This window comes from Anabaena sp. UHCC 0253 (genome assembly GCF_009712085.1).
Classification (GTDB): domain Bacteria; phylum Cyanobacteriota; class Cyanobacteriia; order Cyanobacteriales; family Nostocaceae; genus Dolichospermum.
Genome location: NZ_VILD01000009.1, coordinates 72,717 through 124,552, shown reverse-complemented (window position 1 = coordinate 124,552; position 51,836 = coordinate 72,717). Strand labels below are relative to the sequence as shown.

Genomic DNA, 51,836 nt, shown 5'->3' with positions numbered 1-51,836 from the left:
GCAAAGTTATCAGCTAGTTGTCATGATGGATATGTGTTTTTAGACCACATCAGTTGGGATAATTTTAACGAATCAGGAGACTTAAAATCGCAGGTAGAGGCATACAAAACTGACACTGGATATTATCCTGAATCCGTTCATGTGGATAAAATTTATCGGACAAGAGAGAATCGAGCTTGGTGTCAAGAAAGAGGAATTAGAATTAGTGGTCCGCCGTTGGGAAGACCACCTAAAAATGTCAGTAAAGAAAATAAGAAACAGGCTGCTTATGACGAAGGTATTCGTAACTGTATTGAAGGTAAATTTGGGCAGGGTAAACGAAGATTTAGTTTGGGTAGAGTCATGGCTAAACTTCCTCATACCTCTCTAACTGCTATTGCTATTACTTTTTTAGTTATGAATCTTTCTACCTTACTATCAAGGGTTTTTTGGGGATTTTTATGGCAATTTTTCCAAATAATCTCTTTTTTCTTTAATTCAATTAGAAAAAGTGATGTTTTGCCTAATTTTAAACAACAAAAACTTATCTTTGCTTTTGCCTAACTACCTAGTTAATTTTTTTTTGCCTTTTTCTACTTTTTCAGCAAGCCCTACTTATGGATACTGAATTAGAACAAAAAATCTACCGAACACTTGTTGATAATTTGCCTAATGATCATAATTTTGCAGATGTTGTGAATAATTTACTTACTCTGGTAGAACGTGGATGTGAAGAGAAAGCTGCATATCATCATGAAACTGTAGGAAATGAAGAGTTTAATTATTGGAGCAATTTTCAGAAGGAAATACATCAGTTAAGGATACTTAAGCAACAAGCAAAAATTAAAGAATATCGAGGAAAACTTAAATGGGAAGATGATCTTGAAGAAATGAGAACAAACTCATGATTATTATAGATTCAAGTGTCTGGATAGACTATTTTAATGGTACAGAAATACCAGAAACTAATAAGCTAGATCAACTTTTGGGAGTAGAAGCAATTGCTATTGGTGATCTCATTTTAACTGAGGTTTTGCAAGGGTTTCGCTCAGATACAGAATATAAAACAGCCAAATAATTACTGACTTCTCTAACGATTTTTGAGATGTTAGGTTTGGATATTGCTCATCAAAAGTGTTAATAACTATAGATTTCTCCGTAAACGTGGTATTACTATCCGCAAAACTGCTGATGTAATTATAGCAACTTTTTGTATTGAAAATCAAAACTCACTTTTATTTAGTGATAAAGATTTTTTACCATTTGTTAATCATCTTGGTTTAGTCAGCGTTTCAACAACTATATAAAAATTTCTAGGACTTACGCAAAATGTAAAACATGACTAAAGTAAAAATAAGAGATTGATGTATTTTTTATTTCCCTAACTATCCTCTGCGGTGATTATGAGCGATTAGTACAACTGAATACTGACAACCAACTAAAAATGATGGTAAAGAAGGTAGAGGACGATAATTTCTGGCTTAACTTGATCATATTAAAAGTTTCCAGAATTAAGACGGAAAATTGGCAAAAGTTCGGTATGGTATTGCAAAGAAACAGGCTATGTTGTGATAATGCCATGAATAAAACTGTTGAAGTCCTACCAGATGTCTCCGCGCTAGTAAAACGGGCGCTGGAATTGATCCTGTCTAAAGTCGAAACTGCTATTAGTGAACGGGGGCAATTTACCATTGCTTTATCTGGTGGTAGCACACCAAAACCGTTATACGAAGCGATAGCTACTCAAAATTTACCCTGGGATAAAATTCATGTATTCTGGGGAGATGAGCGTTATGTACCACCAGATCATCCTGATAGCAATGAACTGATGGCTCGACGTGCATGGTTAGATCAGGTTGCTATTCCCGCCGCGAATATTCATGCTATCCCCACTTTATCTGCTAACCCAGAAGTGGATGCCGCTAAGTATAACCAGCATCTCCAAACATTTTTTAATTCTGGATCAGGCGAGTTTCCTGGATTAGATGTCGTGTTACTGGGAATAGGCGATGATGCCCATACGGCATCTTTGTTTCCCCACACAGCGGCTCTCAAGGTGAGCGATCGCTTAATCACTGTTGGCAATAAAGATGACAATCCTCGCATCACTTTTACTTACCCATTGATTAACGCGGCTCGAAATGTGATTTTCCTTGTGGCTGGTGCTACCAAACGACCAGCTTTAGCACAAATTTTCGCACCTGTAGCCGATGATTTCACCTATCCATCCAGGTTAATTCGACCCCAGGGAGAACTTTACTGGTTGCTAGACGCAGCGGCTGGTTTAGAACTCAATTCATAAGTGTTCTGACTCTAAATCCGCAAAGTTCCTAGTTATTTAGTTGGGGACTGGTGATTGGGGATTGGGAAAGTTTTTGATCCTTTCCTACTCTCTCCTCCCTCTCACCTATATTTTTACAATGACCTTCACTAAGGCTTAAATCCATGATCGTCTGCCCTAATTGCAATCATCCCAATCCAGACGGCGCTGTTCAATGTGAAGCTTGCTATACGCCGTTACCAGCTACAGCTAACTGTCCTAACTGTGGAGCAACTGTACAATCAGATGCTGCTTTCTGTGGTCAGTGCGGCTATAACCTACACGCTCATGCTGCCGCTGTAGTTGCAACCACCGTTGCCCCAACCATAGCTCCAAACCCCGTCTCAGTACCCCCATTGGTCGCTCCTGACCCAATGATAGAACTATTGCAGCCGGACGCTTTGGGACTTTCTCAGGCTGCTCACCCTCCTGTTAGTTCTAATGTGCCACCAACAGTAGTTACACCAGCACCAGCACCTGTAGCTCCACCAGAGGTTTATATTCCGGTAGTTACACCAGCCCCTGTAGCTTCAGAACCAGAGGTTTATATTCCACCTGTAGTTACACCAGCACCAGCACCTGTAGCTCCACCAGAGGTTTATATTCCGGTAGTTACACCAGCCCCTGTAGCTTCAGAACCAGAGGTTTATATTCCACCTGTAGTTACACCAGCACCAGCACCTGTAGCTCCACCAGAGGTTTATATTCCGGTAGTTACACCAGCCCCTGTAGCTTCAGAACCAGAAGTTTATATTCCGTCTGTAGTTACACCTCCACCTGCGCCTGTAGCTTCAGAACCAGAACCAGAAGTTTATATTCCGCCTGCGTATGTACCTCAAATAGACCCCATACCAGTTGCTGAACCAGCAGGAAATGTGTCAAAAACACAATTACAACAGATAGTAGCGCGGTTATTTTATGTTCAAGCTAACCAAGAAATAGAATTACCACAAAATCTTTCGGTTATTCATATTGGTAAGCCTAATGATCGGATTCCTCCAGATATAGACGTTTCGGGATTTGCTAATTCGGAAATTGTGTCGCGGATTCATGCAGATATTCGCATTGAGGGAGATTCATGTTACATAGAAGATGTAGGTAGTTCCAATGGTACTTACATCAATAACTTACCTCTATTACCTGGAAACAGACACCGCCTCCGTCCAGGCGATCGCATCAGCTTGGGTAAGGGAGATTTAGTAACTTTCTTGTTTCAACTCTCTTAGGAATAGGGAACAGGGAACAGGGAACAGGGAATAGGAAATAAATATTTCCCCTGCTCCCTGGCTATGATCACAATAGCTTATTAGCTCTAGTTGCTAGTTATCCCATAAACTATATAACTAGCAACTTGGGTAATAACATGATTAATGATACGGAGTATATCAGGAAAGCTGAAGCTAATCGCGTAGAAGTTCTCAGCGAAGCACTACCTTACATTCAACAATTCGCCGGTCGTACCGTCGTTGTTAAATACGGTGGCGCAGCAATGAAGGATAGCACCCTCAAGGATAAAGTTATTCGTGATGTGGTCTTTTTATCTTGTGTCGGCTTGCGGCCAATTTTAGTGCATGGTGGTGGACCAGAAATCAATAGTTGGTTAGGTAAGCTGGGAATTGAAGCACAATTTAAAAATGGTTTGCGCGTAACTGATGCGGATACAATGGATGTAGTCGAGATGGTGTTAGTTGGGCGTGTGAATAAAGAAATTGTGGAACTGATTAATCAAGCTGGAGGGATGGCTGTAGGGCTTTGCGGTAAAGATGGTAACTTAATTACGGCTCGTCCTCAAGGTGATGAAGGGATTGGTTTTGTCGGGGAAGTTAGTAATGTCAATATCAAAATTTTAGAAACACTTTCTAGTAATGGCTATATTCCCGTAGTTTCTAGCGTTGCGGCTGATGAGACTGGACAGGCTTATAATATTAATGCTGATACTGTAGCGGGAGAAATAGCCGCAGCTTTAGGTGCAGAAAAGTTAATTTTGCTGACTGATACTAGAGGTATTCTCAAAGATTATAAAGATCCATCTACCTTAATTCCCAAGGTAGATATTCGGGAAGCGCGGCAATTAATTGCTGATGGTATAGTCAGTGGAGGGATGATTCCTAAAGTGAATTGTTGTGTGCGATCGCTCGCTCAAGGTGTGAAAGCCTCACATATCATTGATGGCCGCATTCCTCACGCTTTATTATTAGAAGTGTTTACAGATGTGGGGATTGGAACAATGATTCTTGGTTCTCAATTTCGACAGTAAGATGATTTAAAAGTCAAGATATTTTGGATTTTGGATTTATTCCCTAGATAAAGCTATTTTTTCTGGACAAAAAAATCTATCCAAAATCCCCTAATCATAATTAAAACCGACAACTGACTAATGACTACAGAAAGTTTAGAACTTGCTAAATCTCGATATCAAATTGGCAAAATTGCCTTTGAAAATGGCCAATATCGGGAATCCGTAGAAAATTTAGAAAAAGCCAGCGCCCTATTAGTAAAAAATACCCGTTTGGGTGGTGAAGTAGAAATTTGGTTAGTGAATGCGTATGAGGCTGCGGGACGTTCTGAAGAAGCGATCGCTCTTTGTCAACAACTCAGTCGTCATCCCCACTATGAAGTGCGTCAACAAGCAAAACGTCTAGGCTATATTTTAAAAGCACCTAAACTAAAAAGACCCAAAGAGTGGATGACAGAAATTCCTGATCTGGGGACAATTTCTGATAATAAATCCAAAATAATTGTCACTGCTCAACCTAAAAAATCTCCCTCTAAAGCAAAACCTGTAGAACCAGAATATGTTGATCTTAGTACAGTCAATACTACAGATAATCGCTTTGTTTGGGTGGCTTTAATCGCTGTTGCTTTGACAATTTCCTATCTAGTTTGGTTAAGTTTTTAGCAGATGTTACAATTCTGCAAATTGCATCATGAATATCTATTAGGAAATAGGTTTGAATTTCTCTAATTAAATAGGAGTTTTATATGTTGATGAAAATTATCTCACGGTTGGGAAAATATGTTATTTCTCCAATTAACAAAATTAGAAAATTTGCCAAAGCTAATCCTATTTTATTAGTGGTATTATTGGCATCATTACTTCTATCTGGTTGTGTAAAGTACGATTTAGGAGTTACATTTAACAGCACAAATAATGGTGAATTAGTCCAGCATATTAAGTTATCGGAAAAAATTAGCCTTTTTAGTAATGATTATGTATCTGAATGGTTAAAAACTTTAGAAAATCGAGCGCGAACCTTATCTGGTTCAGCAGAAAAGATTTCCCCAGAAGATATAGTTGTTAAAATTCCTTTTACTAATGTTAAGGAATTACAAGAAAAGTTTAGCGGTTTCTTTAACTCTCGAACAGATGAAGATATTGATGGTTCGGAAATTTCTAATATTACTTCAACTTTAGTAGCCGAAGATCAGAATTTTCTTTTATTATCTAGAAATCACTTAATCTATGATTTGGATTTACGTTCTTTGGCTATGCTGACTAGCAAAAGCAATAATTCTATCATCAATTTAGATTTTAGCTTACAAACACCTTGGGGTGTGAAGAATATTCAAAATAATGAAAATTCTATCCAACCCGAAAAACACAATAATCAATTAATTTGGCAACTTAAACCAGGTTCTATAAATCACATAGAAGTAGTTTTCTGGTTGCCTAATTTCTTAGGAATTGGTACTTTATTAATTATCTCATTTGTCTGGTTGGGCTTATATCTGAGATATACCCTATTACCAAATCCTAGTACCGCAAAGCAGAATTGAAAAAGCAGATTAGGGACTTCCAAGAAATAAATTATCCAGATTAATGAACCGCAGAGGCGGAGAGGACACAGAGGAATAAGGGTTTGAGTGGTTTTTACGTTAGGTGGTTGAGTGTTTTTTTATTTGGAAATCCCTTAAACAGCTTTGTGTAAATTTTTAATGATTGGCTGATTTACGCCGTTGTGTAAGAGTTAGAGAAATTGTCAGAATCAGGTGGTTATCGAGTTTCGACTCCGCTCAACTACCGCGAAGTCGAGATAATGTCCAGGATTTAAGGATGTCCAGGATGATAACTGGAATTTCATCACCAACCCTTCGGCTACGCTCAGGGCAAGTCATCAATTACCAGGCGCAAATTGACATTTAATGTAGGGGCGCAGGGCGTGCGCCCAAAATTTATTATAAGCAAAGCCACACTACGCTATATTATGCAAATAAATTCATAGGCTTTCTAAATAACTTAAAAGGTCTGCCATTTCTTGGCTACTGGGCTGAAATTTTGGCATAGGGGGAGTGTCACCGCTAGTTACTTGATGAATTAGCCCATAGCGGGATTTGTATTTAGAGATTTCATGCAAGCTAGGACCAACTAGACCGTTGGCTTCTAAACCATGACAGCCAGCACAGTTGATTAGGAAAATAGCTTTTCCCTGTACTGGGTCTCCCTGAATGGATAGAACACTTTTGACATAAGGATCAGAGGCTTGTACTATCTGAATACAAAAAAGGACAAGAGGGATGGCTATCAACATCGCTACGACGAAGATAATAATCTGTTGAATCAGAGTTTCAGGTTTAATTAGCTGGTTATCCAAAAGAGTTGCTTTGACAATCCCAAAGTTTTCATTTCCTACACATAGCTTAAAATTTCTTGATTGTGTTAGCAAGTACAAATGATGATTTTTACAACTATTTTGATTTAAAACTCTGATAGGACGCGGGATTAGTGCCAGATTTGTTAAAATCAACAACAGGAAACGAATCTTTCATAATTGTAACGAGGAGATTTACAGTGGTTGAACCCCTACTATCAGGTATTGTGCTTGGGTTGATTTTTGTGACTTTAAGTGGATTGTTTTATGCTGCTTATCGGCAATATAAGCGTCCTAACGAGTTGGGTGGCTGATATTAATTAGGTGACAGGTGACAGGTGACAGGTGACAGGTGACAGTAGAAGAGAGAATCACTAAATTACCTGTTCCCTGTTCCCTGTTCCCTGTTCCCGATAAAATGTTAAGGCTGTGTTGCCGTAAGTTTTTTGACGGCAGATTTCCCAGTTGGGGATGTTTGGTGGTGTCCAATCTTGGTGACGATGTTCGACTGCTATTTCTCCCTGGGGATCTAAAAGCTGATATTGGGCGATCGCTTCTAATACTGGTTCATATAATCCACTGGCATAAGGTGGATCAAAATATATTCTGTCAAATTTTTGACCTGATAATTTTTTTAACTGCTGGGTGACGTTTCCCCGCAATAGCTGAAATTTCTGTTCTGGCTGGGCTACTTGTTGCCAGTTGGCTTGAATAATGGCACAGGCTTGACTTGATTGTTCAATGCCGATGACTAAGCTGGCTTCCCTACATAAAGCCTCTGCACCCATTGAACCACTACCGGCGCACAAATCCAACCAGCGACAACCACTAATTGTCCCCTGCCAAATATTGAATAATGCTTCCCTGACTCGCGCACTGGTAGGTCTGGTATTTTCACCTGGTAAAGTTTTAAGCAGACGATTCCCGTAAATTCTCAGACTCATTACTTATTGATCATTAAATCTTCAACTTTGAGAAAATAAACACCTGAAAATATTGCAAACTTTTATTAAGCAAAAACTTTTTCGCGGACTTGAGCCACAAAATTAGATAAGATTTGCAATCCGACATTTGATGATTTTTCGGGATGGAATTGAACAGCCATGAGATTTTCATGAGCGATCGCCGCCGTTACCGTTTGATTGCCATGAGTAACCATAGCAGCGCGAACTTGGGGATTTGTTGGTTCAACATAGAAAGAATGAACAAAATAAACCCAAGGATCGATAGGTAAATGTTCCCATAAAAGACTTTTTGGCTGAGAAAGTTGCAGTTGATTCCAACCCATGTGAGGAATTGTCATTCCCGGTTCAGAACGAAAACGACGAACTTTTCCCGGCACAATTCCTAGTCCTGGTAACGTCCCTTCGGCGCTGGATTCAAACAAAATTTGTAACCCTAGACAAATACCCAAGAACGGTTTCCCAGAAGCGATCGCATCTTTAATAGGTTGTTCCAAACCACGCGATCGTAGATGTTGTACAGCCGGATCAAATGCTCCCACTCCTGGCAAAACTATAGCATCTGCTTTTGCCATCTCTTGAGAACAATAAGTAACTTGAGGAGTTGCACCAGCTTTTTCTAATCCTTTGCAAACAGAGTGCAAATTTCCCATGTCGTAATCAACAACTGCAATCACTGGCATTTAGCTGCTCCTTGTAAATTTATGAGGGAGGGCATTTAATTATTCTAATTCTAAATATTATTTATTATGCAAAAAAAAATACTATTAACTTCTTTTGACATTTGGTTGAGCCAACAAGAGTCAAATTCATCCGATGACTTATTACTCGCACTAGCCAAAATGGCTTCACTCTCCCATGACTTAAATTTTCTGCACCGTCTCCCTGTAAATGTGCAATTGTCTAGTTCTCGTGTCATTGCCAAAATTAAGGAAATTCAACCTGACTATATTATCTGTTGTGGCATGGCTGCAAGTCGTTCCCAATTAAGCGTAGAAGTCCTTGCTAGTAGTACAGCTATCTTACCTGTAGAGACAATAAATTCTCCCGAAAATGTTTTGCAAACCAGCGTTGATATCGAAAAATTATTAGCCCAAACAGCCGCAGTTGAGATTAGCTACGACTGTGGTAAGTTTGTCTGCGAGGGACTTTACTATTCAGTCTTGGACTATTTACGTCAGTCCCAACTGTCAATTAAGTGCATTTTTGTTCATGTACCAATCTTAAATCAAGAAAACTTGATAGATATAGTTGCCGATTTTATTTTGATCATTAACAATTTGGCACTTCTTTAGAAAAGTTAACGTCTGTTAGGACAAATTTACTCAGTATTATGTTGCCACTATTACTTTCTTTGACTCTTTCCCAAGCTGTTCCTGCTACACCACCACCGACAGAAATATTACAAGTGCAATCAGTACGCCCTTTGCCAGGAAAATTGGATGCCGTGCCGGTATTTAATAGCAATAGTCCAGAACTGGTATTAAAGGAAGGAATCTTACTTTCTACGTTTCCAAGCGCGGGAAAAAAAGTCACATCAGCCCATTTAGACTTTCCCTTTCGCGGCCGATTTGATATTTTTGCCCACCATGTTGCCAAAGCAGATCCACCCGAAAATTTACGTTCTCTTTACTTGGGCATAATCTTACATAATCCTGGTTCTCAACCAGTAACCGTGAATATATTGCAAGGTGCGAGTTATTTAAGTCAACCAGATGCACCATTTATCCCATTATCATCTTTCGTTCCCAATAACTTAGGAACAGTTTTTGCCGGACCCGGTAGCCGAGTCACATCTGATGTATTACGAGGTAGAAAACAAGATATTTTCCCCTCACAAATTATTATTCCTCCAGGGGAAAGTCAGATGTTATTAAATTTACCAATTCCTGTTCAAGGACTCACTCCACCACTGAATGGCCGTTCTACATATATGCGACTGCGGAGTAATGGTAATATTTACGCGGCTAGTTTGGCTATGTTCGCACGTACAAATACTGATGGTAGTGAGCGATCGCCCAATTTGGAAGAATGGCAAAATTTATTAGATCAGGGTGAATTATCTACGCCTAGAGATAAAGTCCCCACTCCCATAACAGGAAATAATAAACCGGAAATTTACGGACGTGTAGCCGGAGTATCTAAAGGTTCTCGGTGGCGAGCTTATGTAGTAGATCAGCCAACAAGTAAGTATTTAACTATTCCTCAACCTGGTGAAGCATTTTCCTACGGTTTAAGCACCTTACATGGGGGAATGTTGGGAACTGGTCAAATTCAAACTGCACCTATGTTAGTGCGCTATCCTGATACCGCTTATTACGCCCATGGTAATTATGGTATTCAATATAGTCTCAAGTTACCTTTATACAACAATACTCAAAATCAACAAACTGTGAGTATTGCGGTACAAACTCCCATTAAGGAAAATGAATTAAGCAAATCTGGACTCCGCTTTTTTGACCCCCCAGCGCGTCAAGTCTTTTTCCGAGGAACTGTACGCTTGCGTTATCAAGCAGAAGGAAAATGGCAAAACAAGTTTGTGCATTTGGTTCAAAAGCGTGGTGAAACGGGAGAACCTTTAGTATCATTGGATCTTAAACCAGGTGAGAATTCTTTAGTAGAAGTAGATTTTCTTTATCCACCCGATGCTTCACCACCACAGGTTTTAACGGTATCAACTCAATCTAATTGACATTCCTGGCGATTTATTGGGAATAATGCAGGGCGCAGACCCTGCGCCCCTACAGGATTTCGCCCTTTTATCTCCCTGGTTTTTAGCCTTTGGTATTACTTAACAAAAATAAATCTATGACAGGTTGTCATATTTGGCGTGAATTGTATTTAAAATAGGAGTAAGAAAGTAAAAGTATTTCTGAGGAGAGAGGCATGAAATCTATTTTGGCAAATTTGCGACGCTTTACCCTAGCTGCATTGACAGTGGTTGTAATTTTTAGTAGCTTCGCTGTGTTTACTCCCACTGCATCTGCGGAAACATATACAATCAAGTTGGGTAGTGATAAAGGTTTGTTGGCTTTTGAACCTAAAAAGCTGACTGTTAAGCCAGGTGATACTATTGAGTGGAAAAATAATAAAGTTCCTCCTCACAACGTTGTATTTGATCCTGCTAAAAACCCCGCTAAGAGTGCTGATTTGGCCAAATCTTTGTCTCACAAGAAATTGTTGATGAGTCCTGGACAAACTGAAACTACCGTTATTCCTGTTGATGCTACTCCTGGTGAATACACCTTCTATTGCGAACCTCACCGTGGTGCTGGCATGGTTGGTAAACTCATTGTTGAAGGTTAGACTAGTCTACTTTTTTCACTGAAGATTATAACGAGTTTTATCCCTGCTGACGCTAATCAGTATAAGTGAAGGGGTGAGACTCGTTAATTTTTTGTATTTAGGCTTTGCTGCAACTAACAACTGACAACTGACAACTGACAACTAACAACTAACAACTGACCACTGACAACTGACAACAATTAGTTCAATCTTCTCCTTGTCTGCGTCCTAGTTCATAGACACCAGCACCCATACAAGCAAGAATACCAATACTAATTCCCCAGCTATTACCTAAACTTATATCTAAAATCCAGTTAGATAAACTACCAAATATTAGGAAAGGGAAAATGCTAAATAATGAAGCATAGAAGAAGTTTTGTGCTTCTCTAGCTTTGCGCGTCTTTTCAAATTCTGACTGACTGGTGTAGAGAGAACGTTCTGCAAAATTGAACCAGCGGTTGAGTTGTGTAATTACCCATTCTCTAGTTTGGGAAAAACCCAGATATAAAGCCAAAGCCCATAAACAAGCTCCGGCGATCGCAATCTTATCTAACTCAAAGCGAAAAGGCAATATATCAAACATGGCATTGGTTAACTCTCCAATTGCTAATTTTAGCTTTTATTCGCCGTTAAAGAGGTAATTATCAATATTATCTATTCCCTATTCCCTGTTCCCTGTTCCCTGTCAGCTTGCCATAGACAATTTTTAACACCAACCTACTTATCTCTTTTTAGAATTATGTGCAGGCCGCTGTTGTGATTCATCTCCTCTTAATTGTTTGCGACCATTAGTAATAATTTGTAGCATTTCTTGAATATCCTGCTCAATATTACCCAGAACGTTATCAGCGTATTTATCAGCACCATCTTCAATATCTTGGGCTTGAGCGATCGCAGTTTGGCGCATTTCTTCTAATTCTTGCTGACAGGCGCGACGCTTGCGTTCAATCTCTGTCAGGGTTTCCTGCATCATCGCTTCACAATCTTGCTGCACTTGTCGCCGTAATTGGTCAGCTTCCCGTTGAGCTTGTCTGATAATATCACTTTCCGCCAAAATTTGCGCTCGTTTGGCTTGGGCTACATCTACAACCTGTTGTCCATATTCTTCAGCCTCTAGGAGAATTTCATCCTTTTGTTCCAAAATATCTAATGCTTCCTGGAACACTGATGGCAGAGAAAGGCGGATAAAATCAAGTTGTTCAAGTAATTTATCTTCATCTATGAGAGTACGTCCCGTGAGTGGAATCCTCAAACTGGAGAGAACTATTTCCTCTAAGCGGTTGAGTTCCTGCTGAATATCTACCCCTCCAGCAGGTGTTGGCAGCCCATTTGGGGGAATTCCATTCACATACTCTCGTGGGGTAAGGTTATTTCCGTTGTGGTTGGATTCGAGGCTAGAGATTTTTGGTTGTAGCATTGGTATATATCTAGGGCAATGTGTGGAGGAACAAGATGATCAACAGAGCCACCAAACCTGGCAATCTCTCGTACCACACTACTACTTAAAAAACTATACTCATTTGATGTTGCCAGAAAAACAGTCTCAATTTGAGTAGACAGTGTTTTATTGGTATGAGCCATTTGTAGCTCAATTTCAAAGTCAGAAACCGCTCTTAACCCCCGCAACAAAACTTGCGCTTGTTGCATTTGAGCATATTCTACGGTTAAACCATCAAAACTGTCTACTCCCACATTTGGTAAATGTTTTGTAGCCAGAGTAATTTGTTCTAATCTTTGCTTTACTGTAAACAAGGGCATTTTATTAGGATTTCGTAGCACGGCAACTATCACCCGTTCAAACAGACGACTACTGCGCTGTATGAGGTCTAGGTGTCCCAAGGTGATGGGATCGAAACTACCAGGATAAATAGCAATCACAATGTTATTTTAGGTGATTATATTGACAGTTTTTTCGTAGAACTTAATTAAATCTAACATCTCCTGCTTCAGGATTGAGGATTAGTCGCTCAGACATACTATATTATTGTTTTTCATAAGACCTCGCGGTAAGTAGGAAACTCAGCGGCTTTAGCCCTGAGAGGGAAGCGACACGAGCAGTTCGACAGGCTCACTGACCACGGTTTTAACCGCTGTGGTCATGAGAATGCTAGTTTTTGAATGGATATAATCCCAGGAACTAGCAAACCTGTTTAAGTCCCCTCGCCCAACTAATCCAAAATGTCTTGGCTTAACCCAACGACTGAACAAACAGTCTTGCAGATAATCCGATAGCGTAGCGTGGCGTAAGCCATACTAGGGAAGCATTCGGAAGTGCGTATCAGGATTAGTCTCAATGGGCTAGTCAAACACGTAAAGTTTGTTCTTTACAAGCTCAGTGGCTTTAGCCCTGAGTTATTGACCCATACTCCTATAGGTAATTTCTCATGGTACTGGATTTTTCTGTTCTGCCCTTAGGGTTTCAATTTACTTCTCCTGGTCCGATTCTAGTGAAAATTGGACCAATAGTTATTCGCTGGTATGGATTGTTAATAGCCTGTGCTGTATTAATTGGTGTTAGTCTTTCCCAGTATCTAGCCAAGCGTCGTCATGTAAATCCAGATTTAATCAGTGATTTATCAATTTGGCTAGTAATTGGTGCTATTCCCGCCGCCAGGTTATATTATGTTTTGTTTGAATGGTCAGAATACTCTCAAAACCCAGAACGGATCGTTGCAATTTGGCAAGGGGGTATTGCTATTCATGGGGCAATTATTGGCGGTGTGGTAGCGGCGCTAATCTTTGCTAAAATCAATAAAGTTTCTTTTTGGCAATTGACTGATTTAGTTGCCCCTTCGTTGATTTTAGGGCAAGCAATTGGTCGGTGGGGAAATTTTTTCAACTCGGAAGCATTCGGAAGTCCCACAAATTTACCTTGGAAACTGTACATTCCCCCAGATCGTCGTCCTTTGGATTTAGTTAACTTTGAATATTTTCATCCCACTTTCTTATATGAATCGCTGTGGAATTTAATGGTATTTGCCCTGCTACTAACTTTATTTTTTCGGGCTTTATCTAAAAAACCACGTTTGAAAGTAGGGACTTTATTTTTAGTTTATTGGATAGCTTATAGCTTAGGGCGGTTTTGGATTGAAGGTTTACGCACAGATAGCTTAATGCTAGGACCCCTACGGATGGCACAGATGATCAGTTTAGGGGGAATAACTTTAGGAGTAGTTGGTTTGGCGTGGTTGTATGTCATTAAGCGGCCTTTACCTGATGTTGTGCCTCCGTTATATGGAGAAAAAAATGCCCCAGAGTAATTAATCTCTAGGGCTTAACCAGGGTGCATCTACCATTTATTTCTACTAGGGAAAGAGGGTGAATCCGGACGGGTACTGAGGAAAAGCCAAAAAAACTTTTTTGTGGCGTTGTGAAGAGGAAATTTCATGAGTGAATCTACTAATAATTTAAGTTCATCTAAGTATATAAATGCCTTAGAACCAGCGGTTTATATTGTGGGGGCAGGACCTGGAGATCCTGATTTATTAACGGTTAGAGCGCAAAAGTTGTTGGCTACGGCTGATGTAATTTTATTTGCAGATTCCTTAATTCCCGAACAAATTTTAGATGTTTGTCGTGCAGATGCGGAAATTGTGAAAACGGCAAATCGGACTTTAGAAGAAATTTTACCAATCATGGTTACTGCGGTGCGATCGCATAAATCTGTCGTTAGACTGCATTCTGGTGATCCTAGTCTCTATAGTGCTATTCATGAACAAATGCAGCTATTAGCAGAGGCGGATATTCCGTTTGAAATCATTCCTGGTATCAGTGCATTTCAAGCCGCCGCAGCTAAACTTAAAATAGAGTTAACTGTTCCTGGTTTAGTACAAACTATCATCCTCACCCGCATTAGTGGCCGCACCCACGTTCCTGCTACTGAAGAGTTAGCGTCTTTAGCGGCACATCATGCTAGTTTATGTTTATATCTCAGTGTGCGTCATATCACTGAAGCCCAAGCCAAATTGTTGGAATATTATAACCAGGATACTCCGGTAGCGATTTGCTATCGCTTAGGATGGCCAGATGAAAAAATTCGGGTTGTTCCTCTAGCACAAATGGCAAATTGTACTCATGAAGAACAATTAGTGCGGACTACACTTTATGTGATTAGCCCAGCATTATTACCAGTAAATGGACGTTCACGTTTATATCATCCTGAACATAATCATTTATTCCGTTCATCACATTAAGTAGGTGAAAAATTAGATGGTTGAGGATACATATTTTCACTACTTTGGTAGTTGCGATAAAATTGAATCCAATAAATACAAATTTAGCAATTTAAAATCCTGATTATGCCATTAATTAAAGTCCAAACTTCTGTTTCTAATCCTGAAAAATCTCAGGTTGAATCTATGCTCAAGGTTCTCTCCGCTAAGTTAGCTAAACATACGGGTAAACCAGAATCCTATGTGATGACAGCTTTTGAAGCCGGAGTTCCCATGACTTTTGCTGGTACTACAGAACCAGTTTGCTATATAGAAATTAAGAGTGTGGGAACAATGAAACCTGAGCAAACTAAAGCAATGAGTCAGGATTTTTGTCAGGAAATTAATCAATTTTTGAATATACCTAAAAACCGCATTTATTTAGAATTTTCAGATGCTCAAGGCTCAATGTGGGGTTGGAATAGCACAACTTTTGGCTAGATTTTGATCAAAGTTTATCGAGTTAAACAATTTTTGATTTTGGGTAGCATAATTCAAAATCAAAAGCGCATTTTTTTCTATTACCTCCTATAGCTCCAACAGGATTCGTAGGTAATTTACAGCAGATTGCAGGTAAATGAGGTACACAAGTTAAGAATTAAGCCATATATAAAAATACATTCAACCCAGTTAATATTTCCCTGTTCACTGCTGTAATTCTGATTTTATCCTTATGAGCAAAAGCAATATCTGTGCAATTACTATTCCTGGTTATAAAATTACTGAACTCATCTATGCTAGTGAAAAAACTACAGTTTATCGTGGTGAGCAACAAACAACCCAGACTCCAGTTATTATCAAAATTCTCAATGCACAATATCCCCGGTTGCAGGATTTAATTGCTTTTAAAAATCAGTTTGCTATTAGTCAACAAATTGATCATCCAAATATTATTAAATGTTATGGTTTAGAAAAATATGGCAATAGTTATGCTCTGGTTTTAGAAGATTTTCAAGGTATATCTTTGAGTGAATATGCTAATTATCAAAGTTTAGATTTAATCTCTTTTTTACCCATTGCGATCGCAATTACCAAAGCTTTAGAATTCCTATATGATCATAAAATTATTCACAAAGATATTAAGCCTAAAAATATTACAATTAATTCTCAAACGCAGCAAATTAAGCTGATAGATTTTAGTATTTCTTCCCTATTACCCAAAGAAACTGCGGATATCAAAAACCCAGAAGTGTTAGCAGGGACACTTACTTATATGTCTCCTGAACAAACAGGAAGAATGAATAGAGGGATAGATTACCGCACAGATTTTTATTCTTTGGGAGTGACTTTTTATGAATTACTCACCGGAAAATTACCTTTTTATAGTCAAAATCATTTAGAATTGGTATATTGTCATCTTGCAAAAGAACCGATTAATCCTAGAGAAATTAATCCACAAATTCCGCCAATTATGGCAGATATGATTTTGAAATTAATGGCAAAAAACCCTGATGAAAGATATCAAACAGCCAGAGGAATTAGACATGATTTAGAAATATGTCAACAAATGTTATTAATGCAGGGAGAAATTAGTAATTTTAAATTAGCAGAAAAAGATATATGCGATCGCTTTTTGATTCCAGAAAAGCTTTATGGTAGAGAACAGGAAATTATTACCTTACTAAATACTTTTAAAAATGTCAGTGCTGGGAATAAAGAATTAATGTTAGTAGCAGGTTTTTCTGGTATTGGTAAAACTGCTGTTGTTAATGAAGTTCATAAACCAATTGTGCGGGAAAAAGGTTACTTTATTTCTGGTAAATATGATCAATTTCAACGAAATATTCCTTTTTCTGCATTATTACAAGCATTTCGTAGTTTCATGACACAACTCCTAACTGAAAATACAAATCAGTTAGAAGAGTGGAAAATGAAAATTTTATCAGCATTAGGAGAACAAGGACAGGTCATTATTGATGTTATCCCTGAACTAGAAAATATTATTAGCCAACAACCGTCAGTTCCAGAACTGACAGGTAATGCTTCCGAAAATCGCTTTAATTTACTATTTGGTAAGTTTATTCAGGTATTCGCTACTAGTGAACATCCATTAGTAATTTTCCTAGATGATTTACAATGGGCTGATATAGCTTCTTTGAAATTAATCAAATTATTAATGAGTGCAAAAGACACCAAATATTTATTATTAATTGGAGCATATAGAGATAATGAAGTCAAGCCCGGACACCCGTTAGTCATGACTTTAGATGATATTCAAAAAGCGAATGTCACTGTTAATCAAATCAGGTTACAACCTTTAGATAAATCCCATTTGCGGCTATTAATTACAGATACTCTGATTTGTTCAGAAGCACATACTGAATCTCTCATTGAACTACTTTTAAAGACAACTCAAGGGAATCCATTTTTTACAAATCAATTACTAAAATCACTTCATGAAGATGGATTAATTGTCTTTAATTCTAGTCTAGGTTATTGGAAGTGTGATATTAATGCAACCAAAGCTTTATATCATAATGAGGATGTTGTTAATTTTCTAAAAACCCAGTTAAACAAATTACCTAAAAATACTCAAAATATCTTAAAAGTAGCTGCTTGTATTGGTAATAAATTTGATTTATATACCTTGTCTATAGTCTGCGAAAAATCCCAAATCCAAATAGCATCTGAGTTATGGAATGCTTTACAAGAAGAATTAATTATATCTCAAAATGAAGTTTATAAATTTTTTACAGATGATGAAAAATCACCATTAAATATTTTTGACTCAAATTTAACAGCTAATAGTAATGAATCAATTATAGTTCAATATAGATTTCTCCATGATAGAGTTCAGCAAGCAGCTTATTCATTAATTTCTGATGAGGATAAACCAGCAACACACTTAAGAATTGGTCAATTGCTGTTAAAAGATAGTAATTTTGAGGAAAAAGAAGAAAAGATATTTGAGATAGTTAATCAGTTAAATATGGGGATGAAATTAATTTCAAATCAGTTAGATAGATATGAATTAGCTAAATTAAACTTAATTGCTGGTTGTAAAGCTAAATCTTCAACCGCTTATGAAGCTGCTGTCAGATATTTAAAAGTAGGTTTAGAACTTTTAGCAGCAGATAGTTGGGAATATCACTATGAATTAACTTTAAATCTTTATGTTGAAGCTGTAGAAGCAGAATATTTAAACATTAATTTTGAGCAAGCAGAAATATATATAGAAGCAGTTAAGCAAAATGCTAATAGTCTGATTGATCAAGTAAAAGTGTATGAAGCACAAATACAAATATATATGGCTCAAGTGCAAATACAACGAGCAATTGAGACAGGTTTAACTTTAGTCAATTTGCTGGGAGTGAATTTAGAAACAACACCTCCACTTAACTTAAATGTTGATGATTTAATCAATTTACCAAAGATGATAGCTGCTGATAAACTTGCTGTCATGCGGATTTTAACTAATATGACTGCTGCTAGTTATTTTGTTGATCCAAAACTATTTCCAGCTATTATATTTACAATGATTCATCTATCTGTGAAATATGGTAATTCTCCATTTTCTGCTCATGGATATGTGAATTATGGTTTATTATTGTGCGGTTTCTTTGCGGATATTGAAACTGGATATCGTTATGGTGAATTGGCTTTAAGTATATTAGATAAATTTGATGCTAGAACTATTAAATGCCGAGTTTTAGTGATGTGGAATAGTAATATTCTCCCTTGGAAACAACATTTGCGAAAAACAATAACTAGTTTACAAGAGGGTTTACAAAGTGGAATGGAAACTGGAGATATAGAATACTTTGGTTACTGTTGTGCAATGTATGATATCAATATGCTCCTTAGTGGTAAAAATTTATCTTATCTATTTGAGAATTTAAAAAATCATATCCTTTTAATGTATAGCATCAAGCAAGAAGGTACAGTTGTACTTCATAAAATATGGTATCAGCTAGTTTTTAACTTTTTAGAAATTAATGAAAATCAACAAATATTTGATGGTGATATTTTTGATGAATCAGAATTATTACCAATTCTTATAGAGACTCAAGCTTCCACCACACTCTTTTCATTATATTTAGCAAAAACCATATATTATTACTTCTTTGGTTTCACAAATATTGCTGTTGATAATTCCATCAAAGGTGGAGAATATTTGCAATTTGTTGTTGGACAAGTGACAATTAGTCAATATAATTTTTACTATTCTTTATCACTTTTAGCTGAATATCCTTATCAGTCTGCAAGTGAACAAAAACGATTTTTAGAAAAAATTCTATCTAATCAAGAACAAATGAAAAATTGGGCTAATTACGCCCCCATGAATTATCAACATAAATATGAATTGGTAGAAGCAGAAAAAGCCAGAGTATTAGGAAATAATTGGCAAGCAATGGAGCTTTATGATCAAGCAATTGCGGGAGCTAAGGAAAATAAATATATTCAAGAGGAAGCACTAGCTAATGAACTAGCAGCTAAATTTTACCTGGGTTGTAATAAAGAAAAAATTGCTAAAGCTTACTTAATAGATGCTTATTATTGTTATGCTAATTGGGGAGCGAAGGTAAAAATTGAAAATTTGGAAACAACCTATCCTCAATTACTTGAACCTATCATTAATCAAACAAAAACTAAATTAACAGAAGGTGAAGTAAGTACCCTTATTAGTAAACCTAGTTTGACAGGTGTTTCTGCATTATTAGATTTAGAAACTGTGACTAAAGCCTCTTTAGCAATTTCTTCAGAAATTCAGATAGACAAGTTATTACATACTCTCATGCAGATGATATCAGAAAATGTTGCTGCTAATAAATCTGCGTTAATTTTGCAAAAAGAGGGAAATTTAGTCTTGGTAGCTCAATGTATAAATGAGCATGAATATGAATTATCGAATACACCAATTAACAATTGTCAATATTTACCTTTAAGTATTATTAATTATGTTGCTCATACGCAAAAATATTTGCTAATTAGCAATGTCAAAGATTCTCCAGAATTTGCTCATGATTTATATATTATTCAATATCAACCAAAATCTATCCTCTGTACTCCTATTTTGAATAAAGGGGAATTAATCGGTATCATTTATTTAGAGAACAATCTAACTGTAGGAGCTTTTACCACTGAAAGATTGAGAATATTAAATTTGCTATCTTCCCAAGCTGCTATTTCTCTAGAAAATGCTCAACTCTATAGGAGTTTAGAGGAAAAAGTTACACAAAGAACTCAGGAATTAAATGAAAAGAATCAGCATTTAGAAGAAGCAATGTATGAATTAAAAACCACACAATCTCAACTTATTCAAACAGAGAAAATGTCCAGTTTAGGACAAATGGTTGCAGGTATTGCCCATGAAATTAATAATCCGGTAAATTTTATCTATGCTAATGTTGAACACGCCAGCAATTATATTGAATTTATGATCAATATGCTGAATATATATCAACAGGAATATCCTCATCCTTCAGCTATTATTGAAAACTATAAAAAAGAGCATGATTTTGATTTTATCATGCAAGATTTACCGAAAATTCTCAATTCAATGATGGTAGGTTCAGAACGAATTCGCAAGATAGTTTTAGGTTTACGTAATTTTTCTCGTCTTGATGAATCAGCCATGAAACCTGTAGATATCCATGAAGGAATTGATAGTACATTAATGATTTTACAACCTCGATTCCAAGAAAAATTAGGCTATTCTAATCAGATAGTAATTAAAAATTATGGTGATATTCCCTTAGTTCAATGTTATGCTTCCCAATTGAACCAGGTATTTATGAATATCATTAGTAATGCAATTGATGTTCTGAAACAGCAGCAGGAAAATTCATCTCAAGTAGAACAAAAAAATAATTCTAGCCAAATTATGATTAGTACCCAAGTTGTTAATGATAATTGGGTACAAATTGCCATTAAAGATAATGGTATGGGCATAAATCCCGAAGTTAGACAACGCATATTTGATCCTTTTTTCACCACCAAACCTGTAGGAGAAGGAACAGGTTTAGGATTATCAATTAGTTATCAAATCATCGTAGATAAACACGGTGGTAAATTAGATTGTATTTCTGCACCCGGAAAAGGAACAGAATTTATCATTGAAATTCCCATTAAACTACATCAACAATAAAACTTCTACTCTTTGCGCCTGGAGCGTCTCTGCGTGCAGAAAATCTTACATCTAACTTTGCATAACAGCATCCAATAGTAACCCAGCCCCAAAACGGATAGGATCTGTGCAAGGTAGTTTAGTTTCTGCTATGATTTGAGCGATCGCATTTTTTGCCTCTACTTCCTCTAAATTCTTCGTATTCAACGCTATCCCCACCACAGGAACGTGCTTAAAAGCACCAGCAGCACTAGCCACAATTTCATACATCCGAATTACTTCCGGTAAAGGTGGAATCGGGATAGTGGGATTATTACGGTTATGAGTTTGTCCTGCTTGATGCACTAATATTAAATGTGTGGGTTGAGAACCCCGAATTAAAGGTAAAGTTGCCGTCGAGCCAGGGTGTAAAAGAGAACCTTGCCCTTCAATTTGCAGAATATCGTAATGTTGACCAAAACGCATTACCAACTGTTCTACAGCACCAGCCGCAAAGTCCACCCGCACAGCATCTAAAGCTACCCCTTCCCCTTCCAACATTAACCCAGTTTGACCGGTAGCCAAAAACTTAGAACGTAAACCCCGCAACTTAGCCGCCCGGTGTAATTCCAGACTGGTGGACATTTTTCCAATCGCCATATCTGTCCCCACAGTCAAAACCCGCCGACAGGCCAGAGTTCGCGCCATTGCTGATGCTACATCTAAATTAGCTGGTTCTCTGCGGACATCCCAAATTAATTGTCCTGGTTTAAGGAGGGCGGTTAATTCCGGTATATTTGCCATTGGTGTATGTAATCCATTTACCAAAGACATTCCCGCTTTCAGGGCATCTTTGATATCAGACCAATAATTATTCGGTACAGCACCACCTTTAGGCGCAATTCCAATTACTAAAACGTCTGGATTGTACTGTAGTGCTGCTGTTACAGATGCCACAATTGGCACATCTCGCTGAATACCTGTTAATTCTCCTAAACTTTTACCAACAGATTCTTGATCAATCACCGCGACAATTTGAGATTCACTGTAACGTAAAATTGATAAACCCGTCTTTCCCTGCAATCCTGTAATTCCTTCATGGAGAAGAATGGCTACTTTTTGATTAAGCGACAAACGCACTATGTTTCACTCCCAAACCAGGTAAATTATTCGGTAAAACTCGCCCATTTTCTACGACTGCACCAGTAAAAGGATCATCAATTAAATTTAAGTGACTGTCTAAATCCAAATAATCAGCTAGTGGTGCAAGTTGTAATGCGGCGGTATTAGCCAGAGAACTATCAGAATAACAGCCAAACATGACTTGTAAATTATGGGCTTTGGCTGTATGCACCATTCTCATAGCCTGGGTTATACCCCCAGATTTCATTAACTTGATATTAATTCCATCTACATGATCTGCTAATTGGGGAATATCAGCACTGGTAAAACAACTTTCATCCACAAAAATTGGTAACGGGGAATTTTTTTGCAAATTAGCTAAATTTGCTTCTTCACCTCTGGCTAGAGGTTGTTCTACATACTTTATCCCTAAGTCAGCTAACCAACCACACATATTTATAGCATCCGCCAAACTCCAACCACCATTAGCGTCAACAAACACATCTTTTCCTGCGGCTGCTTCCCATACCGCTAACAACATTTTTTGATCTGCTTCTATTCCCTCGGTTGAACCTAATTTTACTTTTAATAACTGCACATCCATAAATTGTAACCAGTCTTGCGTCCTGGCCTTTGCACCTGCTGGGGAATTAATACCAATTGTTACAGAAGTGGGAGCGATCGCATTTTTATCTAGTCCCCAAAGTTTCCACAATGGTAAATCCACCCGCTTACCCAACCAATCATGTAATGCCATATCCACAGCCGCTTTAACGGCGGAAGGGATTTGCATTCGTTCTAATACTGCCTCAATTTCTTGCCGTTGCCAAGGGCTAAATTTTTGTAGAATCGGTGTAATTTGCTGCAACCCCTCTTGGATTTGCTCAGTAGATTGCCTATGGTTGCCCACACCAAAAGGAGATGCTTCTCCCCAACCGACAATTCCCTCTTGGGCAATTTGTAACCAGATATTTGTCGTTTGTGCTGTTGTCCCTCTACTAATGGTTAAGGGAAATCGCTTGTTAACGGTAAAGCTTTGAAAATTTATTTGCATAAATATATAGTTGTCAGTTGTCAGTTGTCCGTTGTCAGTTGTCCGTTGTCAGTTGTCAGTTGTCAGTTGTCAGTTGTCCGTTGTCAATTGTTCGTTGTCAGTTATCAGTTGTCCGTTGTCAATTGTCAATTGTCAATTGTTGAACCGTCACCTTCTTCTCTGTCACCTGTCAATAGTTAGGTCTGGCAGTTAAACTAGATAGGAGAACTGTAATTTCTACAAATGGCCATTTCTGAGACAAAAGGGCATAAAACATCCTCTCAGCTTTTGCTAATAGATAAAAGGTAAATTTTATGAGAAATTTCGACAAAAAAGGTCTAATGAACCAGCGTCATGTTTTGACTGGAGTTATCGCGGCTGGGTTGATGATGTTGCCGGGAGCATTCGGTGGTAGTCCCGTATCAGCGCAGCAAAAAACAGAGCGTAACACTTTAAGCTATGGAGAATTAATCCAGAAGGCTGATAAAGGGGAAATTAAAAAGGTAGAGTTGGATCAAGTTGAGCAGACAGCTAGGGTTTATTTAGCTGGACAAAAGCCAGATACACCTCCTTTACAGGTACGACTTTTAAATCAAAATCCGGAGTTAATTAATAAACTTAAAGAAAAAAACGTTGATTTTGGCGAAGTTTCCTCTGCTGGTAATAGAGCCGCTGTTGGGTTGTTAATCAATCTAATGTGGATTTTACCACTGGTGGCTTTAATGCTGTTGTTCCTGCGTCGTTCAGCAAATGCTTCTAACCAAGCTATGAGTTTCGGTAAATCTCGCGCTCGGTTTCAAATGGAAGCAAAAACGGGGGTGAAATTTGATGATGTCGCTGGAGTCCAAGAAGCAAAAGAAGAATTACAAGAAGTTGTTACCTTCCTAAAACAGCCAGAAAAATTTACGGCTGTGGGAGCAAAAATTCCCAAAGGTGTGCTGTTAGTTGGACCGCCGGGAACTGGGAAAACTTTACTCGCAAAAGCGATCGCCGGGGAAGCAGGTGTACCATTTTTCAGTATGTCTGGTTCGGAATTTGTAGAAATGTTTGTCGGTGTTGGTGCGTCCCGTGTCCGTGATTTGTTCAAAAAAGCTAAAGATAATGCTCCTTGTTTGATCTTTATTGATGAAATTGACGCAGTAGGTCGTCAACGGGGTGCTGGTATTGGTGGTGGTAATGATGAACGGGAACAAACCCTCAATCAACTATTAACGGAAATGGATGGTTTTGAAGGGAATACGGGAATTATTATTATTGCTGCTACTAACCGCCCAGATGTCCTGGATTCAGCTTTGTTACGTCCCGGACGCTTTGACAGACAGGTGATTGTGGATGTCCCAGATTTGAAAGGAAGACAGGATATTTTGACAGTCCACGCTCAAAATAAAAAGATTGATCCTACTGTATCCTTAGAAGCGATCGCTCGCAGAACTCCTGGTTTTACTGGCGCAGATTTAGCCAATCTACTCAATGAAGCTGCTATTCTCACAGCCAGAAGACGCAAAGAAGCTGTTACCGATTTAGAAATTGATAATGCCATAGATAGAGTAGTTGCCGGTATGGAAGGAACTGCTTTAGTAGATAGCAAAAATAAACGCCTGATTGCTTACCACGAAGTCGGACACGCTTTGGTAGGTACTTTAGTCAAAGGTCATGATCCTGTACAAAAAGTTACTCTTATTCCTAGAGGACAAGCATTAGGTTTAACTTGGTTTACTCCCAATGAAGAACAAGGTTTAATTTCCCGTTCCCAAATTTTAGCCCGAATTGCCGCTGCTTTGGGCGGTCGGGCAGCAGAAGAAATCGTCTTTGGGAAAGCGGAAGTGACCACAGGTGCAGGAAATGACTTACAACAAGTTACCAATATGGCACGACAAATGGTAACTAAATTTGGGATGTCTGATTTGGGTCCGGTTTCTTTGGAAAATCAAAATAATGAGGTATTTTTAGGGCGTGACTGGATGAATAAATCAGAATATTCTGAGGAAATCGCCGCTAAAATTGATGCCACAGTCAGGGAAATTATTAACCGCAGCTATGTTCAAGCTAAGGAACTACTACAAGAAAACCGTTTAATTTTAGAGCGTGTTGTAGATTTGCTCATAGAACAAGAAACCATTGATGGTGATGTGTTCCGGACAATTGTCGCCGACTACTCTAAACTCGAAGTCACTAATGAGCAAGTAGCCGTACCTTATTAGTTCTAGTTGTAGGGTATGGTTCGGCAAGCTCACCAACCACGTCAGATTGCATAAATTCTGCAAATAAACAGATTGTTGCTTTCTGACGCACCTTACCAATGTGCCAGTTGCATAAATCCAGACTCTTTTGAAATCACATCAAAAAAACTGTTCTAGAAAAATTTTTCACTGGTGGAGGGAAATTTGAATGCTATTTTATATACATACTGCTAAAAAGTAAATATATTCTGCGGAATACTATTGAGAAAACGATAGGATCACCAATTCTTAGTTAATTTAAGGAATCTACAACGATGTCTGGTAATACGTCTTTTGATCAACTCCAACCAGCAAGTCAGCAACAAGCCACAGTGTATCTACCGTATATTCAGGGGAACAAGCGAAATTTATTACCCTATGCTATTAGTCTTTATCAAAAAGGCGTATTAGAAGGACACCGTAAAATTGAAGCCAGTGATAATATTTCCTTTGTTGCTACTTGGAATGTTGCCACCTTACCCTCCGATTTAACTCGTTGCCGGATGCAGTTTGATACTGATTCTGATCTAACTTATGAAGTAATGATGGCTAGTTTTGAATTTATTAATTTTTTGATTGAACTGATGGAAAATTATAAGCGCCATCGCATTACTGATTTTTCTAAACCTTTTTACCGCAAATTATTACGCGCAGACGATTGAGTCAAGATATCCCCTGACTCCTGTGAGGGCGGGGAAACCCCGCCCCTACTAAATATATTCATCATCAACGTAGGATTCATATATCTCAGTTGTTTCAGTAGCTGTCACAGAATTCGATAGATGGAAAGTATCATCTGTCATGCGGATGATTTCTCCAGAAAAGAATTTCGCTAAACTTTCCGCAGCTTTGACTACGCCATCATGATCCCAGTTTGATGGGGATGGTTGCACTGGTAGTGGAGAAATGGTTTTTACGGGCGCTGTGTTGGTAACAACAGGCTCAGTTTTTACCATTTCGGGTAACGGTGTCGGTACTGGCTGTGGTACGGCTGGAGGCGCTTGTGGAGTGGGTTGTGGAGTGGGGATTTGCTGGTTGTAAGTAGGTTGGGATGGTTGTTGTACAGGGGGAGAAGTTTGTGGTGGTGGATTTCTCCTAGTAGATGTAGGGTTTGCAGATGTGACTTTTTCTAAAGAGACTTGAATTTCCTGTTGGAAGGTTTGCCTAAAAGCTGTGATGATGATAGGTAAATAAGATTTCACCTTATCAAACCAAACTGCTTTTACGCCTATCCGGGCATGAGAACCATTGAACTCAATTAAATGGCACATTTGCCCCAACAATGCTTGGGTGGGTAACTGTTGAATATGTCCACGAACTTGCTGCCACAGTTGAGTTACGTCGTATTGTGAACCTTCTCCAACTGGTTGTACTGCTGCTGGTTGATTGTCAATAGGTGGAGGTGGTGCAAATACAGGTTCTGGGATGGGTGTGGGTGGTGAATGAGTTGGATATGTTGGTGGAGGTGCAGAAACAGGAGGGTAAGCTGGGGTTACAGAGGTTGTATGAACTTGCTGGGGGATATTTACAGGCTGGATCTGAATATTGGCGCTGGGTAATAATCCCAGTAATGTTACTTCTAGCCATAAACGGGGTTGAGTGGTGTTTTTGAGTTGGACTTCTGCTGTTCTCAGGTGTTGTTGTCCTCGCAAGATTGTACTGGTATCAAGTTTTTGGGCAAAGTTGACTAATGCTGTCCAGGTTGATTGAGTACAAGCAACTAAATCTTGACGATTGGGAGCGGTTTTGGCTATTAGTAAATCTCGGTAAAAAGCGGCGAGGTTTTGGAGGATGATTAGGGGTTCTCGTCCTCGATCTAGGATTTTGCGAGTAGTATCTAAGACTATTTCGGCATGATCTTGAGCGATCGCTTCTAATAATCCAAATAGGTCTTTTTCACTGACTGAACCCACTAAATCCCAAACTTTATCCGGTGTGACTTCCCCAGCGACTAAAGCTAATTGATCAAGTAAACTTTCTGCATCTCTTAATCCCCCTTGAGCAATTTGTCCAACGAGGGTGAGAGAGTCATGAGCAATATTAATATTTTCGTTAGCAGCAATATAAGTTAAATGCTTTACCATCGCCTCTAACTGAATTCGTCTAAAATCAAATCTTTGACAACGAGAAATAATTGTTGGTAATACCCGCTGTGGATCTGTTGTAGCGAGGACAAAAACAACGTGCTTAGGTGGTTCTTCTAATGTTTTTAGTAATGCATTGAATGCCGCTGTACTTAACATATGACATTCATCAACCACATAAACTTTATAGCGGCATTGCATTGGGGCAAATTGCGCCCGTTCAATCAGTTCACGAATATTATCAACACCTGTATTACTGGCAGCGTCAATTTCAATAACATCTGTAGAATAGCCTTTAGTAATGCCCTGACAGATTTCACAAACGCCGCAGGGTTGTGGAGTTGGCTGGTTTCCTTGGAGACAATTTAGAGATTTAGCGAGAATTCTGGCACTAGAAGTTTTTCCTGTACCTCTGGGGCCAGTGAACAAATAGGCAGGGGCGATTTTCGCTGAAAGAATGGCGTTAGTCAGGGTAGTAGCGATCGCCTCTTGACCCACCAGTTCAGCAAAACTTTTTGGCCGATACTTATGGTGCAGGGGTTCGTAAGACATGGAGACAGGTTTAAATCCGTATAGCCCTGGTGAATTTAGGGCTTTACCATTCTAACAACTCATGGCAATTTCCCTGATAGATAGCCGCCAGTACAGGATGGTGTAAGTTAAACAACTATGAAAAATTAGCAAAAAGCTTGTCTAGTCTGCTTTTTTAATTTTTAATTATTAATTTTTAATTCCACCCACGGGAGTCACCGACATGGCTAAAATTTGAATAAGCAACAAATATCAATGGTGTATCAGATGCTCAAGCGGCTAATTCAATGGCTTAAAAAATTTTTCCGGCGCTTGTTTGGTAGTCAGAAAAATCTCACCTCACGTCCAGAAAATATCCCCAAACAAGTAGCACCACCTCTGAGCGATACAGATTTAGAATTTCTATTTACAGAACTTTTAGAAGGTGTTCATCAAGCCAAAGGACAGGCTTGGGCGCAAAAATGGCTACATAATCTTCAGCATCGTGTCAGCATAGAACGCTGGTTGGAATGGCTAAATCGTTTTGGTGACAGATTATTAGCATCCTCCAAACCCCATAATGAATTAGCAGTTAGATTAGTTCAATTAGGTGAGTTAGGTGTTGGGGAAATCGGTAATCTGTCCTATGACATCGGCATGAAAGTGTTAACACGCAATCCAGGAGAACCGATTTGGGAATATGCTGGACCTGATGCTGTCCAAAATAATCCCCCAGCACCTCCGCAAGAGCCAGAAGATTCACCAGAAGGAGAATACAAAACTGTTACTCTAGAGGAGTTACTGATTATGTTGCAACAGGATGAACATTTGTGTCAGCAAGTTGCCCAACAATTAGGGATAGAAACAGATAATCCAGAAGTGATTATTCAAGCCTTGGTGAATCAGTATAATGAAGCTAATGAGTCTTCTACATAATCCAAGACTGAGGACAGAATTTTTGACTCCATCTCCTGATGACTAATTGCAGTAATTATGTTCTAATTGTTCAAAGTAGCTGTCAGTATTTTTACGCGAGTAAATCTAGATTTTGTAGTCCATTCCGTAATTAATAATTTTTTTGACACAACGATAGCTACAATCTAGGAGAAAGAAAACCCAATAAAGTGGCAGATGTTCAGGTGGCTCTTGCAGTGGCTTAACAAATTTTTAAAGTACCCCTTTGGCAGCCTTGGGATAAGTGATCCCCGGTTTAGTCAAGGCGAACTGGTGGTAGATCAACCCCCAGAACTCACGAATGCGGATCTAGAGTTGTTGTTTAACGAACTACTAGAAGGCGTGCATCAAGCGCGAGGACAACAGTGGGCGTTGAAGTATTTGCAGCGGATGGAACCACGTATTACTATTGACCGTTGGATAGATTGGCTGTTGATATTTGGTGATAAATTATTAGCCTCTCCTGCTCCCAATCATCAGTTAGCCAAGCGGATGGTGCAATTGGGTGAATTGGGGCTGGGTGAGGTTAGTAACCTGGCTTATGATATTGGGATTCAGTTATTGCGGCGCAATTTGAATCAAGAGTATGAGCGTAAGCAAGAGCTACCGGAGTTGGACATCTTGATCCCCACTGAAGAGGAGTTAGATAGTCCAGGACAAGAATTGCTCCGCCAATTTGGTGAACAGCTTTGGGAATATCAGGAAACAGACAGTGTCACTAATCCACCAATACCTCAAGTAATTGAGGAGGTGTTGACTGATTACTCTTTCGATTTGAGTGATGAGTTTTTGGTCAAAGATGTTGAGAATGAAAATCTACATGATGTTTATGTTCAGTCGGAAACTGAGCAGCTAAGTTATGAGTATACAATTCAGGAATTTTCTCAGAATGTTGAGGAAATAGTTGCAGTATCTCTAACTGAGGAAAATTTGCATCATTCTTTGGCGAATGTAGAACCGCAGTTAGCATCCACTTTAGATGAGTTGGTAGTGCGGTTGGAGCAAAGTACCAATCTTGTCCAGCAGTTGGCTTCAGATTTGGCAATTCGGGATAGTCAAACATCGCAAATTGTTGTTGCTAATGAGGCGGAAATTTTATTTTACGAAGGTTTGCAGCAAGCTAAATCTGGGAATTTATTGACAGCTTTGGCTTTATATGAGCAAGCAAGTCAAATAGAATCTGGAGCTTATGAATATTGGTTTAATCAGGGATTGACACTTTATTATTTGCAACGGTTTCCAGAGGCGATCGCCGCTTATGACCAAACACTGGCACTCAAACCAGATTTCTACAAGGTTTGGTACAGTCGTGGCTGTATTCTCGGCGAGTTGGGAGACTTTGATGGGGCGATCGCTTCTTTTGATCAGGCGATCGCGATTAAAGCAGATTATGAAGAGGCTTGGTCAAGCCGGGGTTTAGCATTATTAAAGTTAGGTTTAATCTGGGAAGCCATTTCTAGTTACGATCAAGCTCTCAATCTCCAACCCCAAGATCCAGAAACCTGGTACTACCGAGGTATAGCTTTAGCTGTAGGTGAGCAATATCCCGAAGCGATCGCTAGTTATGATCAAGCCCTCAATCTCCAACCTGACTATCATGAGGTGTGGATTGATCGGGGTGTAGTGCTGTTTAATTTGAAACAATGGTTAGAAGCCATTGAATCTTGGGATCAAGCCCTCTCTGTTCAACCTGAATTTTATTTAGCCTGGTATAACCGGGGCGTGTCCTTTGAAAACCTGGGACGACGTGAAGATGCGATCGCCTCTTATCAACAAGCGATCGCCATTAAACCCGATTTCCACCCCGCCTGGTATAACCAAGCCGTAGCCCTATTTTATTTAGAACGTTTCGCTCAAGCTATTTCCTGCTATGACAGTGCTTTACAAATTAAACTAGACTACTGGGAAGCTTGGCTCGGTCGTGGTGCTGCTGCTGGTAATTTAAACCCTCACCAATCATCATTGATTGTCGTTAGTAGCATTTCTTCTGCCAATCCCGCCCTCAATTTAGGCGGATATGCAGGCAAATTAGCCAGTTATCAAGAAGGTTTAAAACATCTCCGCCCCGATACTCACCCAGAAGGCTGGGGAAGATTACATATAGCTCTTGGTAATACTTATTATGAGCAAGGCAAAAAGGAATCCAACCCTCGTGATTATTGGCATCATGCTATATCTGAATATCAACTAGCACTATCCACTCTCACACCAGAAGATTTCCCCGAATTGCATCTAGAAATTCTGCAATCTCTGACCAAAATGCTGATCTGTTTGGGAGAAACAGCAACTGCACAAGAATTGCAAAAATGGGGTATGGAATTATTACAACAATTACTCACTCACCCCACTCGTTCTGATGAAAATAAAAAGCAACTAGCACTGAAATTTGCTGGATTGGGACAACTAGCCGTTGATTTGTCTGTAAATACAGGAGACTTAGTAGAAGCTTGGGAAATTGCCGAACAAGGTAAAAATAGTTGTTTACATTGGTTAATGTCTGAAGCAAATTATCACATTAACAATGTTAACTATACATCTATTCAACAATTACTTAATCCCTCCACAGCCATAATTTACTGGCATTTTAGCCCAGCCGCTTTACACACATTTATCATCAAAGATCAAGCACCGTCTCCCATTCTTCTACTTACGCCTATACAAGATATTGAGGCTATACCAGAAGCAGTACGACGTTTAATTGAATTTGAAAATTGGTTAGCAGATTGGCAACAATTAGCAATTCCATCCAAAGTTTTGGAATTACAAAATATCTTGAATATTCCGATAATTATTCAAGAATTAGAAGGGATAGATACAATCATCTTAATTCCCCATCGTGATTTGTACAAGTTACCTTTACACAGTTTATTTAATCTGTCTTTTTCTGCAATCTCGTCTTTAAATTCGGTGGATTATAATATTAGTTATCTACCTAGTGTGGCTATAGGGATTTCTTTACAATCTCAGTCATTTTCATCTTGGCATCAAATTAATGGTAGTAAAACTTATCCTCAACTCAAATTTGATCAGTTAGCATCGGAAATTGTGAGCGAAACCTTTGCTATTTCTAAGGATTTTCTCAGTTATTAATTGGTAATTGACAATTGATCATTAACAATTGTCAATTGTTTAATTTTTAGCCATTTGATAGCACTTTCCACATCTGGAACTTGTTCTCCTGGGGGTACAGGTGGACGGTTTACCATCACAACTTTTATTCCTAGTTTTCGGGCGGCAATAATTTTAGGATAGGTAGCACTACCACCGCTATTTTTACTAACAATAGTATCTATATTGTATTTGAGTAAAATTTCCTGTTCGTTTTCTAAAGTAAAAGGACCGCGATCGCATATAATCAAACCCGGTGGTACTAAAACATCATTGTTTGGCGGATCAATCATCCGCATTAAAAACCAAAATTTCTGCAAATGTGCAAAAGTCGCAATTTCCTGTCTACCAATTGTTAAAAATACCCGTTGGCTTTGGTTTTCCAACGCAGCAGCAGCAGCAATATTATTTTCTACTTCTAACCAATGATCATCCTCTAGTTTTTCCCAAGGTGGACGAATTACCATTAATCTCGGAATACCAACTTCCTGTGCGGCTGCGGCTGCGTTCCCAGAAATCTGATTAGCAAAAGGATGAGTAGCATCAATTAAGAGATCAATTTGCATTTTTCGCAAATAACTAACCAACCCAACTACACCACCAAAACCGCCAATCCGCACATTACCAACGGGAGTAGAAGGTTCACGGGTTCGACCGGCTAAAGAGGCGATCGCTTCAATACCAGAAATATTTGCTACCCTAGCAGCCAATTCTGCCGCATCACCAATTCCACCTAGAATTAAAACCCGCAACATATCAATTTAAAATTTTTACAAGCTATTATCTATCACCTGTGATAGATTCCAAAGCTTTGACTTGGTTTTGCAATTTTTCCACAGTTTGCAAATGCGCTTGCTGTGATGAATAACCTAGCCAAATCAAACTACCACTAAACATTGTCACCACAGTCACTAAAAGACTGATTAGCAATTTTACCTGGGAATGAAGACGCTTTACCTGCTGTATCTGATTCTGCTCTGGATACGGGGGAGCATAAACTAAACTCGGATTTTCATTTTCCCCCACCACCTCTATTTGAGGGTTTTCTACACGAGGAAAAGCAACTTTACTTTGCAACCATTGAGTAATCAAATTCGGGCAATTTTTCTTAAACCATTGCCAAGCCAAAAGTTTAAATGCAGGCTTAGACATTTTAGTTATAAATTTCAGTGTTTTATTCAAAGTTCCCAACTTGAACTTCTGATTTACCAAATTAGTTGATCCCACATCATAGAGACAATCCAAAATTGCCTTAATTATAGCTTCTTCCTGATAAACCAACGTTGTTAATAATAGTTCAACATCACTGATCAATTTCTCTTCTCTGTTTTTCTCCCTAGATTTTTGTGTTAAATCATTTGGTATTTTTACTTGTTTCATGATCTTGCGAGTATAAATTTTGATTTTTCAAAGCTATATTCTCATCATCAATATGGTTGATTTAATTCAATTGTATGGTGGACTTGTAACCGAGAAATCTCGACGGATCAAAATTTTTATTAATTTCTGTGCTTCACTTTATAGCAGATGCCAATTTAAAGCCTAATATCAAGTAAAGACGTTCTAGCAGCACCTCTCTACTCAATACTTGTCGGTTAAGTTAAAAACATTAAATCAGGCAGGTTGGGTTGAAATTAGGAAACCCAACATTTACGGACTTTGGTTGGGTTGTGCTGTCGCTTACCCAAGAGTATTGCCTCTCTACTCACGTTAATTCTATAGCAAGACAGGTATTTTTGCCAAAATACTGTTTTTTAAGGGTTCTGGCCGTTCTGACCAACGGAGAAGACTATCAGCCATAACGTAATATTTACTACCATATTCTCATACTGCTTCAGCACCGCCAGCAATAGGTAAATCGTCAAAAAGATCCGTTAACTTACTTTGAGCAACAAAAGCTACGACATAGGAATAGTTACAAATACTCATAGATTCAACAGATTTAACCCCTAAATCCCAAATTTGGGCAAATTTCTGAATCTTACAGTAGTTTCTAATTATACAAAAAAATAAAGCCCTTGGGATATTACCAGGGCTTTGGAAAATATAGGTAAAAAAGGTTTTTCTGTCTCTTTCTCTTGACAAAGAAAGATTTTAAACCAATTGTCAATTATCCATTAATAACGCATTTCCTAGTCTAATGAAGTACAAAATTATCTGTGTTTATCTGCGTCCATCTGCGGTTAATTCTTTCTTCTTATACCTCACTAAAATGGGAATTGCTATATTTTCATCATGTAAATTACATATCAGATGCACCAGTAGCAATTAAACGTCTGAATAAAGCTGCCGACCAACCAGTTTCTTTGAGTACAGCGGCTGAAGAAACTTCTACATAAGCTTGCTCAATAAAAGCTAAATCAATCATGCAAATTCTACCCAATGCTTCTTTTAATTCTTCTGATTTACCATCAGCTTTAAGCTTTTTGCCAACTTCATGAACTACAACAGCCATTGCTGGAACTACGTGCTGAGGAGCAATACCAATTTTGACGTGAATTAGACCAATGTGCCAACGACATTTTGCATATTCATCGCCCCAATTATCCATACCTGTAAACATTTGAGAAAACCATTCAATAAAGGTTTTATGTAAACGATGAGCGCGTCCTTCAGTTGCACTTAAAATGCCACTCATTTCTGCGTCACGTCCGAGATAAGCATAAAAATGATTTGCCATTTCTTCAGCAATACTGCTTCCCCAATCTGCATTTTCTTTCATGACAGATTTATCTTCTGGAGTCAGACCAATACGAGTTTCCATAGTGGTCAAAAAAGCGCGAGGTTCAATAGCCATGATTAATCCTTAAAAACTGTTAGAAGTGGATTTAATTAACTTTTGTGGAAACTTGATCAAAGATAGAGTATGGATTTTTTTCCAAATCACATAGTAGCGGTAGAAGTATAATTAATATATACCCGTTACTAGAAAGGAACTAATTCAAATACATCATGAGTACCTCCTTGGAGGACTGATTTAGTATGTGTTCCTCTCAAACACTTACCAAGTATTTGTTCGATAGCACCCCAAAATGCACCCATAGTAAAAGTGCATTTACGAGGTGAATTTAGTGGTTCACCAGCAGAACAAAAGGTTTCAGAAGTATAGACTTTAATGATTTCACCTTCAGCAACAATTTTCTCAACAATACACAACCGTGTGCCTTCTTTGCCTAAAGCCAGGTTTAATTCATTTGCTGCATCATTTAATGAATGTGAAGCTTTTGTAAAACCTAAATTTTCAGCTACCTTTTTCCCCCTGGCTCGACCTGCTGTGGTTAGTGCAATAGCTGTAGCTTTTTCTCCTAAAGCTTCTTCCATACCTGTAATGGCTGCCTTAAAACAGATAATACTATTAAAGTCGCCTAGTTCTTTTCGTAACTCTAACATAATTTTAAATTCCTGGATAAACCATTTTACCAATTGATAGTTAGATTTAGATTTAGATTTTATCGGATTTAATTAACTTTTGTTGAGACTCTATAAAAGATAGAGTTGGAAAATTTTTCAAAATTTAAGATAGCAGCAGTATCAAGTATAATTAACCTGTTTTACTCCGCAAAAATCCTACTAAACTTTTGAGAAATGATTGACTCACAGCAGGCTTTTGACTGGGTACTGGGACTGATTCGATTAAATGTATTTCGGTAGTAGATTCTTCCATCATGGGAATAGAAGTAGCCGCAACCATAAAATGTTCTTTTGCCAAACCGACGACAATCAAACGGAAAGCTATTTGCAATACTGTGTCTACAGTAAGATTGAGTTGATTGGCAATTTTTTCTAAGGGAACTTCACCATTGGCAAATTCCCATACTTGCCATTCTTGAGCATTTAGCTGTAACCGGGGCTGTTTTGCACTTAATCCTGATAAACCCGATGTAGGATCTGGTAGTTTCTCTGCTAAAGCATTCCAGTCTCGCAATGCTCGCAAACCGATTAATATAACTTCGGTTGCGGACATACTCAAACCTGTCATTTCTCCTAAGGGTAAGGCTGAGATTGGATCAAATTTAAACTGGCCATCTTTGATTTGGAATAAAGCACAAACTGGACGGAGAACTTGAGAGTTAAACAAGAGTTTTAGTTGTTCTGGCTGTACTAAACCTTGGGATTTCAAACATAGTCCCAGAGGGGAATTAATAAAACAAGAGGAAATATTTGTCACCCTAGAGATTACACGTTCACTTACCCATCCACGTTGAGCAATCATTAAGGTTAAACCCTGTTGATCTAAACGATCAGATGCAGCTATAACCCGTCCTTGATGCAGCCAAATATAATAAATTTGTTTGCTATTAGTTTGATTTTTGTCAGATAATAATTCAATATGAAGTACACCTGTTTTTTTACCTTGATCTAAAAATTGGAGTAGTTCTGGTAAAGAAAAATCTGCAAAGTTACCATTAATAGACATAACTGACCTCCTTTATTCATAAGAAATTTATTAAACCCCAGAATTTAAACTGCCAATTTGTACTTTTAAAAAAGCTTTTAATTTCTAAACCACACAACTTTCCATTAAGTGTTGTACTAAATGAATTACTGCTTCTGCTACTGAGTCTCTTTCGTTGGGATTAACCTTAACTAGAGGAGGCCGATTTTGCTCATCTACATAACCAATTGCTAGATATATATCTTCCTCTGCCCACGCTCCAGGACAATCGGTATGGGTGATACCAATAATCATAGGAACACTTACTCGCGCTTGCATGAAGTTAAGAATATTCCGTGCCTGACGAAATTCTCTCGGTCTATGGGCAGCTACTAGTAGAATATAAGCGTGCGCTTTGTGTATGAGAATATCCCACATAAAATCAAAGCGAGTTTGTCCAGGCGTTCCATAAAGGTGTAATGCCATATCAGGACCAAATTGCAATCTGCCGAAGTCAAAGGCTACAGTGGTTCTTTTCTTCAGCAATGCTGTTTCATCAGTTGCACGGGTATCTGTATCTACAACTTCAATTTCACTAACGGAACGGATGAAGGTAGACTTACCCGCTCCTACAGTTCCCGTGACAACCAAGCGCATAACTTCCATCTTTATCCACTCCGATACGAAAATGCTAATAATTGCTCACATTTTTTTCCTGTTTCACTCTGGCAACGTTGGTGCTATCCAGTCCACAGGCTTATACGACCAATCTAGACGCGTGCTGCAAAAATAAACACATTCAAAAATCAAATATCAAGTTCCCTAGAATCAGCAGCACTTATCTACCAGGGAACTCTAAATTAAGTTACCTGTAAGGTGCTGTCATTTACTGGAGGATCAGTTTTAATTCTGCCAGTACCCGCTTAATTTCTAGCATTAGCAATCCCTGTTTAGCACTTTCACTAGCTAAGACTAGAAGAACTGCATCTTGACCACAACCAGTTAGTATGCCAAAGCCTTTATTGCCTTCTACAAAGATCCGGTCAATAGTTCCTCTGGCTAATTCCATCCCAATTCTTTCACCCAGGGATAGCATAGATGCTGACATCGCTGATACTCTTTCTTCATCCATCCCACCAGGTAAGCTTGCTCCTAGTGGTAGACCATCTGGAGTTACAAGTGCAGCACCCTGTACATCTGTAGTACCACTAACAAAATTTTGCAAAACCATACCAAGTTTTTCTGAGTTGATAGCCATTATAATTATTCTCCGTTGTGTTGAATGGGAAAGTGAGTATGGAAATCAAGCAAATACTAAATTAGCTTAACCCTTTTTTGCCTGTAAAAATACAGATTTTTTTATTCTAAAGTCGTAACTTAGAATACATAATTATCATCACTCTTTAAATGCACAGCTTAGTTACTAATTGTACTAGTACACAACGGTGTAATTCAACCAACCATTAAAAATTCTTAAGAAGCTTGTGTAATCTGCTTTTTTAATTTTTAATTGTTAATTCCCCCATCCGGTACTAGCTTTTTACATCATGTTTCCAAATTCATGTTTTAACAATCACGGAACTGTGTAAATGGATGCCTCTTCACTAGCTGCCTTGTGATTTAAATTATGCCTCAGTAGAAACTAATATCATACCGAGAAAATACTGAACTTCAGTTTATCTTATCATTTATATAAGTTCAGGCTATGTTTAAATTTGACATGAGTTGCTTTACGCCGTGTAACCCATATAAGATCAGCTTTTCTAGCAATTTAACCCTAGTAAGTTGTGAGTATTTATATTAAATTTTGTAAAATTTATTAGCTATATGCACATAAATATAGTTCAAACTAAAAGGTATAATTCAGTAATTAATACGTAAATAAAATAGGTACTATGTATTTTCAGTATCATTTTCTAAGTAAGTGGAAAAAGTATTAATTAGGATCACTGCTTGAGTACGATCGCGTAAATTAAGCTCGTACAAAATGTTATTAGCATGATTTTTGAGTGTTGCTTCGGAAATGTAATGCTAAAGTGCGATGTAAACCAAATCCGGTAGTATTTTTCTGCACATCAAAACCTCTACCAATATCTTCAATTATTAACCTTTGCGATCGCATAATAGAAACCGATTGACGCACATCTTGTAATTTTCATAGATCAACTTCCGTAATCACCGATGATGAGAGTTAACAGTGGGAAATGAGGGGTATAACTATTTTAGCTGTTTTGGTAAATATTCAACACATAACTGGACAATTTTATCGAAGTGAAAATCATAGACTAAATCTGTTATGGTCTTAGCTAACTTTTTTTGAAATTCAGGGATTTGAGATATTAATTCCATCGTTTGACTTTTACTACATCTACTAGCAGCATTATATAATTGGATAATCCATTCATCAGGCATCAAATCTAAGGATGAATATTGTTCTTCTTCTTTTTCTACATCTTTTATATTTTCTTCATAAATGTAGCGAAGTTTTAAATGTTCAGCAAGTTTATTTAACAGAAATTCTTCTTGAAAAGGCTTATGAATAAAATCATCACAACCTATAGATAAGATATGATTTCGTTGTTCCTCAAAAGCACTAGCCGTCAAAGCAATTATTTTGATTGGTAGGTGTGAAGAAGCCATATTTTGCTTTTCTAAAGTGCGAATTCTCTTAGTTGCTTCGTAACCATCCATGACAGGCATCTGCATATCCATTAAAATTAAATCGGGTTGGTAAAGCTGCCATAAAGCAATTCCTTCTTGGCCATTTTCAGCTTGATAAATATCGAATCCCAATGGGATAAGTAACTCAACCAAAAGTTTTCTGCTATCGCTATGATTTTCTACGATTAATAATCGGTAACTTCGTTGTTCAGGTACTAGGCTAATAATGTGGCGGTTAGGCTGTTTGGCAGGAATACTTACTTTTTCAGCACAATCTACCTGAATATGAAATCTAAATATACTTCCTTGATCAACAATACTCTCAATCGTGATCTCACCGCCCATCAACTTAACAAATTTTTGACTAATAGTTAATCCTAGTCCTGTTCCTTGATGGTACTGAGCTATTTTTGTTTGGACAAAAGCATTAAATAATTGTTTAATATCTTCGGTGGAAATACCAGGTCCAGTATCTTCTACTTCAAATAATAACAAAGTAGAAATTATACCTTCTTGATCTTTATTGCTTTCTGTTCTAACACGCAGTGTTACTTGCCCTTGCTCGGTAAACTTAATCGCATTTCCTAGTAAATTCAGTAAAATCTGACGAAGTTTCACCTCATCAGTAGTGATATATTGGGGAATATTAGGAGCGCGATCAAAAATAAGTTGTAACTGTTTATAAGCAGCTTTTAGACTTAATAAATCTTCCAAATTATTAAGTAAATAATATAAATCAAAGCTAGAAGGATTGAGTTGAATTTTACCTATTTCAATCTTCGACATTTCTAGTATGTCATTAATTAGTTCTAGCAGGTGTTGTCCACTGCGATTAATAATTTCCAGATGTGCCTGATGTTTTGGACTTAAGAGTAAATCTCGGTTAATGAGTTGAGTAAAGCCCATTATGGCATTGAGGGGAGTCCGTAATTCGTGACTCATATTGGCCAAAAATTCGCTCTTAGATCGGTTAGCTAATTCCGCTGTATCCTTAGCTTTTTCTAGTTCTAGTGATTGTTGTTGAATTTTATTAAATAACTGTGCTTGGTGCAGTGCTATTCCTAACTGGTTACTAATTTGGATAACAAGATTAATTTCATTTTGTTTCCACGAACGGGGAGCAGAGTTTTGATAAACTGCTAAAAGTCCCCACAATTTATGAGCTTTGAAGATCGGGACAATAATATATGCCTGAGCTTGAAATTTATTTAATATCTGTATGTAGCAATCAGAAAAACCAGCTTTGTAAATATTGTCAACAACAAATTTTGATTGATCTGATATTTGATTGACTTGATTGTTTTGGAGGTAGGTATCTGCAAACCAGTTGGGTTTTAAATTTTCCCATTTAGAGTTATAAAGATGTTGTTGAAGAACGATATCATGGCATTTTTCTTCTAATAAGGATTTCCACCCAGGAGCAACTGCTTCAGAGACAAATTCACCACTCCAGTCGGAATGGAAATAATAAATGGCGACGCGATCGCATTTCAATAATTCTCGTAATTCTTCTGTCGTAGCTCGGAATATTTGTTGAATATCCAAGGTCTGCCGCATTCGTTCTACTACTCGTAGAGTTCCCTGTTGCTGTTCTAAACTGTCTTGTAAAGTATCTTCAAATAAGAGCCTCTCTAACTCTGCACCAGCGCGGGCTGCAAAAATTCTTAAAATTAGTTCTGTCGTCTGGGTTTTTAGCATTGGCTTGGTATCTAACACATTTAAATGTCCTAGAATATTGCCCATTGAATCATGTAATGCGATCGCTAAATAACTTTCTACCTCTAACTTAGCTAAATGTTCATAATCAGGAAAAAACGACTGAATATTTTGAGGATAGTAAAGTATTTCTCCCGATAATATATGTTGACAAGGTGTTCCTACTAATTTATACTCCAAGTCTTCACCAAAGTCTTCTCCTCGCCAAAATGCCAGGGTACGAACTTTAGTATTTGTAGGTTCTACAAATCTAGTTACAAAAGCATAACGAACTTCTAAAACTTCTGCTAGGTAGCGAACTAAGGAACGAAAAAACTCATTACCTGTTTTAGAAGCTGTCCCTTCAACAATCAGTTGCAATGCAGTTTGTTGCCGTTTGCGATCAGTAATATCTTCAGCTATACCTAGTAGGTATTTTGGATTTCCCATTTCATCAAGAATTGGCAGTTTCTTTGTATGTAGAATTCTTATTCCTTGGGATCTGGTATGAATAAATTCTTCAAAAATATCTATATTTTTTTTCTTAGTTAAAACTTCTCGATCTTTGGCATTAAAAAAATCTGCTTCCTCTGCTGGAAACAAATCATAGTCACTCTTGCCTATTAATTCTTCTCGGGAATAGCCTAATAGCTCTTCAGCTGCTTTATTAATACGGACAATTTTTAAATTTTCTGCATTCTTAACAAATATCATGTCAGGAATATTTTCAATAATTGAATCTAGAAATGCTTGAGTTTCCCTGATTTCTCTTTCACTTATTTTTAATTCTTCTTCTGCCTGTTGGCGTTTAATTTCTGTTCTGTGAGCGCTAATAAATTTACCAATACTTTGAGCCATCAACTCAATAATTTGTTTCTCATGACTTTGAAATTTTTTAGATCTGACATTAGTAGAAAAAAAGCAAAGTGTCCCATAAATTTTTCCATCTACCCAAATGGGAGTACCAATATAAGATTCTATTTTTAAGCTTTGATAGAGACGATGACAACGCATCTCTTCTATTTCTCCTACATGATCAAATGTAACTGTTTGTCTTTGATCAACTACTTTTCCACAATAAGCATCTGATAGATTGATTTGTAACCCAGGTACTAAAGAATCAAACTCAGATTTAACAGCTAAAAATAAATAACTTTGATTATTAATTTGGCCAACTGCTCCGGCTGAAAACTCCAGGACTTGACAACCTGTATCTAAATAGTCAGTAAAGAGTTCTTCAACATTATTAAAATCAGTGATATTGATGCGATGTAATTGCTTTAAACTAGAACTAAAATTTGCTAGTGCTTGAGTTTTTTGTAGTAATTCTGTATTCTGCTCAACTAATTGATCCTGTAAGCGTCGCAACCGCAGTTGATTTTCAATTCTGGCAATTACTTCTTGTGTTTGAAATGGTTTAGTAATATAATCAGCACCACCCACATTAAATGCTTTTACTTTATCAAAAGGCTCATCTAATGCACTAATAAAAATAATGGGGATATCACGAGTGCTTTCATTTGCTTTCAGCTTTTGACAAAGCTCATAACCATTCATATCACCCATTATGATATCCATTAAAATCAGATCAGGTAAATTTGTTTGCAGATATCCTAATGCTGAATTAGCATCTATAGTTGGGTAAACTTTATAACCATACCTAGCAAGTACCTTGGAAAGTAAAAGTAAATTTACCTGATTATCATCAACTACTAAAATATTAGCGGGTAATTGTAACTTTTCTCTCTGGCTCATTTTTTTATCAAAATTTATTTTAAAATCCGTATTTAATCATTGCTGAAAAACTGAAATTTTTATCACATTAACAAAACAGAGAAACTAACAAAAAATTATTCTTTTATTTCCGTGCTAACAGGATAAGGATAATGGAAATTCAAAAATTGGGTACTTGTCATATTTAATACTAGTTGAAAAATTAATTAAGTAGGTTAACAGAAAAATTTAAAGGTATGTGACAAAATGTAAATTCAATGAATGCCTTGCAAATAGGTTGTTTTACGGTTTTTACAAAACTAAACATATATCGTTTTTATTATGTTTACCTACTTAGCTGATACTCAAAAGTTATAGTCTGTAATTGTGGAAAAATCGTGGATATCCGTCAAAACTCCAGAGGATATTATTTACTCCAATTTAAGGCTACTAATAACTGTTCAGCTAATTGAGCAGGTTTAAAGGGTTTAGTAATCACCGCTTTAATGCCTATAGTCGCAAAGCGACGTTGATCTGATGGCTGGACTTTAGCCGTTAGCAAAATTACTGGTATATGCTTTGTTTGGGGATTAGACTGAAGTTGCTCAAATGTGATTAAACCATCCATATCAGGTAACATCACATCTAGTAAAATTGCATCTGGTTGCTCAGTTTCGGCTTTTTGTATTCCTTCCCGACTCGTTCGAGCCACAATCACCTCTAATCCAGCCATAATTTCTAAACTAATTTGAGCAACTTCTCGAATATCCTCTTCATCATCAATTATTAAAACTTTTTTACTTTTCATCAGTAACCTTTATTTAGTATTCTTTATCTGTATTAATACAGCAGATTGCGCTCTTTTGAGATACAAACATTCATCCCACGCTCCTAAAAGTGAGACGTGGGGCTTCTGTCGGTTAAGCTAAAAGGGCAAGGCTTTAAACCCATTTCTTTGGTAAAATTTCCTTAAGCTATAGGCTCAATCTCGGATTGTATCATTTAGGACTGCTATATATTACAACTGATGAGAATTTTGCTAGTAGATGATGATGAAACTATAATAAAAGTCTTAACCGAGCTTTTATTAAAGCAAAACTATATTGTTGATATTGCTCACGATGGTGAAGCTGGCTGGGACTTTGTTGAAAGCTTTCAATATGATTTAGTCCTTTTAGATGTGATGCTCCCAAAATTGGATGGAATTAGTTTTTGTCGCCGCTTAAGAGAGAGAAAAAATCCAGTTTTAGTAATGCTTTTGACGGCTCGTGATACTACGACTGATAAACTAGTTGGCTTAGATAGCGGTGCTGATGATTACATGGTGAAGCCATTTCATGTTCAAGAACTGGCTGCTCGAATTCGGGCTTTAATTCGTCGTGGCAGCACATCAGTTTCTCCTATCCTAGAATGTGGTGATATCACTCTTGATCCAAGTATGCACGAAGTGAGTTATCAGTCACAAGTGCTGAAACTTAGCCGTAAAGAGTATCTGTTAGTGGAATTGTTTCTTCGCAACCAAAAACGGGTTTATAGTCCCAGAGATATTGTTGATCACCTCTGGTCATTTGATGCTGAACCACCTAATGAATCTACAGTCAGATCCCATATTAAAAATATTCGTCGAAATTTAAAAGTGGTTGGTGCGGATGATTTCCTGGAAACAGTTTATGGACAGGGGTACAGAATTAATCCGGCTTTTACTTTACCCAAAAATAATCAAACAATTCCCACTGTAGCCAAAGAAGAAATATTAAATGTATCTTTGGGGAAAATTTGGAACCAGACCAAAAATTTAAGTTTTGACCGATTAATTGCTATAGAAGAAACTATATCTTCTTTATTAGTTGGTGTTTTTGATGATAATTTATGCCAAAAAGCTCTTCAAAATGCTCATAAACTTGCTGGATCTTTGGGTATGTTTGGCTTAGATGAGGGAACTATTTTGGCTCGAAAAATAGAAGTTATATTGGAGTCAGAATTTAAGTTATCATCACATTTTACACCGGTTCACCAACATAAAGTTGCTCAAAAATTAGATCTGTTAGTCAGAAATTTACGCCAGCATTTAGAAGGGTATGCTCAAGAGGTAATTAGTTTACCTACTATAAATGAGTATGAAGAAATTAATGCCAAAATCTTGGCAGTTGATGATGATCCACAAATTTTGATCACCCTAAAAAAATTACTTGAACCTTTAGGTGTTGAGCTTACTTGTTTGGAAAATCAATATCAGTTCTGGGAAATATTGGCATCAATTCGTCCAGATTTTCTGATTCTTGATATTAATATGCCTAGTGGCACAGAAGGGTTAGATTTATGTTTAGCTGTCCGCCAAAATCATGATTGGAACTGGCTGCCAATTCTAGTTTTGACTGGCTCTAATGATGCAGAGATGTTACACAAAGCCTTTATTATGGGTGCAGATGATTACTTAAATAAACCTATTGTTCCTAAAGAACTCTTAACCAGAATTAGCAATCGCCTTCAACGTATTCGCACAATCCGAAATCACGTTTAGATAGATTTTTTAACATCATATAAATTCTTGTTTTTATTTTTTAGTGAAGTGTATTAAATGATGAATAATATTCAATATGAACCATATAAAGGAACTATTTTAATAGTTGACGATACACCAAACAATCTACATTTGCTCTCTAATATGCTAGAAGAACAAGGATATGATGTGCGTTGTGCAAACAGTGGAGCGATCGCACTCAAAGCTGTGGCAATAGAGCATCCAGATCTAATCATGTTAGACATCAATATGCCCAATATCAATGGCTATGAGGTCTGTGAACAGTTAAAGCTAGATTCCAATACTTGTGAAATCCCAGTAATTTTTCTGAGTGCTTTGAGCGAAACTATAGATAAAATTAAAGCTTTTCGCATTGGTGGAGTAGACTACATCACTAAACCATTTCAAGTAGAAGAAGTTCTAGCTCGGATTGAAAATCAGTTACGATTACGACGGATGCAAATAGAACTGGAAGAAGCAAAAGATCAAGCTCTCAAAGCTTTAGTGCAAGAACAAGAACTTAATCGGATGAAATCAGAGTTTGTTTCCATGATTTCCCATGATTTTCGCAATCCGCTTACCAGTATTCAAGGTTTTGCCGGATTACTTGAATGTGGTGGCAATATTCCTCCTGCTGAAATCATCAACCGTTATATTGGCAAGATTAATACTGCTGTTGATCAATTGCTATTATTATTAGATGAAATCCTGCTTGTTGGCAATATGGAAGCAGTTAAAATGCAGTATGAACCTGTAAATATCAACTTGAAAGAATTTTGTCAGCAAGTTATGGATACTTTGGAATATAGTTTAAATAATCAACATCAAATTTGCTTTACTTGCCCGGAAGAACCTACAGATGCAGAGATGGATTCTACATTAATTCAGCGAATTCTGACTAACTTACTCTCCAATGCAATTAAATATTCTTCACCTGAATCAAAAATTTATTTTGACTTAGAATGTCAAAATCAGAAGGCTATATTCCGCATCAAAGATCAAGGAATTGGTATTCCTGTAGAGAGTCAATCAAGATTGTTTGAAACCTTCTATCGTTGTAGTAATGTGGGTAATATTAAGGGAACAGGTTTAGGATTAGCAATTGTCAAAAAATGTGTTGAAGTCCATCAAGGTACTATTTCTTTAGAAAGCCAGGAGAATTTAGGCACAACATTTATTATATCCTTGCCTCGTTATCCCTATCCAAGATTGCCAGAGATTTAAAACAATAGGTAAAATTAGATAGATATTTATAGTATGAAATTAGGTGGTAGATGCATAAGAAATTTTAAGCACAAAGTCTAGACTACGTTCACAAAAATTCCATCGAAGTCTTATAGTTCTATAATCATTCATAGATCATAGATATTTTTGATTGAAAATTTAAACCTTGTTCTTGAGAAAACCAACTAGACTATGAAGAAAAGACTTACTCACAGGAGCTTGTTTTTTGCTTGGTTCAAATTCTAGCTCAAGCATGGTGGATTCTAGTTCAGATAGCCGACCTAGTGCTTCGGAAACAATCGGCACTTCTTCTAATAAGCCGACAACTATGAGCCGAAATGCAACTTGTTGGATCTTGGCTATAGGCATCCCTAACTGTTCAGCGATCGCTATAATTGAAACTGTGCCTTTGGTGAATTCCCAAACTTGCCACTCTAGTTGATTTAAGCGCAATCGAGGCTTCTCATTAATTGTACTGACTAAAGCAAAACTTGGATCTGGTAACTTGTCTTCCAGCACTTGCCAATTACGCATAGCTCTTAAGCCCATCAGTATAACTTCCTTGGGTACAGCAGTTAGACCTGTCATTTCTGAAGTAGGTAAGGGCATTTTGGTATCAAACTGAAATCTTCCATCTTCTAACTCAAATAATTGGCAAATTTGATTCAAAACTTGATAATTAAATAATATTTTTAATTGCTCTGCTTCTAATACTCCTTGGGATTTGAGGCACAAACCTGCTGGTTGATTAGTTGCACAAACATCTGTAATTCGAGCCGCAGCACGCATACTAAGCCAACCTCGTTGTTGGATGATGGATAACAATCCTTGTCCATCTAACCTATTAGCCGCAGCAACAATATGTCCTTGCTTAAACCAAATATAAAAGTTTTTTTCGTGTTGAGAGGAAAGATGTGATTGGGCTTTAATTGTTAACCGGCCTGTTTTATTTCCTTGCTCAAGCAGTTGAAAGATTTCTGCGAGGGAAAGTTCAGATAGGAATCCTGAGATAGCCATAGTTTACCTTGCTCTGAGTGCTATATTCAAGAATATAAAGGCAGAATGTGGAAAACTTGTGCAAAATATCTGGCTATTTGGATTATTCCCGATGAATTGGGAAGCCCTGTCTGTCTTACAACAGGGTAGTTTATATAGTTTTACTTCTCAGAAAACCTACTAAATTTTTGAGGAATGATTGACTAACAGATGGCTTTTGAGTAGGCTCTGGTACTGATGTTACCAAAGGTATTTCGGGGTGAGAATCTTCTATCATGGGGATAGAAGCAGCCGTAACCATAAAATGCTCTTCTGCCAAACCGACGACAATCAAACGGAACGCTATTTGCAATACTGTCTCTACGCTTAGATTGAGTTGACTGGCAATTTTTTCTAAAGAAACTTCACCATTAGCAAATTCCCATACTTGCCATTCTTGAGCATTTAGATGTAACCGAGGCTGTTTTGCGCTTAACCCTGATAAACCGGAAGTAGGATCTGGTAGTTTTTCTGCTAAAGCTCTCCAGTCTCGTAATGCTCGCAAACCAATTAATATAACTTCGGTTGCAGACATACTTAAACCTGTCATTTCTCCCAAGGGTAATGTTGAGATTGCTTCAAATTTAAATTGACCATCTTTAATTTGAAATAAAGCACAAACTGGCCGAAGAACTTGGGAGTTAAATAACAATTTTAGTTGTTCGGGTTGTACTAATCCTTGGGATTTTAAGCATAGCCCAAGAGGTGCATTAATAAAACATGAGGAAATTTGAGTCACCCTGGAAATTACACGCTCACTTATCCATCCTCTTTGAGCAATCATTAAGGTTAAACCTTGATGATCTAAACGATCAGATGCACCTATAACTCGTCCTTGATGCAACCAAATATAATAAATTTGTTTGGCGTTAGTTTGATTTTTGTCAGAGGATAATTCAATATGAAGTATACCTGTTTTTTTGCCTTGATCTAAAAATTGTAGTAGTTCTGGCAAAGAAAAATCTGCAAAGTTACCAGTAATAGACATAATCGACCTCCTTATTAATATGAAAATTAAAACCCAGAATTCAAATATGCCGATATTTACTTGGAAAAAAAGCTCTGAGCGTTAAACTACGCAACTTTCCATCAGGTAACACATTTTTCCTGATTTCACTACAGGCTGACACTGCGAATCTATCCGACTGCTGCAAAAATAAACATAATCTAAACTAACTAATTTTAAAAATCAGGTAACTGTGTAAATAAGTAGTCGGACAAAATCAAATTCACTTGTTGAGAGAGGTAACAGGGAACAGAAAGATCAGTTGTGTAATTAATTATGTCCTATTACTTAGATGCCTCTTCACTAGTGTCCTTGTGATTTAAATTATGCCGAAAAAAAGATTAATATAATACCGAGAAAATACTGGATTCAGTTTATTTTATCATTAACATAAGTTAAGCATATAAATGAGATATTTGGGTTAAATAAGTCTAAAAAAGTCATGTAGAATAAGCATTACCAGCATTTTAGCCATGCTAAGTTTACCCAATTATATATTAATCTTTATTAAGAATTAAGTTATAGATACGTAACTATGGTAAAGGCAAAAAAATAGCCATCTAGTATTTATCACTTAAATTAATTAGGTGCTATTTTTTAAGTATCTTGTTCTAAGTAAGCAAAAAAACTATTGGCTAGGATAGCAGCTTGAGTGCGATCGCGTAAATTGAGTGTATTTAAAATATTTGTCACATGATTTTTGACTGTACCCTCAGAAATGTAAAGTTTTTGGGCGATTTCTCGATTATTATCACCAATAGCAATGAGTCGTAAAACTTCTTTTTCTCTCGGTGTGAGTTCCACTAAGTTCTGTGGTACAGATAATACAGGTTGGGGTGGATGAGAAGAAAATTGAGTTAAAAGCTTTTTAACTATTCCTGGTCCTAGCTGGGAATATCCTTTATCAACAGCGCGAATGGCAACTGCTAATTCTTCTGATGGTGTATCTTTGAGTAAATAACCCATTGCTCCATTTTTGAGTGCAGCTTTAACATATTCTTCATCATCAAAGGTTGTTAAGATTAAAACTTTGCTATGGGGGAAATATTGGCTAATTTCTCTAGTAGCTGCAACTCCATCCATGATGGGCATTCTGATATCCATTAAAATTACATTGGGTTGTAATTCTTTAACTAGATCAATGGCAATTTTACCATTTTCTGCTTCTCCAATAATTTCTATATCTGTTTCTAATTCTAATAATGCTCTTAAACCTTGACGAATAAGACTTTGATCATCAACTAGCAAGAGTGTAATCATTATTTATATCTGGGTAAAGGGATATCAACGAGAATTTTAACACCATGATTATGACTGCTATGAATCTGAAATTCACCTCCTAATGCTAAAGTGCGATCGCGCATACTTTGTAAACCAAATCCAGTCGTATTTTTCTCCAAATCAAAACCTTTGCCATTATCCTCAATTATTAACCTTAAAGTGTCTATTGTTGTGGTTAATTCTAGTTTAACTTCTGTAGATTGTGCATATTTAGAAATATTTGTCAATGATTCCTGAATAATGCGATAAATCGGGGTACTAATTTCTAGAGACAATGGAGATATAATAGAAATATGACAACTAGGTAAAATGCCATTAGAACGGTGAAAATCTGTAGATAAGAGATATATAGCCTTTTCTAAAGTTTCTCCTTGCAAAGGATGCGATCGCATTGTAGAAACAGATTGACGCACATCTTGTAAGGCTTTTGAACCGAGTTCTTTGGCAGTGGCTAAAAATGTCATAGCTCTAGGTATATCAGATTTTGATAATTTTAAAGCAGTTTCTAATTGCAAATTTAAAGCAGTGAGAGAATGTCCTAAAGAATCATGAATTTCTCTAGCAATGCGGTTACGTTCTTCTAAAGTAGCTTGATTTTCAATTTTCAGTGCATATTGACGAAGTTTTTCATTGGCATTTTCTAATTTATCTCGACTTTCACGTTCAGATAATACTGCATTCATTAATAATAAAATAAATACTAAACTTAAACCAAATATAACAGCTAAACTAAAACTAAAAAATCTAAATCTTTCTTGGGCTATGGGTGCAAATTTACCCGGAGGCATCCTTTGCCTAAGATTAAATAAGAATAAAACAAATGACGCAAGAGTTATTGTTAACCGCCCTGGAAGTTTAAATATTAAACAACTGCGAGTTACTAAAATTAGATAAAGAAAAGGAAAAAGTCTGGCACTTCTACCACCAAAAAAACCAGTAATTAAAATTAATATTACCTCAATAGCTGTATAGATAACTTTATTAGTTTTATTGTAAGTAGGCAACCTTAAACCCATCAACCCAAAAATTGCCAAACTGCAAATTGTCAGTTCTGGATACAAGACAGAAAAGCGCGGTGATGGAGATGGCATTAATGCCATTAAAGTAGAAAATCCTAATAGTAGCCATTCTAAATACAGTAAAAATCGAAAGGGATGATTATTAAACTGAATAGGACGATTCATAAATAATTGACAATTGATAATTGAAAATTGACAATTGAAAAGATGGAAGCCTAACCCGGATTTAAAATAGTTGTATCACGATCAAGTTCAATAGGATGAGAGCCAGATATCTGAATGCTAATGTCATGACTAAAGTAATGGATGTAGACGTGACTTTTGCCTCATGTCGTTACTGGGCATTAGTCCCTATGATAGAAGCATGGAAAACCGAGATAACTAAGAGGTTACTATGAAACTGAAAACATTATCACTCATTGCTGGTACTTTGGCTTTGACTTTAACCGCAACTCCTTTTGCAGTTCAAGCACAACAAAATCCATCTTCTCCTCAACCTGGCAAAGAATGGCAAAAAAAAGGCCAATTCCAAAAATTGAATTTGACTCCCGAACAAAAAGCTAAAATGCAGGAAATTGGCCGCAGTACCCGCGCCCAAATGGAAGCTGTTTTAACTCCCGAACAAAAAGCTAAATTAACGGCTGCAATGGCAGAACGTAAGGCTCAACGCCAACAAGGACAAGGGCAACGTCAGGGTAGACGTGGTAAGAAGGGTAATCTCTTTGCTTCTTTGAACCTAACGGAAGCACAGAAAAATCAAATGAGACAAATTAAAGAATCATCTAAACAACAAATGCAAGCTGTATTAACTCCTGAACAGCAAGCACAAATGAAGCAAATGCGGGAAGATATGCGTTCTCGCCGTCAACAAAATAAACCTCAAT

47 protein-coding genes are annotated in these 51,836 nt (G+C 37.4%); 24 read left to right on the top strand and 23 right to left on the bottom strand.

Going from position 1 to position 51,836, the window contains the following annotated elements; translation table 11 throughout:
• From FJR38_RS22050 to FJR38_RS22010, 9 genes are all read left to right on the top strand, one after another.
• Nucleotides 1-543: transposase (locus tag FJR38_RS22050; RefSeq protein WP_254449530.1), on the top strand; the 543-nt coding region annotated here is incomplete at its 5' end.
• 53 nt (nucleotides 544-596) lie between these two features.
• Entirely contained in the window at nucleotides 597-887 is a 291-nt protein-coding gene (locus tag FJR38_RS27610) for a hypothetical protein (protein ID WP_174763507.1), read from the top strand.
• Nucleotides 884-1,057: a PIN domain nuclease gene (locus FJR38_RS28740; RefSeq protein ID WP_168539431.1), complete on the top strand. Its 174-nt coding sequence runs from the start codon at nucleotides 884-886 to the stop codon at nucleotides 1,055-1,057. The genes FJR38_RS27610 and FJR38_RS28740 overlap by 4 nt, the downstream gene beginning before the upstream one ends.
• Before the next feature lie 43 nt (nucleotides 1,058-1,100).
• Nucleotides 1,101-1,286: a PIN domain nuclease gene (locus FJR38_RS28735; RefSeq protein ID WP_168492695.1), complete on the top strand. Its 186-nt coding sequence runs from the start codon at nucleotides 1,101-1,103 to the stop codon at nucleotides 1,284-1,286.
• Between the two features lie 272 nt (nucleotides 1,287-1,558).
• Nucleotides 1,559-2,281: a 6-phosphogluconolactonase gene (gene pgl, locus FJR38_RS22030; RefSeq protein WP_168539429.1), complete on the top strand. Its 723-nt coding sequence runs from the start codon at nucleotides 1,559-1,561 to the stop codon at nucleotides 2,279-2,281.
• A gap of 143 nt (nucleotides 2,282-2,424) precedes the next feature.
• Nucleotides 2,425-3,525 (top strand): FHA domain-containing protein, encoded by a 1,101-nt coding sequence (locus FJR38_RS22025; RefSeq protein WP_168539427.1) that lies wholly within the window; start codon nucleotides 2,425-2,427, stop codon nucleotides 3,523-3,525.
• Nucleotides 3,526-3,662: 137 nt separating this feature from the next.
• Nucleotides 3,663-4,556 carry an acetylglutamate kinase gene (argB, locus tag FJR38_RS22020; RefSeq protein WP_168539425.1) on the top strand — a complete coding sequence of 298 codons (894 nt, stop codon included), beginning with the start codon at nucleotides 3,663-3,665 and terminating at the stop codon, nucleotides 4,554-4,556.
• 120 nt (nucleotides 4,557-4,676) lie between these two features.
• A complete protein-coding gene (locus tag FJR38_RS22015) occupies nucleotides 4,677-5,198 on the top strand; it encodes a tetratricopeptide repeat protein (protein WP_168539423.1) in 522 nt (173 codons plus the stop codon).
• Between the two features lie 83 nt (nucleotides 5,199-5,281).
• Complete coding sequence (locus tag FJR38_RS22010; protein WP_254449529.1) at nucleotides 5,282-6,076, top strand: DUF3153 domain-containing protein; 795 nt, start codon at nucleotides 5,282-5,284, stop codon at nucleotides 6,074-6,076.
• A gap of 440 nt (nucleotides 6,077-6,516) precedes the next feature.
• Here the strand turns inward: FJR38_RS22010 and FJR38_RS22005 are convergent, their stop codons facing one another.
• The gene (locus tag FJR38_RS22005) at nucleotides 6,517-6,891 is read right to left on the bottom strand and encodes a cytochrome c (protein WP_168492708.1); all 375 of its coding nucleotides are present in this window, start codon (nucleotides 6,889-6,891) and stop codon (nucleotides 6,517-6,519) included.
• 197 nt (nucleotides 6,892-7,088) lie between these two features.
• On the opposite strand from FJR38_RS22005, the gene petG reads away from it, so the two are divergent.
• Nucleotides 7,089-7,202, top strand: coding sequence for a cytochrome b6-f complex subunit V (petG, locus tag FJR38_RS22000; RefSeq protein ID WP_083389681.1), 114 nt, complete (start codon nucleotides 7,089-7,091; stop codon nucleotides 7,200-7,202).
• Between the two features lie 60 nt (nucleotides 7,203-7,262).
• Here the strand turns inward: petG and rsmD are convergent, their stop codons facing one another.
• Together rsmD and hisH are read right to left on the bottom strand one after the other, a co-directional pair.
• Nucleotides 7,263-7,832 carry a 16S rRNA (guanine(966)-N(2))-methyltransferase RsmD gene (gene rsmD, locus FJR38_RS21995; protein ID WP_168539421.1) on the bottom strand — a complete coding sequence of 190 codons (570 nt, stop codon included), beginning with the start codon at nucleotides 7,830-7,832 and terminating at the stop codon, nucleotides 7,263-7,265.
• Between the two features lie 65 nt (nucleotides 7,833-7,897).
• Nucleotides 7,898-8,533 carry an imidazole glycerol phosphate synthase subunit HisH gene (hisH, locus tag FJR38_RS21990; RefSeq protein WP_168539419.1) on the bottom strand — a complete coding sequence of 212 codons (636 nt, stop codon included), beginning with the start codon at nucleotides 8,531-8,533 and terminating at the stop codon, nucleotides 7,898-7,900.
• Nucleotides 8,534-8,599: 66 nt separating this feature from the next.
• On the opposite strand from hisH, the gene FJR38_RS21985 reads away from it, so the two are divergent.
• The 3 genes from FJR38_RS21985 to petE all read left to right on the top strand — a co-directional run bounded on the left by FJR38_RS21985 (nucleotide 8,600) and on the right by petE (nucleotide 11,156).
• The gene (locus FJR38_RS21985; RefSeq protein ID WP_168492714.1) at nucleotides 8,600-9,145 is read left to right on the top strand and encodes a peptidase C15; all 546 of its coding nucleotides are present in this window, start codon (nucleotides 8,600-8,602) and stop codon (nucleotides 9,143-9,145) included.
• Between the two features lie 38 nt (nucleotides 9,146-9,183).
• Nucleotides 9,184-10,542 (top strand): DUF3370 domain-containing protein, encoded by a 1,359-nt coding sequence (locus FJR38_RS21980; protein ID WP_168539417.1) that lies wholly within the window; start codon nucleotides 9,184-9,186, stop codon nucleotides 10,540-10,542.
• Between the two features lie 194 nt (nucleotides 10,543-10,736).
• Nucleotides 10,737-11,156, top strand: coding sequence for a plastocyanin (gene petE, locus FJR38_RS21975; RefSeq protein ID WP_168539415.1), 420 nt, complete (start codon nucleotides 10,737-10,739; stop codon nucleotides 11,154-11,156).
• A gap of 184 nt (nucleotides 11,157-11,340) precedes the next feature.
• Here the strand turns inward: petE and FJR38_RS21970 are convergent, their stop codons facing one another.
• From FJR38_RS21970 to coaD, 3 genes are all read right to left on the bottom strand, one after another.
• Nucleotides 11,341-11,718: a hypothetical protein gene (locus FJR38_RS21970; RefSeq protein WP_168492720.1), complete on the bottom strand. Its 378-nt coding sequence runs from the start codon at nucleotides 11,716-11,718 to the stop codon at nucleotides 11,341-11,343.
• A gap of 138 nt (nucleotides 11,719-11,856) precedes the next feature.
• Nucleotides 11,857-12,552, bottom strand: a complete 696-nt coding sequence (locus FJR38_RS21965) for a DivIVA domain-containing protein (RefSeq protein ID WP_168492722.1) — start codon at nucleotides 12,550-12,552, stop codon at nucleotides 11,857-11,859.
• Nucleotides 12,480-13,013 carry a pantetheine-phosphate adenylyltransferase gene (gene coaD / locus FJR38_RS21960; RefSeq protein WP_168492724.1) on the bottom strand — a complete coding sequence of 178 codons (534 nt, stop codon included), beginning with the start codon at nucleotides 13,011-13,013 and terminating at the stop codon, nucleotides 12,480-12,482. Before coaD ends, FJR38_RS21965 begins: the two co-directional genes overlap by 73 nt.
• Nucleotides 13,014-13,519: 506 nt before the next feature.
• Between coaD and lgt the strand changes: the two genes are divergently transcribed.
• The 4 genes from lgt (at nucleotide 13,520) to FJR38_RS21940 (ending at nucleotide 21,434) form a co-directional block, all read left to right on the top strand.
• Entirely contained in the window at nucleotides 13,520-14,395 is an 876-nt protein-coding gene (gene lgt, locus FJR38_RS21955) for a prolipoprotein diacylglyceryl transferase (protein WP_168492726.1), read from the top strand.
• Between the two features lie 126 nt (nucleotides 14,396-14,521).
• On the top strand, nucleotides 14,522-15,328 hold the full coding sequence (gene cobM / locus FJR38_RS21950) for a precorrin-4 C(11)-methyltransferase (protein ID WP_168539413.1): 807 nt from the start codon (nucleotides 14,522-14,524) through the stop codon (nucleotides 15,326-15,328).
• 105 nt (nucleotides 15,329-15,433) lie between these two features.
• The gene (locus FJR38_RS21945) at nucleotides 15,434-15,787 is read left to right on the top strand and encodes a phenylpyruvate tautomerase MIF-related protein (RefSeq protein WP_168492730.1); all 354 of its coding nucleotides are present in this window, start codon (nucleotides 15,434-15,436) and stop codon (nucleotides 15,785-15,787) included.
• A gap of 232 nt (nucleotides 15,788-16,019) precedes the next feature.
• A complete protein-coding gene (locus FJR38_RS21940) occupies nucleotides 16,020-21,434 on the top strand; it encodes an ATP-binding sensor histidine kinase (protein WP_168539411.1) in 5,415 nt (1,804 codons plus the stop codon).
• 51 nt (nucleotides 21,435-21,485) lie between these two features.
• Here FJR38_RS21940 and FJR38_RS21935 read toward each other — a convergent pair whose 3' ends face one another.
• Both FJR38_RS21935 and FJR38_RS21930 read right to left on the bottom strand, forming a co-directional pair.
• On the bottom strand, nucleotides 21,486-22,532 hold the full coding sequence (locus tag FJR38_RS21935) for a DUF1611 domain-containing protein (protein WP_168492734.1): 1,047 nt from the start codon (nucleotides 22,530-22,532) through the stop codon (nucleotides 21,486-21,488).
• Complete coding sequence (locus FJR38_RS21930) at nucleotides 22,516-23,568, bottom strand: dipeptide epimerase (protein ID WP_168539409.1); 1,053 nt, start codon at nucleotides 23,566-23,568, stop codon at nucleotides 22,516-22,518. The genes FJR38_RS21935 and FJR38_RS21930 overlap by 17 nt, the downstream gene beginning before the upstream one ends.
• A gap of 293 nt (nucleotides 23,569-23,861) precedes the next feature.
• Between FJR38_RS21930 and ftsH the strand changes: the two genes are divergently transcribed.
• Complete coding sequence (gene ftsH / locus FJR38_RS21925) at nucleotides 23,862-25,748, top strand: ATP-dependent zinc metalloprotease FtsH (RefSeq protein WP_168539407.1); 1,887 nt, start codon at nucleotides 23,862-23,864, stop codon at nucleotides 25,746-25,748.
• A 293-nt stretch (nucleotides 25,749-26,041) separates the two neighbouring features.
• Nucleotides 26,042-26,428, top strand: coding sequence for a type IV pilus biogenesis protein EbsA (gene ebsA / locus FJR38_RS21920; RefSeq protein WP_168492740.1), 387 nt, complete (start codon nucleotides 26,042-26,044; stop codon nucleotides 26,426-26,428).
• Nucleotides 26,429-26,476: 48 nt separating this feature from the next.
• Here ebsA and FJR38_RS21915 read toward each other — a convergent pair whose 3' ends face one another.
• Nucleotides 26,477-28,402 (bottom strand): DNA polymerase III subunit gamma/tau, encoded by a 1,926-nt coding sequence (locus tag FJR38_RS21915; RefSeq protein WP_168539405.1) that lies wholly within the window; start codon nucleotides 28,400-28,402, stop codon nucleotides 26,477-26,479.
• 246 nt (nucleotides 28,403-28,648) lie between these two features.
• Between FJR38_RS21915 and FJR38_RS21910 the strand changes: the two genes are divergently transcribed.
• Complete coding sequence (locus FJR38_RS21910) at nucleotides 28,649-29,296, top strand: hypothetical protein (RefSeq protein WP_168539592.1); 648 nt, start codon at nucleotides 28,649-28,651, stop codon at nucleotides 29,294-29,296.
• A gap of 195 nt (nucleotides 29,297-29,491) precedes the next feature.
• Nucleotides 29,492-32,404 carry a tetratricopeptide repeat protein gene (locus tag FJR38_RS21905; RefSeq protein WP_168539403.1) on the top strand — a complete coding sequence of 971 codons (2,913 nt, stop codon included), beginning with the start codon at nucleotides 29,492-29,494 and terminating at the stop codon, nucleotides 32,402-32,404.
• Here the strand turns inward: FJR38_RS21905 and FJR38_RS21900 are convergent.
• The 10 genes from FJR38_RS21900 to FJR38_RS21855 form a co-directional block, all read right to left on the bottom strand.
• Nucleotides 32,401-33,177 carry a cobalt-precorrin-6A reductase gene (locus tag FJR38_RS21900; protein WP_174764090.1) on the bottom strand — a complete coding sequence of 259 codons (777 nt, stop codon included), beginning with the start codon at nucleotides 33,175-33,177 and terminating at the stop codon, nucleotides 32,401-32,403. The genes FJR38_RS21905 and FJR38_RS21900 overlap by 4 nt on opposite strands.
• Before the next feature lie 25 nt (nucleotides 33,178-33,202).
• On the bottom strand, nucleotides 33,203-33,802 hold the full coding sequence (locus FJR38_RS21895; protein ID WP_168492753.1) for a hypothetical protein: 600 nt from the start codon (nucleotides 33,800-33,802) through the stop codon (nucleotides 33,203-33,205).
• Nucleotides 33,803-34,664: 862 nt separating this feature from the next.
• Nucleotides 34,665-35,219, bottom strand: coding sequence for a protoglobin domain-containing protein (locus tag FJR38_RS21890; RefSeq protein WP_168492755.1), 555 nt, complete (start codon nucleotides 35,217-35,219; stop codon nucleotides 34,665-34,667).
• A 128-nt stretch (nucleotides 35,220-35,347) separates the two neighbouring features.
• Nucleotides 35,348-35,812 carry a hydrocarbon-binding protein gene (locus FJR38_RS21885; RefSeq protein WP_168492757.1) on the bottom strand — a complete coding sequence of 155 codons (465 nt, stop codon included), beginning with the start codon at nucleotides 35,810-35,812 and terminating at the stop codon, nucleotides 35,348-35,350.
• A 151-nt stretch (nucleotides 35,813-35,963) separates the two neighbouring features.
• Nucleotides 35,964-36,839: a DUF4388 domain-containing protein gene (locus FJR38_RS21880; RefSeq protein WP_168539401.1), complete on the bottom strand. Its 876-nt coding sequence runs from the start codon at nucleotides 36,837-36,839 to the stop codon at nucleotides 35,964-35,966.
• An 84-nt stretch (nucleotides 36,840-36,923) separates the two neighbouring features.
• The gene (locus tag FJR38_RS21875; RefSeq protein ID WP_168539400.1) at nucleotides 36,924-37,463 is read right to left on the bottom strand and encodes an ATP/GTP-binding protein; all 540 of its coding nucleotides are present in this window, start codon (nucleotides 37,461-37,463) and stop codon (nucleotides 36,924-36,926) included.
• Nucleotides 37,464-37,683: 220 nt separating this feature from the next.
• Nucleotides 37,684-38,055, bottom strand: coding sequence for a roadblock/LC7 domain-containing protein (locus tag FJR38_RS21870; RefSeq protein WP_168492763.1), 372 nt, complete (start codon nucleotides 38,053-38,055; stop codon nucleotides 37,684-37,686).
• A 735-nt stretch (nucleotides 38,056-38,790) separates the two neighbouring features.
• Nucleotides 38,791-38,940 (bottom strand): hypothetical protein, encoded by a 150-nt coding sequence (locus FJR38_RS21865; RefSeq protein WP_168539333.1) that lies wholly within the window; start codon nucleotides 38,938-38,940, stop codon nucleotides 38,791-38,793.
• Nucleotides 38,941-39,014: 74 nt separating this feature from the next.
• Entirely contained in the window at nucleotides 39,015-42,908 is a 3,894-nt protein-coding gene (locus FJR38_RS21860) for a response regulator (protein WP_168539399.1), read from the bottom strand.
• Between the two features lie 385 nt (nucleotides 42,909-43,293).
• A complete protein-coding gene (locus tag FJR38_RS21855; protein WP_168539398.1) occupies nucleotides 43,294-43,674 on the bottom strand; it encodes a response regulator in 381 nt (126 codons plus the stop codon).
• Nucleotides 43,675-43,893: 219 nt separating this feature from the next.
• On the opposite strand from FJR38_RS21855, the gene FJR38_RS21850 reads away from it, so the two are divergent.
• Nucleotides 43,894-45,387 carry a response regulator gene (locus FJR38_RS21850; protein WP_168539397.1) on the top strand — a complete coding sequence of 498 codons (1,494 nt, stop codon included), beginning with the start codon at nucleotides 43,894-43,896 and terminating at the stop codon, nucleotides 45,385-45,387.
• A 57-nt stretch (nucleotides 45,388-45,444) separates the two neighbouring features.
• The gene (locus FJR38_RS21845; RefSeq protein ID WP_254445213.1) at nucleotides 45,445-46,611 is read left to right on the top strand and encodes a hybrid sensor histidine kinase/response regulator; all 1,167 of its coding nucleotides are present in this window, start codon (nucleotides 45,445-45,447) and stop codon (nucleotides 46,609-46,611) included.
• A gap of 159 nt (nucleotides 46,612-46,770) precedes the next feature.
• Here FJR38_RS21845 and FJR38_RS21840 read toward each other — a convergent pair whose 3' ends face one another.
• The 4 genes from FJR38_RS21840 to FJR38_RS21825 all read right to left on the bottom strand — a co-directional run bounded on the left by FJR38_RS21840 (nucleotide 46,771) and on the right by FJR38_RS21825 (nucleotide 51,117).
• Complete coding sequence (locus FJR38_RS21840) at nucleotides 46,771-47,628, bottom strand: DUF4388 domain-containing protein (RefSeq protein ID WP_168492773.1); 858 nt, start codon at nucleotides 47,626-47,628, stop codon at nucleotides 46,771-46,773.
• Nucleotides 47,629-47,758: 130 nt separating this feature from the next.
• A complete protein-coding gene (locus FJR38_RS21835) occupies nucleotides 47,759-48,634 on the bottom strand; it encodes a DUF4388 domain-containing protein (RefSeq protein WP_168492775.1) in 876 nt (291 codons plus the stop codon).
• A 615-nt stretch (nucleotides 48,635-49,249) separates the two neighbouring features.
• The gene (locus FJR38_RS21830) at nucleotides 49,250-49,912 is read right to left on the bottom strand and encodes a response regulator transcription factor (protein ID WP_168492777.1); all 663 of its coding nucleotides are present in this window, start codon (nucleotides 49,910-49,912) and stop codon (nucleotides 49,250-49,252) included.
• Nucleotides 49,912-51,117, bottom strand: a complete 1,206-nt coding sequence (locus FJR38_RS21825) for a sensor histidine kinase (RefSeq protein ID WP_168492779.1) — start codon at nucleotides 51,115-51,117, stop codon at nucleotides 49,912-49,914. Before FJR38_RS21825 ends, FJR38_RS21830 begins: the two co-directional genes overlap by 1 nt.
• Before the next feature lie 229 nt (nucleotides 51,118-51,346).
• Between FJR38_RS21825 and FJR38_RS21820 the strand changes: the two genes are divergently transcribed.
• The coding region (locus FJR38_RS21820) for a Spy/CpxP family protein refolding chaperone (RefSeq protein ID WP_168492781.1) at nucleotides 51,347-51,836 on the top strand (490 nt) is incomplete at its 3' end.

Bases quoted from the DNA above. Each gene is read 5' to 3' on its own strand.
- FJR38_RS22015 (WP_168539423.1), top strand. From the start codon at position 4,677: ATGACTACAGAAAGTTTAGAACTTGCTAAATCTCGATATCAAATTGGC.
- FJR38_RS21915 (WP_168539405.1), bottom strand. From the start codon at position 28,402: ATGTCTTACGAACCCCTGCACCATAAGTATCGGCCAAAAAGTTTTGCT.
- FJR38_RS22010 (WP_254449529.1), top strand. From the start codon at position 5,282: ATGTTGATGAAAATTATCTCACGGTTGGGAAAATATGTTATTTCTCCA.
- rsmD (WP_168539421.1), bottom strand. From the start codon at position 7,832: ATGAGTCTGAGAATTTACGGGAATCGTCTGCTTAAAACTTTACCAGGT.
- cobM (WP_168539413.1), top strand. From the start codon at position 14,522: ATGAGTGAATCTACTAATAATTTAAGTTCATCTAAGTATATAAATGCC.
- FJR38_RS21930 (WP_168539409.1), bottom strand. From the start codon at position 23,568: ATGCAAATAAATTTTCAAAGCTTTACCGTTAACAAGCGATTTCCCTTA.
- FJR38_RS21845 (WP_254445213.1), top strand. From the start codon at position 45,445: ATGATGAATAATATTCAATATGAACCATATAAAGGAACTATTTTAATA.
- FJR38_RS21985 (WP_168492714.1), top strand. From the start codon at position 8,600: ATGCAAAAAAAAATACTATTAACTTCTTTTGACATTTGGTTGAGCCAA.
- FJR38_RS28740 (WP_168539431.1), top strand. From the start codon at position 884: ATGATTATTATAGATTCAAGTGTCTGGATAGACTATTTTAATGGTACA.
- FJR38_RS21905 (WP_168539403.1), top strand. From the start codon at position 29,492: ATGTTCAGGTGGCTCTTGCAGTGGCTTAACAAATTTTTAAAGTACCCC.
- FJR38_RS21875 (WP_168539400.1), bottom strand. From the start codon at position 37,463: ATGGAAGTTATGCGCTTGGTTGTCACGGGAACTGTAGGAGCGGGTAAG.
- FJR38_RS21970 (WP_168492720.1), bottom strand. From the start codon at position 11,718: ATGTTTGATATATTGCCTTTTCGCTTTGAGTTAGATAAGATTGCGATC.
- FJR38_RS21840 (WP_168492773.1), bottom strand. From the start codon at position 47,628: ATGGCTATCTCAGGATTCCTATCTGAACTTTCCCTCGCAGAAATCTTT.
- FJR38_RS21940 (WP_168539411.1), top strand. From the start codon at position 16,020: ATGAGCAAAAGCAATATCTGTGCAATTACTATTCCTGGTTATAAAATT.
- FJR38_RS21895 (WP_168492753.1), bottom strand. From the start codon at position 33,802: ATGAAACAAGTAAAAATACCAAATGATTTAACACAAAAATCTAGGGAG.
- FJR38_RS22025 (WP_168539427.1), top strand. From the start codon at position 2,425: ATGATCGTCTGCCCTAATTGCAATCATCCCAATCCAGACGGCGCTGTT.
- FJR38_RS21830 (WP_168492777.1), bottom strand. From the start codon at position 49,912: ATGATTACACTCTTGCTAGTTGATGATCAAAGTCTTATTCGTCAAGGT.
- FJR38_RS21855 (WP_168539398.1), bottom strand. From the start codon at position 43,674: ATGAAAAGTAAAAAAGTTTTAATAATTGATGATGAAGAGGATATTCGA.
- FJR38_RS21870 (WP_168492763.1), bottom strand. From the start codon at position 38,055: ATGGCTATCAACTCAGAAAAACTTGGTATGGTTTTGCAAAATTTTGTT.
- FJR38_RS21890 (WP_168492755.1), bottom strand. From the start codon at position 35,219: ATGGCTATTGAACCTCGCGCTTTTTTGACCACTATGGAAACTCGTATT.
- FJR38_RS21980 (WP_168539417.1), top strand. From the start codon at position 9,184: ATGTTGCCACTATTACTTTCTTTGACTCTTTCCCAAGCTGTTCCTGCT.
- FJR38_RS27610 (WP_174763507.1), top strand. From the start codon at position 597: ATGGATACTGAATTAGAACAAAAAATCTACCGAACACTTGTTGATAAT.
- FJR38_RS21825 (WP_168492779.1), bottom strand. From the start codon at position 51,117: ATGAATCGTCCTATTCAGTTTAATAATCATCCCTTTCGATTTTTACTG.
- FJR38_RS21910 (WP_168539592.1), top strand. From the start codon at position 28,649: ATGCTCAAGCGGCTAATTCAATGGCTTAAAAAATTTTTCCGGCGCTTG.
- FJR38_RS21850 (WP_168539397.1), top strand. From the start codon at position 43,894: ATGAGAATTTTGCTAGTAGATGATGATGAAACTATAATAAAAGTCTTA.
- ftsH (WP_168539407.1), top strand. From the start codon at position 23,862: ATGAGAAATTTCGACAAAAAAGGTCTAATGAACCAGCGTCATGTTTTG.
- argB (WP_168539425.1), top strand. From the start codon at position 3,663: ATGATTAATGATACGGAGTATATCAGGAAAGCTGAAGCTAATCGCGTA.
- pgl (WP_168539429.1), top strand. From the start codon at position 1,559: ATGAATAAAACTGTTGAAGTCCTACCAGATGTCTCCGCGCTAGTAAAA.
- FJR38_RS21860 (WP_168539399.1), bottom strand. From the start codon at position 42,908: ATGAGCCAGAGAGAAAAGTTACAATTACCCGCTAATATTTTAGTAGTT.
- FJR38_RS21945 (WP_168492730.1), top strand. From the start codon at position 15,434: ATGCCATTAATTAAAGTCCAAACTTCTGTTTCTAATCCTGAAAAATCT.
- hisH (WP_168539419.1), bottom strand. From the start codon at position 8,533: ATGCCAGTGATTGCAGTTGTTGATTACGACATGGGAAATTTGCACTCT.
- FJR38_RS21965 (WP_168492722.1), bottom strand. From the start codon at position 12,552: ATGCTACAACCAAAAATCTCTAGCCTCGAATCCAACCACAACGGAAAT.
- ebsA (WP_168492740.1), top strand. From the start codon at position 26,042: ATGTCTGGTAATACGTCTTTTGATCAACTCCAACCAGCAAGTCAGCAA.
- petE (WP_168539415.1), top strand. From the start codon at position 10,737: ATGAAATCTATTTTGGCAAATTTGCGACGCTTTACCCTAGCTGCATTG.
- FJR38_RS21835 (WP_168492775.1), bottom strand. From the start codon at position 48,634: ATGTCTATTACTGGTAACTTTGCAGATTTTTCTTTGCCAGAACTACTA.
- FJR38_RS21880 (WP_168539401.1), bottom strand. From the start codon at position 36,839: ATGTCTATTAATGGTAACTTTGCAGATTTTTCTTTACCAGAACTACTC.
- FJR38_RS21885 (WP_168492757.1), bottom strand. From the start codon at position 35,812: ATGTTAGAGTTACGAAAAGAACTAGGCGACTTTAATAGTATTATCTGT.
- lgt (WP_168492726.1), top strand. From the start codon at position 13,520: ATGGTACTGGATTTTTCTGTTCTGCCCTTAGGGTTTCAATTTACTTCT.
- FJR38_RS21900 (WP_174764090.1), bottom strand. From the start codon at position 33,177: ATGTTGCGGGTTTTAATTCTAGGTGGAATTGGTGATGCGGCAGAATTG.